Source organism: Pseudomonas sp. B19125, from assembly GCF_044218855.1.
Taxonomy (GTDB): domain Bacteria; phylum Pseudomonadota; class Gammaproteobacteria; order Pseudomonadales; family Pseudomonadaceae; genus Aquipseudomonas; species Aquipseudomonas edaphica.
The window spans coordinates 3,557,510-3,613,266 of sequence record NZ_CP162589.1; the positions used below are offsets into that span (position 1 = coordinate 3,557,510).

Here is a 55,757-nt window from a genome sequence, read left to right on the forward strand (position 1 = left end):
AGCGCACGAATGCCCGCCACCGTGCGCCGGTAGTTCGCCGGGCGCAGGTTGAGCAACAGGCGCACGAACCAGGGCAGGGCGCGTGGCAGGTACTTCCAGTCCAGGCGCAACGGACCCATAGGGTCCATCAGCATGGCGGGCAGGCGCTTGAGGATCGATGCGTCGGCAATCGGGAACACTTGCTCGGTGGCCAAATGCCCGGCGTTGCCATAGGACGCGCCCATGCCCGGAGCCTGTGGGTCGATGACCACCACGCGTTGGCCTTGACGGGCCAATTGCAGGGCGCAGGCGACGCCAATGATGCCGGCGCCAATTACAGCGATATCAGCACGGTTGCTGTCGCTCATCGTTCAGGCCTCTCTCTGGCCGTCGAGCAAGCGTCGCAACAGCAGCGGGTTGGCGTGTTGCAGCGCAGCGGGCAGCAAGCTGTCCGGGAAGTCCTGGTAACACACCGGGCGCAGAAAACGCAGGATCGCTGCGGTGCCGACCGAGGTGCTGCGCGAGTCGCTGGTGGCCGGGAACGGGCCGCCGTGGACCATGGCGTCGCACACTTCCACGCCGGTCGGCCAGCCGTTGACCAGCAGGCGCCCGGCCTTGCGCTCCAATACCGGCAGCAGGGCTTGGGCGCGTGCCAGGTCGGCGTCGTCCAGGTGCAGTGTGGCGGTCAACTGGCCTTCCAACTGCTCGGAAACCTGGCGCACTTCTTCGTCATTGGCACACACCACGACCAAGGAGGCTGCGCCGAAGACTTCCGCCTGTAGATGCTCATTGCTTAAAAACGCGCTGGCCTGGGTCACAAACAGCTGCGCCTGGCCTTGATTCGGGCCTTGCGCCGCCAAGCCTTTGGCGGCGACTTGTGCGTGTTCGGCCAAGCTGCCGACGCCCGCTTCATAGGCCTGGAAAATACCTGGCGTCAGCATGGTCTGGGCGGCGCACGCCGGGAGCAACTCACTCGCCGTGGCGACAAAGCGCTCGAGTGCCGGGCCTGCGACCGCAATCACCAAGCCAGGGTTGGTGCAAAACTGCCCGGCGCCTTGGGTCAACGAGGCGACAAAACCTTGGGCCAACGCCTCTGCACGCGTGTGCAACGCCGCAGGAAACAGATACACCGGGTTGATCGAACTCATTTCCGCATACACCGGAATCGGCTCCGGCCGCGCTTGCGCCGCCTGGGTCAGGGCGATACCGCCGCTGCGTGAGCCGGTAAACCCCACGGCCTTGATACGCGGGTCGGTGACCAATGCGATGCCGACTTCGCGACCCGATCCATACAGCAGCGAAAACACACCGTCGGGCAAACCGCAGTCTTTAACGGCCTTGGCCAGCGCACGGCCGACCAGTTCGCTGGTGCCGGGATGCGCGCCATGGGCCTTGACGATCACCGGGCAACCGGCGGCGAGTGCAGAGGCGGTATCGCCGCCCGCTACTGAGAACGCCAAGGGGAAATTGCTCGCACCAAACACCGCCACCGGCCCCAGTGCGATGTGCCGCTGGCGCAGGTCTGCACGTGGCAATGGCTGACGCGCCGGTTGCGCGGTGTCGACGCGCACGTCCAGCCATTCACCGGCGCGCACCGTGCGGGCGAATGTGCGCAATTGCCCGCAGGTGCGGCCGCGTTCGCCCTGGATACGCGGGCGTGGCAGGCCGGTTTCGGCCATGGCGCGTTCGATCAACTCATCGCCGAGAGCTTCAATGTTGTCGGCGATGGTTTCAAGAAAGGCCGCACGTGCTGCCAGCGAGGTGTCGCGATAGCTGTCAAACGCCGCCCAAGCCAAGGCACAGGCCTGTTCGACATGCTCGCCAGCGCCGCCTGGGTAGGCAGGCGCCAGGGGCAGGTCGGTGGCGGGATTAATCGCCTGGATTGCTTCTCGATGGCCGAGGATTGCGTGCTGACCGATCAGCATCTTGCCCGTCAGAGTCATGGGGTGTCCTTGAAAAATGAGGGTTGGCCGCTGTGAGAACCACAGCGGCGCGCGAGGGTGTCAGGCCACGTTCTGTTCAGCCGACCAATTGGCGTACCACTGGCGGAACAGTGCGTACTGGTTTTCGGCGTAACGCTGTTGGGCGGTGCTGAGTGCGTCGGTTTCGTTGAAGTGCAGGGCGTAGCCCTGGTCGCCGTTGAGCACCATCAAATGCTTGTAATACAGCACCAGGTCGCAACCCTCGTCGAAGGACGACAGCACGGCCAGCGCGGCTTCCAGCTCACGTGCCAGGCGCCGGGCCTTGGCGTCGCCTTTGGCGGCTTTTTTGCTCAGGGCGACCAGTTGCAGCACTTCGCGCGGCAGTGCGTTGCCAATACCGGTGATGGCGCCGGTGGCGTTGCAGTTGACGAAGCCGTGTACCACTTGGGTGTCGACGCCGACCATCAGGGTCACGGCATCGTCCTGGGAGGTGATGTTTTCTGCCGCGTAGCGCAGGTCGGCGCCGCCGCCGAATTCCTTGAAGCCGATCAGGTTGGGGTGTTCACGGCGCAGTTCAAAGAACAGGTCTGCGCGGGTGGCGAAGCCGTAATACGGGCTGTTGTAGATCACTGCCGGCAGGTTCGGCGCGGCCTTGAGGATCGCCGAGAAGTGCGCCTTTTGCGCGGTGGCCGAAGCGCCACGGGACAGCACGCGCGGGATTACCATCAAGCCATGGGCGCCGACCTTGGCCGCGTGGGCGGCGTGGGCCACCGCTTCACGGCTGTTGACCGCGCCGGTGCCGACGATGGTCGGCACGCCAGCGGCAACCAAACGGGCCACGCCTTCCTGGCGTTCGGCTTCGGTCAGCAGCGGCCAGTCACCCATGGAACCGCAATACACCACGGCGCTCATGCCGATATCGATCAGTTCACGGCCCTTGGCGACCAGGGCGTCGAAGTCCGGTTTGCGTTCAGGCGTGCACGGGGTCATCAGTGCAGGGATGCAACCGGTGAAGATGTTGTCGCTCATTGTTCTAACTCCAGCGTTCAGTTAAATAAGGCCCGGGCTCAGATGCCCCAGGCAAAAGGGTCCTGTTCGTCGATCAGCAAGGTGCTGTCGGCGGTCATGAAGGCGCGGCCGGTGATGAACGGGCGAATGCGTTCGCCATCCCATTCATAACAGCCTTCGAATTGGCTGCCGGTGATGCTGGCTTGCACCCAGGTGGCGCCGGGAGCGAGTTTGTCGTCAGCCGCCAGGCACGCGAGTTTGGCGCTGGTGCCGGTGCCACACGGTGAGCGGTCGTAGGCTTTGCCGGGGCACATCACGAAGTTGCGGCTGTCGGCGTGGGCGTCGTCGGCGAACAGTTCGATATGGTCGATCACTGCATCGTCCGCACCGTGGATGCCTTGGGTTTCGAGGGCCTTGAGCATCGCCCAGGTGTAGTCGGTGAGGGTGTCGACGTTGTCCATCGCCAGCCTGTGGCCGTGCTGCGACACCAGGAAAAACCAGTTGCCGCCCCAGGCAACATCGCCATGCACCACGCCATAGCCCGGCACGTCCACCGGCACCTGCCGCTGATGACGGTAGGCGGGTACGTTGCGCAAGGTCACCGCGCCGTCGTCGTGCAAAGTGGCGGCTACCGGGCCGACCGGCGTGTCGATGGTGTGCACGCCGGGCGTTATGCGGCCCAAGTGGTGCAAGGAGGCGACCAGGCCGATGGTGCCGTGGCCACACATGCCCAGATACCCGGCATTGTTGAAAAAGATCACCCCGCAGGTGGCGCCTGGCGTGACCGGCGCGCAGTACAGCGCGCCGACCAGCACGTCATTGCCACGTGGCTCCAGCAGGCAGGCGCGGCGCCATTGATCGTGTTCGCTGCGCAAGGTGTGCAACTGGTCGGCAATGGTTGCGCCGGCGAGGGCAGGGAAGCCGTCCATTATTAGGCGCGTCGGTTCGCCGCCGGTGTGGGAGTCGATAACATGCAGGCGCTTCATAACAGGCTCCATCAGTGAGTGGCTGGCGACAGTGGCGCGCTGTAATGCGCGTCGCTGACCGCTTCGCTTTCGTCGTCTTCGTGTTCCAGGCGCACCAGGTGCGCGGGCACGCCGGTGGCGGCGCCCCAGTAGTAGATGCCCAGGGCGCAGAGGGCGACGACCAGCGTGTCAAACGGGTGGCTGATCGCGCCGATGCCGCCGAAACTGCCGAGCTTGGACAGCAGGATAGTCACCGCGTAGAAGCCGATCAGCCAGGCCGACGAGCGCACTTGTTGCTTGAGATTCAGGTGCGCGGTCGGCACCCAGCGTGCGCACAGCAGGTACACCACAAACATCAGGATTTGCAGGCCAAGCAGCCACGACACGGTGCTCCAGCCGGACCAGTAAACGATCAGCGCGGCGATGATGAACGACAGCGGGCCGAGCACCGCCATGCCCTTGACCCGGAACGGCCGGGCCATGCCGGGCGCATTGCGGCGCAGCGCCGCGACGGTCACCGGGGCCACGGCGTAGCTTAAGATCAGCGCCGCCGACACCACATTGATCAGTGCTTCCCAGGACGGAAACGGCAGGGTCCAGAACACCGACAAACCAAAGGTCAACCACAGCGCCGGGCGCGGGATGCCGGACTTCTCATCAATGCGCGTAAAGATCTTGAAAAACGTGCCGGTCTGCGCCCAGCCGTACACCACACGCGGCGTGGCATTCATGTAGATATTGCCGCAGCCGCTGGGTGAGATCACCGCATCGGCCACCACCAGGTAGGCCAGCCAACCCACGCCCAACGCCAGGGCAATATCACGATAAGGCAGCGCCAGTTGCTTGCTGATACCCGCCCAGCCATCGGCCAGCATCTCGGTCGGCACGCCACCGAGGAAGGCGGTTTGCAGCAGCACATAGATGGCAGTCGACAGCAGCACGGAGAGGATCAAGGCAATCGGAATCGTGCGTTGCGGGTTCTTTACTTCACTGGCCACCGAGATGATCGGCGTGAGGCCCAGGTAGGCAAAAATCACTCCGCCGGCCGACACCGCCATCTCGATGCCCGACAGGCCAAACGGGGCAAAACCCTGGGTCTGGAAATTCGCCGGTTTGAAGAAGGTGAACAGCACACCAATCACCAGCAGCGGCACGATGAACTTGAATACGCTGACCAGGTTATTGGCGATGGCGAAGGTCTTCACACTGCGGTAATTGAGCACAAAGAACAGGCACAGCAGTGCAAATTGCACCAACCAGCCCAGGGTGGTCGGGTCGCTGGAACCGACCTTGGTCAGCTCGGGAAACCAGGCCGCGGCGTATTGGCGCGAGGCGACCACTTCGATCGCCACCAGGCTGGAGAACGCGATCAGCGTGATAAAGCCCATCAGGTAGCCCAGCAGCGGGCCATGGGAATACACCGGGTAACGCACCACGCCACCGGCGCGGGGCAGGGCGGCGCCGAGCTCGCAGTACACAATGCCCAGCAGCAGCACGGCGAAACCGCCGATCAGCCAGGAAATAATCCCCGCCGGGCCGGCGATGGCGGACACGTGGCTGGCCGCAAACAACCAGCCCGAACCGAAGATGGCGCCTAACCCGATAAAGGTCAGGTCCATCAGTGAAAGTTGTTTCTTGAACTTGCCTTGAGCAGACATGGCGGCGCCTTCTTGTGAGTTATTGGATAGGCATGCAGTGGCGATATCCTGAACCGATCAAGGGCGCTGCGATTGATGTTTTGCGTTGATGTGAATGACGAATTCGGCACAGTTTGAATGCGTAGATCCAGGCTTTTTTGTGGGAGCTGGCTTGCCTGCGATTGCATCACCTCGGTTTGCCTGAATGACCGAGGCGTCTGCATCGCAGGCAAGCCAGCTCCCACATTTTTGATCGAGTGTGGCTTCCAAGGCTGCCACAACCTTGTGTAGATACTCAGGCTGGCATAGGGCAATCTGCTTAAAAAAAATGGAGTGCAGGCCATGCTGCCCAGTGCATTTGCGAGCTTTCTACAGGCCAACCGCCCCAACAGCATCGAGCAACTATTGGCGGGGGTCGCGCAGTTGTTGCCCTTGCTCGACGTAATCCCCAACGCGGCGATTTTCATCAAGGATATCGACGCCCGCTACGTCCTCGCCAACCACACCCTGGTGCAACGCTGCGGCCTCAAACAGCTGCAGCCGCTGCTGGGTAAGACCAGCGCCGAAGTGTTCCCCGCACAATTGGGGCCGGGCTACACCGAGCAAGACCGGCGCGTGCTGGAGCAGGGTTTTGTGCTCGAAGACCAGCTTGAGCTGCACCTGTATGGCAGCCGCGAACCGGGCTGGTGCCTGACGCACAAATGGCCGCTGTACAACGACAAGGGCGCGATCATCGGCCTGGCGGGTATTTCGGTGGACCTGCAATCGGCCAGCGAAAAGCATCCGGCCTACCAGCGCCTGGCCGCCGTGGATGAACACATTCGCCAGCATTTCAACCGCCGTGTCACCCTCGGCGAGCTGACCCGCATTGCCGGGATTTCCGTGGCGCAACTGGAGCGCTACTGCAAACGTGTATTCCACCTCACGCCCCGGCAGATGATCCAGAAGGTGCGCCTGGAGCATGCGCACCGGCTGTTGCACACCGACCTGCCGATCACCGAGGTGGCGCTGCAATGCGGCTACACCGACCACAGCGCATTTACCCGCCAGTTCAAGGCATTGACCGGATTTACGCCCAGGCAGTACCGGCAATTGGAGTAAATGCAACGAATCAAGGCCTCCGCCGCTCCTATGCTTACCAATCACCTTTTCACGGCAAGAGGAAACAGGCTTATGACGGCGGCGGATAACGATCATGTGAACTGGCTGGTGCAACAATCCATGCTCAATGCGGCGCGTCAGCGGGCAAGGCTGTACAGCGGGCAAGGGCGTTTGTGGCAGCAGCCGTATGCGCAGACCCGGCCGCGTGATGCCTCAGCGTTGTCGTCGGTATGGTTCACCGCTTATCCGGCCTCGATTGTGACCCGTGAGAACGGCACGGTGCTCGAAGCCCTGGGCGATGAAAGCCTGTGGCAGGCGTTGTCGAAGATCGGCATCCAGGGCATTCACAACGGCCCGCTGAAAAAGTCCGGCGGGCTCGACGGTACACGGCATACGCCGACGATCGATGGCAATTTCGACCGCATCAGCTTCGAGATTGACCCACAGCTGGGCACCGAAGCGCAGTTGCAGGCCCTGACGCGCATGGCCGCCGCGCACAACGCGGTGATCATCGACGATGTGATCCCCTCCCACACGGGCAAGGGCGCGGACTTCCGCCTGGCCGAGATGGCGTATGAGGACTATCCGGGGCTCTACCACATGGTCGAGATCCGCGAGGAAGACTGGCCCTTGCTGCCCGACGTTGCCGAGGGGCGGGATGCGCAGAACCTCAGCCCTGCGCAGGTGGATGCGCTGCGCGACAAGCATTACATCGTCGGCCAGTTGCAGCGGGTGATCTTCTTCGAACCCGGCGTCAAGGAAACCGACTGGAGCGCAACCCCGGTGGTGGTTGGCGTGGATGACAAGCCGCGCCGCTGGGTGTACCTGCATTACTTCAAGGAAGGCCAGCCGTCGCTGAACTGGCTGGACCCTTCGTTTGCCGCGCAGCAGATGATCATCGGCGACGCCCTGCATGCCATTGATGTGATGGGCGCCAAGATCCTGCGCCTGGACGCCAACGGCTTCCTCGGCGTGGAACGCAAGCTGGACGGCACTGCCTGGTCGGAAAGCCACCCGTTGTCGATCACCGGCAACCAGTTGCTGGGCGGGGCGATTCGCAAGGCGGGCGGGTTCAGCTTTCAGGAGTTGAACCTCACTGTCGACGATATTGCCGCCATGTCCCACGGCGGCGCCGACCTGTCCTATGACTTCATCACGCGCCCGGCGTATCAGCATGCCTTGCTGATGGGCGACACCGAATTTCTGCGCCTGATGCTGCGCGAGATGCACAGCCAGGGCATTGACCCAGGCTCCTTGATTCATGCGTTGCAAAACCACGATGAGCTGACCCTGGAGCTGGTGCATTTCTGGACCCTGCACGCCCACGACAGTTACCTCTACCAAGGCCAGACGTTTCCCGGTAACAGCCTGCGCGAGCATATCCGCGAGCAGATGTACGAGCGCCTGGCCGGCGAGCATGCGCCGTATAACCTCAAGTTCGTCACCAATGGGGTTTCCTGCACCACCGCCAGCATTATCACGGCAGCCTTGGGCATCCGTGACCTGGAGGCGATCACGCCGGCCGATATCGAGCAGATCCGCCGTATCCATATACTGCTGGTGATGTACAACGCCATGCAGCCTGGGGTGTTTGCGTTGTCGGGTTGGGACCTGGTCGGCGCGTTGCCGTTGGCGGCCGATGCGGTTGCCCATTTGATGGGCGATGGCGACACGCGCTGGATTCATCGCGGTGCCTATGACCTGGTGGAGTTGAACCCGGACGCCGAACTGTCCGCCGGCCAGATGCCAAGGGCGAAAACCCTCTACGGCAGCCTCAACAGCCAGTTGCAGGACCCGGATTCGTTTGCGTCCCAGTTGCAGAAAATTCTCGCCGTGCGCAACGCCTACGGAATCGCCGCCAGCCGCCAGATCCTAGTGCCGGATGTGGAGCATCCGGGGCTGCTGATCATGGTTCACGAGTTGCCGGCCGGGAAGGGCACGCAAATCACCGCGCTCAACTTCGGCAGTACCGCGCTGACCGAAACCCTGCACCTGCCCGACATTGCGCCAGGGCCGGTGGTGGACATCATCAATGAGCGGGTCGAGGGCGATCTCACCGCTGAAGGTGAGTTCACCATCACGTTGGACGCATATGAGGGGCTGGCGCTGCGGGTGGTCAGTCTGTCGCCGATGCTTTAGGGGCCGAAGGCGCTGATCGACTCGTCGATCAGCGCTGATTATGCATTTGCCGGGAGAATGAATAACATGCAATTAACGCATTATTAAATAAATGAATATGCGCTTGATGAATTTTGTTGTTCGGGCTAGCGTAGTGCCAATGGCCACTTTCGAGCACCGGCCACTGACCTGCCGAGGAATTTCCCATGCCTTTAGTTCGAATCGACCTGGCCGCCGACACCTCCACTGAAACCGCCGCTGCAATTGGTGACGTGATCTACGCCGCCATGACCAGCGTGGCCAATGTGCCTGAGCACGACAAATTCCAGATCATCAATCGTCACGCCAAGGATGAGTTGGTGTATCCGGCGGCGGGTTATCTGGGGATTACCTACACGCCGAACATCGTGTTTATCCAGGTGACCTGGAGCGCCGGGCGTAGCATCGCAGTGAAAAAGGCTTTTTATAAATGTATCGCTGAGGGCATCCACGCCAAAACCGGGCTGCGCAAAGAAGATGTGTGGATCAACCTGGTGGATGTGAAACGCGAGGATTGGTCGTTTGGCAACGGAGAGATGCAGTACGTGCCCGACGAGTGAGGCAGGCCTACAAGAAGGCGGCGACTCAGTGATGAGTCGCCGCCGTTTTTATTGGGCGTTCAACGCTTGTAGAAACTGGGTGTGTTTCAGCGTTTGCGAGAACATGGGCAAGGTGAAGTTCTCGGCGGCGTGTTGTTGCTCATCACTGAAGGTCGCGGTGCAGTCGGTCAACGTCACCACGTCGTAGCCTTTCTCATAGCCCGAACGAACCGTGCCTTCAACGCAGCAATTGGTCAAAAAGCCTGCGACGACCAGGTTCTGGATGCCGTTGTTGCGCAGCACCAGGTCCAGGCCGGTGGTGGCAAACGCATCCAGGCCGCGTTTGCCTTCTATGAGGATGTCTGCCGGCTCACGGCTCAGTGCCTCGCTGATGTCCGCGCCCCAGCTGCCGGCCCGGAAGGCGCTGCCGTCTGCCACACCCTTGAGAATGCCGTAGGAGCGGTGCGTCAGCTCGGGGTAGCCGTCGGCAAATTGAATCGGCATATGGATGATCTTCACACCGAGTTTTCGGGCTTGCTCAACGGTGGTTGCAGTGTTCGCCAGCATGTCGGTGCTGTGCATGACGCCTTTGACCGCGTCGTGAAACACCCCACCCGCAGTGGTGAAGTCATTTTGGAATTCAATCAGGACCAATGCGGTTTTCGTCGGGTTCATAGTGATGCTCCGTCAGGTGGTTTTTTCACTACAGCAGTTATAGGCGCCAAATCCAAGGGCCGCACTTTTCGTGTGGGAGCGGGCTTGCCCGCGAATGCGGTGGGTCAGTCAAAATCCAGGTGTCTGACACAGCGTATCCCCCATAAAAGCCGCCAGTCATAAGATAGTAACGCTGCCCAGGCACAGTGGCGCACCGGTACTCGGACGTCCCTTTGTGCGGATTGAATCATGCTGCGAAACATCGGCTTTTGGCTGGGCCTTTTCATGTTGACGCCTGGGTTGGCCCTGGCTGCCCCCGCCAGTTTTGTGACGCGGGACATTACATTTGCCAATGCTGATGTTGCACTGGCCGGCACGGTTTACCTGCCCGAGCATCCAGTAGCCTGCGTGGTGCTGGTACACGGTTCCGGCCAGGTGCCGCGTATGAGTAGTTTTGCCACAACCCTGGCCCAACGTGGCATCGCGGTGTTGACCTACGACAAACGCGGCGTCGGGCAATCTGGCGGTGTGTACGCTGGCCCGGAAGTCGGCGGCAATAACCTCGACGCTTCCAATCTGGCGGCTCTGGCGGGTGATGCGAATGCGGCGCTCGTGGTGTTATCCACCACGCTTGCGGCCAACCCAGTGCCCGTTGGGCTGGTGGGTTTCAGCCAGGCGGGCTGGATCATTCCCCTCGCCGCCGAGCGTAATCGGAGCATCAACTTCATGGTGCTATTCAGCGGCCCACTGCTGACGACACTTGAGCAGCTACGGTTCCAGTTTCTGACCCAGGGCAAGGCAGATTTCTGGCATACCCACAGCGAGGCCGATGCCCGCCAACATATCGCGCAAGACCCGGACCGCTATGATTTTGCCGCTACCGACCCACGCGACGCACTCGCCAGCATCTCGGTGCCGGGGCTCTGGTTGCTGGGCGGTCAGGACCTGCAAACCCCGGCGTTCATGGCCATCGAACGGCTGGGTACGCTTAAAGCCCAGGGCAAACCCTTTGAGTACCGGCTGTATCCCGAGTTGGGGCACAACGTCTCGCCCGGCGGTGCAGGCCAGTCGGTTGATGATGCGGTTAAGTGGATCAAGGGCGTGAAGCTAACCCGTTAACCGCATTCATTTGGCATCGTGAAAAATGATCCCCAGCGTGTGGCGCTCTCCGCGATGCAGGCGGCTCACCCCATGACGCACGCTGACTGTGCAAAAACCACGCGCGGAACGTGCCGGGCGGCTGTTGACGGCAAAGATCAGTGCCTGGCCTTGTTCAAGGGGCACTACCTCAGCCCGTGCGGCTTTGCTGGAACCGGTGTGAGTGAGCACGAACTCACCCCCTTCGAAGTCCACACCTGGCTGATCCAGCAAAAACACCGCCTGAAACGGAAACACCTGCTCGCCATACAAGTCCTGATGCAGGCAGGTGTAGTCATTTTGCCGATAGCGCAGCATCAGCGGCGTGGGCCTGCATTGGCCGGCCTGGTGACATAGCGCTTTGAATTCCACATGGGTGTCGGGGAATCGTTGATTCATCTTCAGCGCCGCGTGCCAGCGGTTGGCGACTGGTGCGAGGCGCGCGTAAAGATGCGAGCGCAGGCTGTCGACGAGTGCCGGCAGCGGGTAGCGAAAGTACTGGTATTCGCCACGCCCGAAGGCGTAGCGCTGCATGACGATGCGGCTGCGAAAGTGGCTTTCATCGGCATAGAGTGCCGCGAGTTGCCGGCAAGTTTGCCGAGTCAACAGTCGTGGCAGCAGGGCGAAGCCGTCGTTCATCAAGGCCGCTTCGATCATTGGCCAATCGAGATTTTCCAGGTGAGTGTTCATAAAGGCTGCTGAAGTTTCCATTGGCGATACTCGGCCGGCATGCACACGGCGCAAGGGCGATAGCCCGCTGCGATGGCGCTGGATTGATTGAGGAAAAACACCCTGTGCTGCACATAGCAGCCACGGGCGATGGCGTGCAGTGCCGCACGGCAATCCAGCGTGCCGTAGCGTTTACCGCGTCGATGACCAGCCAATGTGCCCGGTTCGGCGCTTGAGTAGGCTTGGCCATCGCTGCCCAATAGCCGCCACATGCGCTCGTCAGTCATGCGCCGCCCCAGGGCATAAGTGAAAACTGAGCAAAAAACCGCGCAGTTCGCCGCTTCGGACGCTGCTGATCGCGTGTTTCATATTCACCCGGTAGTAACCCTTGCTGCCCTTGAACGGGCGGTGTGCCGTGGTGATCACGGCCAGATCGCCGCGCTGCAACGGCACCACCATCGGCCGCGATTGCATTCTGGGGCGTTGCTCGGTAAGGACACATTCGCCGCCGGTGAAATCCTCGCCGGGCGCAGACAGCACGCCGGCCAACTGAAATGGAAATACGTGCTCGCCCTCGGCGTCCTGCCCCAGCGCCTGGTGCTCGTCTTTGCGCAGGCATGTCAGTTGGGGCAGTGCTTGCTGCTGGCCGACGGCGCGGCACTGCGCATGAAAGTCGGTGAGTTGGGGAGGGTAGCGGTAGGGCAGTTGCAGGATGTCGTTCCACCGGTTGGAAAGCTGTGCCAATGGCGGATAAAAGCCGTTCAGTAGGTGGGTGAACAAGCCTGGGACCTCAAGCCCGAACATGCCGGGCAGCACGACGAAACCTTCGCGGTCGAGTTCCAGGCCGATGGTTTGCCAATCCAGGTGTACCAGGGTGGCGGCAAGGGGAGTCATGAAAGCCTCGGTCACTGTGCATTTGCGCCAGTGTAGGCAGGCGCCAACCCACTGAAACTCCGGTTCTTGCGACGCAATTCTCCCTGGCTGACCGAACATTGATCTCGATCAGGTGCCCCGCCTGACAGGCCTTTTAACCTTGCGCTTCCATCAAAGGCCAGGGACGGCTCAATGCGAGCCTGTGGCCGTGCACCTCAAGGAAGAGTCTGCCATGCGATCACTGAAGATCATCTTGTTGTCCTCTGCATTCAACGGTTTGACCCAACGGGCCTGGCTGGATTTGCGCCAGTCTGGGTTTGACCCCAGCGTGGTGCTGTTCACCGATGAAGCCACGGTGTGCCGGCAAATCGAGGCGGCGGACGCCGACCTGGTGATCTGCCCGTTTCTCAAGGACCGCGTGCCGCAGCAGTTGTGGAGCAACCTCGACCGCCCGGTGGTGATCATTCATCCGGGGATTGTCGGTGACCGTGGCGCCAGCGCGGTGGACTGGGCCATCACCCAGCAGGCCCGTCGCTGGGGCGTCACCGCGTTGCAGGCGGTGGAGGAGATGGACGCAGGGCCGGTCTGGTCGACCTGTGAGTTCGACATGCCCGCCGAGGTGCGAAAGTCCGAGTTGTACAACGGCCTGGTGAGTGACGCTGCGATCACCTGTATTCGCGACGTGGTGGAAAAATTCACCCGTGGTGTGCTCCCTGCGCCACTGGATTACACGCAGCCCAACGTTATCGGGCGCTTGCAGCCGAACATGAAGCAGGTAGACCGTGCTTTCAGCTGGCACGACTGCGCGCGCTTCATCAAACGCAGCATCGACGCCGCCGACGGCCAGCCGGGTGTGTTGGCCAGCATCCAAGGCGAGCAGTACTACTTGTACGACGCGCACCTGGATGCACGCCGGGGCCTGCCGGGTGAAATGCTCGCGGTACAGGATGATGCGGTATTGGTCGCGGCCGGCGCTCAGAGCGTGTGGGTCGGCTCACTTAAACGCAAGGCCCAGCCAGGCGAGGAAACCTTCAAGTTGCCGGCCCGTCACGTGTTGGCCGGGCGCCTGGCGCGTGTGCCCGTGCTGGACAGCTCAATTGCCCACCAAGCCTTCAATGAACAGGCCTATCAACCGATTCGCTACCGTGAATGCGGCGATGTCGGCGAATTGACCTTCGAGTTCTACAACGGCGCCATGAGCACTGAACAATGCCAGCGGCTGGTCGTTGCACTGCGCTGGGCCAAGGCACGGAACACCCAGGTGCTGCTGATCAAAGGCGGGCGCGGCAGCTTTTCCAATGGCGTACACCTCAACGTCATCCAGGCCGCACCCGTGCCGGGGCTAGAGGCTTGGGCGAATATCCAGGCGATCGATGATGTGTGCCAGGAACTGCTGACCGCCCGGCAACTGGTGGTCAGTGGCCTGACCGGCAGTGCCGGCGCCGGAGGTGTGATGCTGGCCCTGGCGGCCGATATCGTCTTCGCCCGTGCCGGCGTAGTGCTCAACCCGCATTACAAGAGCATGGGCCTGTATGGCTCCGAATATTGGACTTACAGCCTGCCGCGTGCGGTGGGCAGTGAAATTGCCCATAAGCTCACTGAAGAGTGCCTGCCGATCAGCGCCATTCAGGCACAGCAGTGGGGCATGGTGCAGGACATTGGGCCACGTTGCCCGACTGCGTTCAGTGCATGGTTGCTGCAAGCGGCCCAAGGCGCGTTGAGCGATGAGAAATACGCCGCGCAACGCATGCGCAAAGCCACTATCGACCTTGAGCCAATGGATCGCTGCCGCCAAAACGAGTTGGCCCAGATGGAACTGGACATGGTGCACAACCGCCAGCAGTTTGCCGAGAAGTGCCGCAACTTTGTGTTCAAGCGTAAAGCCTGCCAGACGCCGCAACGGTTGATTGCGCCGTGGGCGTTGGCGCGTAAGGGCGAACTGGTCGACTGAGCGGTACTGCGGTTTTAGTCCCAGTCCTATTTGTTTCTGTTTTGGCGCTGATAAGCTTTTTTCCTGAAACAATCTCGGGAAATTTTTGTCATGATCCAAAATGCCGTCGTGCCCAACGAGTTCAGCGCGCTACGTGTCGTCACGTTGGCATCCGATGCTGCCTGTGCGCATCGGCTTGCCTTCGCCTTGAGCAGCATGGGGGTAACTCCGATTGCCAATATTGGCACCTTGAGCGCCGTTGAGGCTTGGCTGCGCGAGTCCCCGATCGACGTCATTGTCTGCGAAATTCGCCCAGAGTGCGGTGATGGGCTGATGTTGCCGAGCCTGCTCAGGGGGCTGCACGAAGCAGGCACACTGGCCCGGTTGCCCTGCATCTTCTGGACCGGAGAGACGGCCTTGGACGCGCCCGCGGGCGAGGTCGACGTGACCCGTAAAACGCCTGCAAGCCCGCTCTGGATCAAGTACATGGGCGGGGTTGCGGTCAGTGCGCTGGAGTCCCATGCGCGGTTGGCGCGAACGGCGGGGATCTCCGTGCAAATCCTGCGCGAAGGCGCAACCCTGGCGCTGGGCGACGCCTTGCGCGCGGTCGTGCTGACGCGCGCGCAGCCGGATGCAAGGCTGAATATGAACACTTTTGATGACTTGGCCGAAGATGAGGTGATCAACGCGCTGACCACAGGCGAGGGCTTGCGTTTTGTGTTCCAACCGCAATTTGAGCTGCTGAGCCGGCGTATCGTGGGGGCCGAAGCGCTGGTGCGTTGGAAGCATCCACGATTTGGGGAAATCCCCCCTTCGGTATTGATGCCCTTGGTCAACCGCTTGGGCCTGGACCTGCTGCTGTTCAGCCTGGTGGAGATGTGGACGATCAAGGCCATGCTCGCGCTCAAACGCGAACATATCGGGATTCCCATTGCTGTAAACGCGTCGGCCAAAACCATTTGCACCCCCGATTTCTCCGAGCGCCTGGCCGCGCGGATGCGCCAGGCCGGCCTGCCGAACCGGCTGCTGAAAATCGAGCTTACTGAAGATGTACCCGAACCGGATGAGCTCTACCTATCCGCTTCGTTAACGGCGATTCGGGCCAAGGGGTTCCAGGTATCGATGGACGACTTCGGCACGGGCGCTGCTACGTTGAACCTGTTGGCGAACCTGTCGTTTGATGAGATGAAAATTGACGGATCGTTTGTGCGTGGGGTTGAACAGCACTCGTCTTCACGCAAAGTCATTGCCGGTATTGTCAATTGGGCGCGACTGCTCAGTTTGAATTTGGTGGCTGAGGGCATCGAAGACGAGTCGACGATTGCGTTGCTCTATCGTTTGGGTTGCCGAGTGGGGCAGGGTTACGCGTTGGCTCGCCCAATGGAAATGGACGATTTCTTGAACTTTGTTATTCAGCGGGAAAATAGTGCTGGTGCTGAGCGCTTTTAGGAGTGATCTGATACCCGAATGAGTGCCCGTGCATTAACTTTCGCATCCGCTTACTGTTTAAGAACTATCGGTTGCTGAGTTGGTTTGGCTGTTGTTATGTGTGTTATGTGCGATTGTTCAATATCACGGATGCCGTTGATTTTATAGGTTCGTCTGCGATGACGAGAACTTACTAAAGATGAGAATGTTGCAGGCCTCATCCTTTTGCTCGTTATAAAGAGTGCCTTCCACGTTATGAAATGCTTAAGAATTGCTTTGCTCGATGATCATGCAATCGTGCGGCACGGGTTAATCAATCGATTGCAGCAGGAACCTGATTTTGAAGTGGTGGGTGTCTACGCCCGCAGCCGTGAAGCGATGGCTGGGCTCGCGTTGCTGCCCGCCGATGTGCTGTTGCTGGATTTCGTGCTCGGGCCCAGTGAACTGGACGGCATCTTGTTGATTCGTGCGTTGCGAGTGAAGTACCCGCAATGCCGCATTCTGATGTTCTCCACGCATCACGATGCCGCCACCGTGATCCTGGCCCTGCGTGTCGGCGCGCGCGGGTTTCTTGGCAAAGGTGAAGATATCAACCAGTTGATCAGTGCGGTTCGGTTGGTGGCATCCGGGGAGGTCTACCTGAGCCCGGACATGGCCTACCGGGTAGCCGAAGCGACGGCGGTGAACCATATCGGTGACGAGCAGAACCGCGATGAAGCCTTGCGTTTTGTCAGTCTTTCCGCGCGTGAACAGGACGTGATTCGGTGTTACTTGACGGGTATGACCATTACCGATATCGCCGAAAAATTCAATCGCAGCATCAAGACCATCAGCTCACAAAAAGCCTCGGCGTTTCGCAAGTTGGGCGTGGTATCGAACAATGAGTTGTTCAGGATCAAACACATTATTGATGGTATTTGATCCTGGTTTCCGACACCCAGCAACGAGCGGGGTGTGATTTACCGATCCTTGCTTATACTCAAAGACGGGTTGAACGTTGTAGCGGTGGGGTATCCCAGTATTCCGACAGCGTTGTGCCGAGTGGGTCGATCACGATGAAACCAATACGTATTGCTTTGCTGGATGATCACGCAGTTGTTCGACACGGGCTAGCCGCCACGTTGGCGGCCGAGGCGAACTTTGAAGTGGTTGGCATTTATGCGCGCAGCCGCGACCTGATCGCCGGCCTCGCCTTGGCGCCAGCAGACCTGCTGCTGCTGGACTTCTCCCTGAACCCTGACGAGCTGGACGGGGTCTCACTGATCCGCGCCTTGCGGGTCAAATTTCCCAGCTGTCATATCCTTGTTTTGTCCACGCATCACGACCCGGCGACGGTCAGCCTGGCCATGCGTGTCGGTGCCCGTGGCTTTGTCGGCAAGGGTGAAGAAATGGCGCAGTTGGTCAAGGCCATCCGCAAGGTGGCGGCGGGTGCGGTGTACCTGAGTACCGACATGACCTACCGCCTGGCGGAGACGGTGACCAGCGATACTGGCCAAGGCCGTGGCGATGCGCCTGACGCGTTGGTCCAGGCGGAGTTGACCAGCCGTGAGCAGGAAGTCATTCGCTGTTACCTGGCGGGCATGACGGTGAGTGAGATTGCCGAGAAATTCAACCGCAGCATCAAAACCATCAGCACCCAGAAAACCGCAGCGTTTCGCAAGCTTGGGGTCACCTCGAACAATGAGCTGTTCAAGCTGAATAAACTCATCGGCACGCCATGACAATCGGGTTGTGGAGGGCAGTGCTATTGGCGCTGATTGTGCTGGGCTCGCCGCTCGTCTGTGCGGCTGCCGTCGCGCTGAGCGACGAGCAACTGCAGTGGATAGCACTGCACCCGGTGTTGCGCGTCGGGGTGGTGGAGGGCTTGATTCCGTTCGAGTACATGAACGGTGGAGAACTGCGCGGGCGGTCCATGCAGTATTTGCAGTTCGTGACGGCCGCTACGGGCCTTCGTTTCAGCTACGTGCCCGGAAATACAATGGCCGCACGCGAAAACATGCTGCTGGCAGGGCAGGTGGACCTGCTGTCCTCATACTTGCGCTTTCGCTCTGAGCCTGCAACCAAGGGCATTGTTGCGCTGGTTTACCACACCACCTCGCCCATCATCGTCACGCGTGTCGACAGCCCGGGTGTCTTCGACCTTGAACAACTACAGGGCAAAAACGTGATGATTCCCGATGTGGAATATTACGAGACGATATTCCGGGACAAGGCGACCAAGTCCCATCTGATCAGAAGCACCTCGGCCCTGCAGATGCTGACCATGGTGAAGGAGGGCAAGGCCGATGCGGTAGTGGCCTCGGAAACCTTTTTAATGCCTTACCTGTATCGACAATTCCAGGGCGTGCTGGAAGTTTCCGGCGTGGTCGGCAGCCAGATGCTGGATGTGAGCATGGCCGTGCGCGCTGATGACCTCATGTTGCGTTCCATACTTGAAAAGGTACTGGGCTCCATAACGGCGGAGCAGCGCAATGATATCTATGAGAATTGGTATCACGACCTGGAAGTGGACGTGCCGTCCCTGTCAAACATCGTCAATCATTATGCGCATGTGTTCATCCTCGGTGCGTTGGCATTCGCCAGCCTTTGCGCGCTGGTCTATCGCGGTCATCGGTTGCGCCGGCGGGCGTTGCGCAATGAACAAGAAAAATCCATGTTCCTGGCGGTCATGAACCATCAAATACGTTCGCCCATGAACGCAGTGCTGGCGGCGATGGAGTTACTGGGGCACACACGGCTGAATCAGCAACAACGCCACTTTGCCCAGCTGGCCAATAGTGGTGCCGACGCGATGCTGCGTTTGCTGGACGATGTGCTTGAAACCTCCGGGTCGCAGGTCAAGCCGAAACGCCTGAAGGTCGAGTCGACCGATGTGACAGCGTTGGTGCAGGCAGTCGTCGGGCTGCATCGCCTGCGGGCCAGGGAAAAACGCCTGGAGCTCAATGCGCATATCCAAGAGGCGTTGCCCCTGTTGATGCTCGACAGTGCGCGCCTGACGCAAATCCTGCATAACCTGCTCTCGAATGCGATCAAGTTTACCGATGCGGGCAGTATTGATATCGACGTGCGCCAGGTTGGCCTGGACGCGAGCAACGGCCGCTTGCAGATCGAGGTCCGCGACACCGGCATCGGCATTTCGGCGGCGGTTCAGGCGTCGTTGTTTCGACCCTACGCGCAGCATAGCCAGTCATACAAACGCGCGGGCGGCTCAGGCTTGGGGCTGGTGATCTGCCAGCAGTTGGTCAACTTGATGCACGGGACGTTGACGCTCAAGAGCGCGCCGGGCGCGGGCACCACGGTGACGATCTGCTTGCCCGTGATAAACGCCCCGCAACTTCTTGCATCGCAACCGGCAGAGGCGCTATTAACGGCAAACGCTGGCAAAGCATTGCAGATCCTTGTGGTGGAGGACACCCGGGCGAACCAGCAGGTGTTGGGCGCGCAAATCAACAGCTTCGGCAGCCTGCCGGTGATAGCCGGCGATGCCGCCCAAGCCCGCGCCTTGTTTGTGCACACCCGTTACGACCTGGTCCTGATGGACTGTGACCTGCCGGACCAGGATGGCTACAGCCTGACCCGCGAACTGCGCGGATTCGAACAGCAGGTGGGCCGACTGCGTTGCCCGATCATTGCCATCTCTGCCTTGACCGGTGAGCAACATCTTCAGCGCTGCCTGGCGGCGGGAATGGACGCGGTGTTGAGCAAGCCTATTCGCCTGGAGCCATTGCGCGGGGTGATTGAGCGTTGGTGCGACGTCACACTGGCAGACCCTCGGTTAAACCTGATGGCCCCTGTGCTGGACCAGGCCGGGATCAATCGCGAAGTGGCCGCTGACCTGGGCAGCCTGACCAAAGCGCTTGCGCTGTGTGATCGCTCATCCGCTCTGCACGTGACCCACCGTTTGCACGGCGCAGCGCTGATCATGGAATGGTCGGCGATGGGTCAGGCTGCCGAAAACCTGCAGAACCTGCTGCGCGCGCAGTCGGGATGGGATGACCCGGCATATGCACAGGCTTTGCGGTTGCTGCTCCAGCAATGGCGTGACCTGGGCGGCGATCGGCAGGTTGATGCACTGCCTGCCACTCGTTCGCACCGGATGCTGCCTTGATGTGGCGCTTGTTGGCGGTGTTGGCGCTGATGGGCCAGATTGGTCTGTGTGTTGCGCAAGCCAACGCGCCGGCGTTGGCGTTGACACCACAGGAACTCGATTGGATTGCAGCCCACCCGGTATTGCGTGTGGGGGTGTTCGATAACCTGTTGCCCTTTGAGTACATCAGCGGTGGTGAACTGCGAGGGCTGTCGGCCAAGTACCTGGACTTGATCGCACGGCGTACGGGGCTGCGTTTCAAGTCTGTGCCGACCACCTCACGCAGTGCGCGCAAAGACATGCTGCTCAGTGGCGAGGTGGATATCTTGTCCACCCGGCGCCGGTCGGACGACCCTGCTGAAGATCGCGGCGTCCTCTATACCGCGCCTTACAACACCAGCTCGACCATCCTTATCAGCCGTTTTGACGATCAGCCGTTTGCCGAACTGGGCCAGCTCGCCGGCAAACGCCTGGTGATGCTGGGGCGTGAAGGCTATTCGGCGTTTTTGCGTGAGCGGGCGCCGGGCATCACGATCATTTCGGCCCAGAACGCGATCGACATGATGGCAATGGTCAAGGACGGCGATGCGGACGCCGCCATTGCTTCGGAGTGGTTGCTGATCCCGTATCTGTCTCGCCAGTACCAGGGCGTGCTGCAGGTTTCCGGTGTGGTGCCCAAGCAGCGTACTGGGGTAAGCATGGCGGTGCGCGACAACGACGTGATTTTGCTATCGATTCTGCAGAAGGTACTGGGGTCCATTTCGGGCGATGAGCGCCAGGCGATCTACGATGCCTGGTTCGCGGACATGAACCTCGATATCCCGCCCATCAAGGCCATCCTTGATCACTACAAAAGTGAGTTGTGGTTGCTGCTCAGCAGCGTGCTGATACTCATCACGCTGGTGTGGCAAAGCCGCGTGCAACGCCGGCGCGCCATCCATAACGAACGGGAGAAGGCGATGTTCCTGGCGGTTATGAGCCACGAAGTCCGTTCGCCCATGAACGCAATACTGGCCGCTGTTGAGTTGCTGGAGCACACCGCACTTGACGAACAGCAACATCACTTTGCGGCCCTTGCGAACAACGGCGCCAATACCCTGTTGCGGTTGGTGGACGATGTGCTGGATATCTCCAGGATGGAGGCCGGGCAATTGACGCTGAATGTGGAAGCCGTGGACCTGGGTGTGCTGGTCCAGCGCGTGGTGGACAGCCAGCGCGCGTCTGCCGAGGCAAAAGGCCTTGAACTGACGGTAACGGGTGAGCACCTGCACGCCCCGTTATTGCTGGATGAACTGCGCGTGGCGCAGGTCTTGCGCAATCTGATCGTCAATGCCATCAAGTTCTCCGACAGGGGCCATGTAGAGATTCGGCTTCAGGTGCTTGAGGGCGATCACCACCTGATGATTGAGGTCATCGACAATGGGATCGGGTTGTCCGACCAGGCATACGCCTCATTGCTGAGTTCATCCGCGCGTGCCAGTGGCAGTAACGGGCTGGGGTTGGTGATCTGCCAACGGTTAGTGCAGTTGATGGGGGGCGAGTTGACGCTCAGCAGCCTCCAGGGCAAAGGCACCCGCGTGGGTGTGAGATTGCCGGTTGAATGGGCTGCGCCGCTTGATTCACCCGTGCAGGTGATGCCTTCGCCCGACGAACCTGTGGGCTTGACGGTGTTGGTGGTGGGGGGCACCAATGTCGACCAGCAAGGGCTGGTGACGCAGCTGCGCGCGTTAGGTTGCCATCCCTTACCAATGGACGATGCCAACCAGGGTTTAAGGTTTTTCAATGCACACAAGGTTGATTTGATACTTATCGACTGCGACCTGCCAGCAGGCGCTGGCTATAAACTGCCCGGTGAATTCAGGCAGGTGCAGAGCCAGCGACAGCGTACACACTGCCCGATCATCGCGGTCTCACAGCTCACCGGCAATGACATGCTGGAATGCTGCTTTGAAGCGGGTATGGATGGCGCGCTGAGCAAACCCATTGGCGAGGGCCTTCTACGCGAAACCATTGAACTGTGGTGCGAGGTCAACCTGCTGCAACCCCCATCGGCGCCGAGTACCTCCGGGCCTGAAATACTGCGCAAACAGCTTGGCGGCTTGCTTGAGGCGGCAGCCCTGCGTGATCGCAGCCTGGCGTTGCTCGCCGCGCATAACCTGCAGGCTGCCGCGCTAGTGGCGGGGTGGATAGACATCGCGACCACGGCTGACCTGATCGATGCGGCCTTGCAGGATAAAACAGCCTGGCCAACTGTCGTTATTGCCGGTCATCTCAGCCGTATGGTTGAACAGTGGGCAGCATTAAGCGCTTGAGTGTTGCCCTTGAATTATTGGGGTGACGGCGTTGTTTTTAGGAGCACTCCTATTGACCATAAAGTTGTCTGCAGAATAAAAACCCTCCTCGGTAGATTGAATTTTTTTTGCGCGGCCATCGCCAAGTTAATTAATTAAAATCTGCGGGGCTTAGTTGCTTTTTCGGAGCAGTCCTATTTGGACAGTTCGGTGACTTCCTTACACTTAACTCCGCAACAACACAGCAGTTCTCCTGCAACAGGGAACTCACTCTCTACTCAGCATCTTGCGCTCTTGGAGTTACTCATGGATTACAAAGCCCGCGTCCTCGCTGTACTGGTCGCCGCCACTGCCACCTCCGCCGCCATGGCGTCGGACGGTACTATCAACTTCAACGGTGAACTGAAAGCCGAAACTTGCCAAGTCGCAGTCAATGGCGCGGCAGGCTCAGCAGGCAGCACCGTCACGCTGCCGACGATTTCGACCGCTTCGCTGGCTGCACAGGGCCAAGTGGCGGGCCAGACCGGGTTCAGCATTCAACTGAGCAAGTGCTCTGCGGCGCTTAAAACCGCCTCTGCGTTCTTTGAAGCAGGTGGCTCGGTGGACCCGGCCAGCGGCAACTTGAAGAACTTGAGCGGCACCGCCACCAAGGCGCAACTGCAATTGGTTGACGCCTCAAATGGTAAAGCCATCAAAGCCGGTGACACCGGGCAAGTGGCGTCTACCAGCCGTATCAGCATCGATACAACAACACTGAGTGCCGACCTGCCTTACGCCGTCCAGTACTACGCCCAGGCCGCAACTACGCCGGGCACCGTTATCAGTAACGTGACGTACTCCATTAATTATCAGTAAGTCGCTCGCCAATGAACACACGCCCTGTGTGGTCGATAAAAGGGCGTGTTTTCTGGCGGCGATGGGACACTGTCATGCCTTGCAAACTTCCACTCAAACAGTTGCTGCTGGCAAGCCTTCTGGCCCTGGCAAGCGCCCAAGCCATTGCGGGCGTGGTGATTACCGGCACGCGGGTGATCTACCCGGCTGGCCAGAAGGAAGTCACCGTCAAACTCAATAACAACGGCACGCAGCCTGCACTGATGCAAGCCTGGATCGATACTGGCAGTGTCGAGTCCACGCCCACTAGTTCCAAGGCACCGTTTCTGCTTTCGCCGCCGGTGGCACGTATCGACCCGGCCAAAGGCCAAAGCCTGCGGGTATTGTTCACGGGGGCGGCGTTGGCCTCGGACAAGGAGTCGGTGTTCTGGCTGAACGTACTGGAAATTCCGCCCAAGCCCGAGGCGGGTGAGGACCTTAACACCCTTCAAATGGCATTTCGCTCGCGGATCAAGCTGTTCTATCGCCCCACCGAGTTGCCCGGAACCGCCACTGAAGCGATTGAACAGGTGCAATGGCAAGTGGTTTCCAGCCGTGATGGCTTGGGCCTGGCTTTGCAGGCGTTCAACCCGTCGGCCTTTTACGTATCGCTGGTTGAACTGGAACTGGTGTCGGGCTCAGTACGTGCTCGCAGTGAGGACGGCATGGTCGCTCCGGGTGAAACCCGACAGTTCCCGCTGCCGACTCTCAAGACTCGGCCTGCCGCCGATGCCCAAGTGGAGTTCAACGCCATCAACGATTACGGCGCGCTGATCCCGACTCGGAAAGCACTCAAGCCTTGATCAACTCCTGACGTCTTTACACGCGAGTTAATTATGCAAACCTCTTCCAGCTCCAGGCTTGCCCTGCGGGCGCAGCCTCGCTTTGCCTTGAATCCGCTTACAGCCTTGGTGCTCAAGGTGCTGGCCATCGCGCCTGGTGCATGGGGAATACAGGGCGCATTGGCGCAAGAGGTGCAGTTCAACGACGCATTCCTGCCTGAGGACTCGCGTAACCTCGACCTGGGTAAATACCAGACCGGCAACCCGGTGACGCCGGGGCAATACCGCGCCGATGTGTTGCTCAACGGCCAGTTGAACAGCCGCCAGGACATTCGCATTGAGGCCCAGCCCGACGGCAGCAAACCGGTGGTGTGCATGGACCATGGCTTGCTTGAACGTCAGGGCGTGGACATGTCCAAGCTGTCCGAACCGCTGGACACCACAGGCTGCGTGTCTTTGGGCAGTTTGATCCAAGGTGCCAGTGCGAGTTTTTCACCGGAGAACCAGGCGCTCGACCTCAGCATTCCTCAGGCCGCCTTGAAGCGTAATTCCCGGGGTTACGTCAGCCCTGAGCTATGGGACCGCGGTGTGACCGCCGGCATGCTCAGTTACACCTTCAACGCCAACCGTAATCGCACCCGCACGGGCGACTATGACTCGGCGTTCATGGGCCTTAATGCGGGCCTTAATCTGGGTGACTGGCGCCTGCGCCACAACGCGTCGATGAGCTGGCAGTCGCGCCAGGGCAACAAGTACCAGGCTCTGGACACCTACGCCCAACGTGATGTGACGGCGCTGAAAAGCCAGTTGACGGTGGGGGAGTCCAACACCAGTGGCGAGATCTTCGACACCTTGTCCTTTCGCGGCGTGCAGTTGGCCAGCGATGACCGCATGCTGCCTGATTCCATGCGCGGTTATGCCCCGGTCATCCGTGGCATTGCCCGCACCAACGCCCGCGTGACCATTCGCCAGGCCGGCAACGTCCTGCTGGAAACTACCGTAGCGCCGGGTGCTTTCGTGATCGATGACCTGTACTCCACCGGCTACGGCGGTGACCTTAACGTGAGCGTTGCCGAGGCAGACGGCACCGAGCAAAACTTTATCGTGCCCTATGCCTCGGTCAGCCAGTTGTTGCGCCCCGGTACCTCGCGATTCAGCTTCACCGCCGGTGAAACCCGCAACAACTTTGTCGACCAACAGGCACGCGTGCTGCAAGGCACGCTGCAGTACGGCCTGAACAACACGTTCACAGGCTTCGGTGGCCTGCAGTCGAGCGACCACTACACGGCGCTGCTCACGGGCCTGGCGTTTGGCACGCCCATCGGCGCCATGGCGGTGGACGTGACTCACGCACAGACCGAGCTGGCTGCCGGGACGGCCAAAGGGCAGAGCATGCGTGTGTCCTATAGCAAGAATGTACTCAGTACCGGCAGCAACTTCTCGGTGGCGGCTTACCGTTTTTCTACCGGTGACTACCTGGATTTCAGCAATGCCGTGCAACTGGTGGATGCCGAGAAAAATGGTTGGGACACCCGTATGTTCGGGCGCCCGCGCAGCCGCCTGTCCATCACCGCAGACCAGACGTTGGGGCCTTGGGGCCAAGTGACCCTCAGCGGTTACGCGCAGAACTACTGGAACCAGCCGGGCAGTGATGTGCAGTACCAGTTCAGCTACAGCAAGCAATTCAATCGCGTGAGTTTCAGCGTGAACGCCAATCGCAGCCGCATGGGCCTGGGCGATATGGAGAACAGCTTCCTGCTGACCATGAGCATGCCCCTGGAGTTTGGTGGATCTGGTTATGGCCCACAGATGACGGCGCAGGTTGGCCGTGACACGCGCGGCAACTACAGCGAGCAGGCCGGCATCAGCGGCACCGCGGGCGACGATCGCCAGTACGGCTACGGCGCAACCTTCGGGCATGACGGTGGCAGCAATAGCAAAAGTGTAGCGCTCAACGGGCAGTACACCGGTGCCAGGGCGATGCTCAGTGCCGCACTGGGGCGTGGCGATGGCTACACCAGTGCTTCCATGGGTGCCAGCGGCACGCTGGTGGCCCATGCCAACGGTATGACCATGACGCCTTATCGTGGCGAGACCATGGCGGTGATCAGCGCGCCGGGTGCGCAGGGTGCCAAGGTGTCGGGCTATCCAGGTCTGAGGCTTGATGCAAGCGGTAACGCCGTGGTGCCGTATTTGCGCCCCTATGAGCTGAACGAGGTCGCCATCGACCCGATCGGCAGTTCCCTGGACGTTGAATTCAACGAAACCAGCCAGCAGGTCGCGCCGCGTGCCGGCGCCGTAGTGCACCTCAAATACACCACCAACCAGGGGCGGGCAGTACTGCTCAATGTGCGCCTGGACGATGGCAACAGTTTGCCGTTCGGTGCCGGCGTAACGGACGGCGAAGGCGCCACGGTGGGCGTGGTCGGGCAGGGCGGTCAGCTCTACGCACGCATCAAGCCGGACACCCGCCAGTTGCTGATCAATTGGGGCAGCAAAGCGCATCAGCAGTGTGCACTGGTCATTCCACCGGGCCCGGGCGAGGGCCAGCAGTTGCAGCAGCTGGACGCCGTGTGTGCGGCAGGCAAACAGGTCGCTGACCGCGTGCGGCCCAACACTATGCAAAAGGTACCGTTATGAACATCAGGGCTTTGATCAACTCGGGATTGGCAGTTATGGCGTTGTGGGCTGCAGCCAACACGGCCATGGCGGTAACCTGCACCTACATGAATGGCATCCAGCCAGCGAATGGCTCCATGCCGTTGCAAATATCGGCGATCACCGTCGGGCGCGATGTGCCGGTAGGCGCCGAAGTTTATCGACAGAAGTTCAGCATGGCAGCGGGCCAGGCGGTAAAGCTGGAGTGCCTGTATGCCCCATATGAACAGTCGACCGAGTTTACGGTTGATTCGGGCTATGGCCTGGCCAATGTGACCAGCGGGGTGTATGCCAACAAAGTCTACAGAACCAGCATTCAAGGACTAGGGGTCGCCTTCACTAGCACGGGCGGCCCTCTGCCAAGGGCAACGAGCAAAATTTGGACCTCGTGTACGCCGGGCTGGCGGTGCCTGGTCCCATTTGACGGACCTTCCAATTTTGAATTGATATTAATCAAACTGGGCGATGTGGCACCGGGTGTATTGGTGGGTAATACGTTGCCGACCGTGAGCCTATTTGGCAGTTTTGGCGACGCCAGAATGCTGGGCTTCAAAATGGGTATCTCCGGCACTATCCAGATTGTCTCGCGCACCTGCAGCACGCCGGATGTGAACGTCCCTATGGGTACACATCAGACCAAGACATTTACGGGAGTCAACACTGCCAGCGCCTGGGTCGATTTTGCCATTCGATTAAATGATTGCCCGGCGTTTACGGGGACCTTCAGGACCACAGGTCCCGGTTGGATTTCCCAGAGCGGCAATTCACCCTCCGGCAGCAGCACGCCTGGCACCGTGGTCAATAACACCCTGCAATATCGCGTCGACCCGTCGCGGACTGCGATCAACGGCGGCAATGGCGTGCTGAGCCTCGACTCTACAACGGGCGGCAGTGCACCTGCCGCCACAGGCGTAGGTGTGCAGGTCGCAACCCCTAACGGAATCGGCTTGCCTTTAGCGACGAATCAAAACAGTGGCCTGGCCCTGCGAGCGACCGAGGGCAGCTATTCAATCCCGTTGCGCGCACGTTATCTGCAAACCCAGTCCAAGGTCACGCCGGGGCCGGCCAACGCGTCGGCAACGTTTACGATTATTTATCAGTGATGGAGTACGTAAGACTAATCGCGAGGATGCGAAAGATGCCAAATAAAGCACTCAGGATTCTGATCGCAGATGACCAGCATTTCTCCCGGTTGAGGATCGAGCGTGCCCTGAACCATCTGGGTTACTACCGGATTGCGCCGATGCACCGGCTGGAGGAGGTATTAAGCGCGCTGGAGTATGACTGCGAACCCTTGGACCTGCTGATCATCAACGCTTCACTGGTGAAAGGCGTGAAATTTGATCTGTTTTCGTTCTGCATGGACAACCCGTACGTGCGTTACGCAATGATCTACGATGAAAGGCAATCGGGTATCCCCGCGTTTCTGGTGTGCCGTCAGGACAAGGTATTGATCAGTGCATTGCCGTTGCCGGACCTCGACACGCTCACCCAGCTCATGGCCAGGGTTGATCCCAGCCTTGTGGCCACTGCACGCAACAGAGAAGTGGGGGTGTAGCTTCACGGTGGCTCACCGGTTGTTGCGAATGCCATCGCCCATGCGCGATGATCTGGCACTGTCAGCGCCTGGAGTACAGTGATGCAATCGCTACCCATCCCGCCCTCCATCAAGGGTGTGTTACTTGAGCTGCGCCCGCTGGAAGCCGGGGATTTCGAGGCCCTGTATGGCGTCGCCTGCGACCCGTTGATCTGGGCCCAGCACCCCAGCCCCACGCGCTACCAGGAACCGGTGTTTCGCGAATGGTTCGAGCAGGCGCTGGCATCCCCCAGCGTACTGGTGGTGATCGACCTTGAGAGCAACAGGGTGGTGGGCAGCTCTCGTTACTACGACTTCAGTGAGCCGCAACGTGAGGTGGCCATCGGTTACACGTTTCTGGCCCGTGAAAAATGGGGCGGCGGGGCCAATGGCGAGCTTAAACAACTGATGCTCAAGCACGCCTTTCAGTGGGTCGATACCGTATGGTTCCACGTCGGCGCCGACAACATTCGCTCGCAACGGGCAATGGAGAAAATCGGCGGGCAGCTTTCGCATACTTCGGTAAAAACGTTCGCTGGGCGTTCGCAAGAGAATCGTTTTTATAAAGTTGAGCGTGCTGCATTTGAGCGAGCCGAAACAGGCAGCTGAAACCAAAACCTGACGCCAGCCTAAATGGCAGGGCCTTTGAGCTCGATCCGATTATCATCCGGGTCATTGAAATAGATCGACCAGCCTGTCCCGTCTGCGCCATAGCGCTTCTGCGCCTTTTCCGCAAACACACCCGCCTCAGCCAAGTGGTTGAGAATCGCGGACTCATCAAAAGGCTCAACCCTGAGGCAAACGTGATCGACGTTATGCCTCTGCTTGCCCGCCGGCTCCCCACCCTCACGGCCGATCGACCCGTTCACATCGACCAGGTCAATCAGGGACGTCCCGGCACTCAGGTGGATCATGCCGAGGTCGTCACGGCGTTTTTTGACCTCACAGCCCAGTACCGAGGTGTAAAACGCCAGGCTGCGGGTGATGTCTTTCACGCGTAAAACAACATGATCTATATGTTGGATTGAAAAGGTGCGCATTGCGATCATTCCTGTTTGATCATTGGTTTTGGTGTCGCCAAAGTCTTCAACTTAGCTGATTCTGGAAAACGAGTGCTGCATTTAACCCGTGGCATCGGCCCAGGACAGTCCGCCAACCCGCTTGGTGCAATGCCAGGTTGGCTGCGTAGATCACTGATCTGACAAGGTTTTTCAGCTCAGGATGAGCACGATAAAGGTGCGCCTCGACCTTGCATCCAAGCGCCGGGGTCTATATATTCCCAACCCTGCAACACCGCGCTACCGCCCGAATGGCGAAACTGGTAGACGCATGGGACTTAAAATCCCCCGCTCGTAAGGGCGTCCCGGTTCGATTCCGGGTTCGGGCACCATAGATATCAAGGGCTTGCATGATTTTTCATGCGAGCCCTTTTTCGTTTGTGCTCCCCCAAATTAGAAAACTCCACCGCTCGTTTTGTCGGCATGACCTGTTTGCCGATCCTTTTGCGTGTGTAGCCATCCTGACATTCCCCTGATCCTTCGCGACCTTTGCTTTTACTCAGAGCAAAGCGGCAACGCGTTGATTCTTTGTTCGGTTTTTGTAACAGATTGTTTGCGGCAGGCGCAGAAACCTATAAAGTTAACCTTTCGGTCAGCTTTGCACTGTCAACTCCAGCCTTTTGTTTCCAGCGAAAGCGCTCCTGCAAGGATCGAGACCCCCAGAACATAACTAAAAGGGCGGACCCATAACCGCCCAGAGGATGATCCATGTCCAACCGTGATATCTCCCGGCGCTCGTTCCTTCAGGGCGGGCTGGTGGCGGGTGTGAGCGTGACGCTTACACCGCTCAGCACCCAGGCGCTGGCTGCCTTGATGGAAAACAGCGTGACCGTGCCGTCCGAGCAATGGCTGGGCAACAACGGCAAGGCGCGCTCGCGTAACGACGCCTTGTACAAGGTCTGCGGCAGCAAAGTCTTTGCCCGCGACATCCGCGCCAAGGACATGCCGGGCTGGCCGCAGCAGCAGGGCCACGCCATGTTGCTGAAAACAACCAAGGCCGATCGCATCTACGCCGGCTACGATCTGTCGTGGCTCGGTGCCGATTTGCAGCCTGACCGCATTGTGACCGCCGCCGACCTGGACAAGGACGGTATCGTCTTCCCGGAAGAACACGCGCCGGATCCGCTGCTGCCGGAAGGCAAGGTGCCGATGTTCATCGGTCACCCTGTGGCGATCCTGATCTGGAACGACTTCGAGCGTTTCCGCCAGGCCAAGGCCAAACTCAAATTCAATGACAAAGCCATCCGTTACGGCGCCCAGGTGCCGTACTACGAACGTGACCCATACGGCAGCTTCCGCTACGTGCGCGTCGGCGGTGCGACCTCGGCGGACGAGGATGAATTCGCCAGCCTCAAGGATTCGATCCTGTTCCCCATGCTGAAAAACCGTCGCCCGGTGTGGAATTCCCAGCCGGACCTGCACGGCAACCTGACCGAGCGCGGGCTGTTTTACGCCGACCGGATGCAGCAGCAAATCGACGCGCCGCCCGACAACTGGCTGGTGTTCGACGAGCGCTACAAAACCCCGTCAATCGAACCGGCGGCGATGGAGCCGGACAACGGCAACGGCTGGTACGACCCGGCCACCAAAACCTTGCACTTTGTCGTCGCGACTCAGTGCCCTCTGGAAGCCGCCACCGAAACCGCAAAAATGATCGCGCCATCGCGCTTCGGCCTGGCGAACCTGAACATGCACCCGGGCTACACCGTCGGTTACGGTTCCAAGGACCACAACATTTTTGTCTACTACGCAGCCCTCGCCGCGTTGTATGGCGCCGGTGTCCCGGTGCGCCTGGCCAACGACCGCTATGAGCAGTTCCAGAGTGGCATCAAGCGTCACCCGTTCGACATCCGTTACCAATTGGCGGTGGACAAGAACGATCACAGTTTCCAGATTTTTCGCGCCGAGATGAACGTCGATGGCGGCGGGCGGATCAACTACAGCCCTTCGGTGGCGGCGGTTGGCGCCACGGCAGCGCAGTCGATCTACTACATGCCGCAGAACGATTTGCAGGTCACGGCCTACCATTCCCGCGCGGTTGAAGCGGGTTCGATGCGCGGTTACGGCACCCTGCAGAGCATGGCCTCGACCGAGATGATGGTCGACGAAATCGCCGGGCGTCTGGGCATCGACGCCATCGACCTGCGCAAGAAAAACGCCATGCTCTCGGGCATGAAAAACACCCAGGGCGCGGTGCCGGCCGGGGCGTTGCGCTTACACGAGATTCTCGACAAAGCGGCTGCCCACGACGTCTGGAAAAACCGCGACCAAATCAAAAAGACGCGCGAAGCCGCTGACCCGGATAACTGGTATGGCGTGGGTTTTGCCATCTGCCAGAAAGACTTCGGCACCGGCTCCGAGGCGCCGATGGCCAGCATCGAATTCACCGCCGAAGGCCACGTGACGTTGCGCCATATCGGCATTGAAATCGGCACCGGTATGTCCACCTCGCAAGCGCTGGTGGTGGCGGATTTCATCGGCATTCCGGCCACGCAAGTGAAGACCGGCGAAACCGAATGGGAAGAGTTGCAACTGATCACGGGCGGCAACCCTTACGTCATGAGCCAGGCCGAGCAGGATGGTTTTTTGCGCAACCCACGTTGGGTCGGCAAACTGGCGTCGGCCTCGTCGGCGACCAATTCTGCGTATTACTTCAGCCACGCCACCCGTGAAGCCTCTCGGGTGCTGTTCAACCACGGCCTGTGGCCGGCGGCGTTGCAGATCTGGGGTCAAGGCCCTTACGGCGGCCAGGCCAACCCGTATGTGGTGCGCCGCGAAGACGCGCATTGGGTCGACGGCAAACTTACCGCCAACGGCATGCAGCCGCTGAGTTTTGCGCAATTGGCCAAACACGCCCATGAAAAAGGCCTGGTGACCGGCGCTACCGTGCACGGCTTTAACCGCTGGAGCTGGGCCGAGGCCGATTACAGCATCGACGGCGTGCGTGAACGCCTGCCGCTCGACGGTCTGGCGGTGAAGTACGGCGACGGCGCGCCGAAGGCGAAGCTGGCGCAAATGACCAGCAACGGTTTCCACCTGCTGGATCGCCAGAACGTCCACTACCCGGACACCCAGTTGAACAACGCGGCGGTGACTTACTACAGCCCGGTCGCGACGCTGGTGGAATTGAAAGTGAACAAGGGCTCCGCCGACGTGCAAGTGCTCAACCATCACTCGTGGGTCGAGTGCGGTCGGGTGCTGGTGGAAGAGCTGGTCAAGGGTCAGCTCGAAGGCGGGATCGCCATGGGCATTGGCCATGCGTTGATGGAAGAGATGCCGCTGTACGAAGGCGGGCCGGGGGAGGGTGACTGGAATTTCAACCGTTACCGTTTGCCGATGGCCCGCCACGTTGCGGTGTGGAACCAGACGGCCGAAATCCTGGCGCCGCTGTCGCCGAGCGACCCGTCCAAGGGCATTGCCGAAGTGGTGATGATCCCGATTGTCGGCGCCATCGGTAACGCCGTGGCCCACGCCATCGGCAAACGTGTCCGCGACCTGCCCATCACTTCTGCGCGCATCAAGGAGGCCCTCAATGGCTAACCGTCCGTTTCAACTGACCCTCAACGGTCAATCCGTCGGCCCGGTGGACATCCCTGATGACCTGCCGATGATCGATTACCTGCACGAATACAAAAATCTCACCGGCTCGCGGCTCGGCTGCGGCCAGGGCATTTGCCACGCCTGTGTGGTGATCGTCGACAACCCGGACGGCACCAGCGAAGAAGTGCGCACCTGCATCACGGGGGCACACTATTTCGAAGGCAAAAAAGTCCGCACCATCGAAGGCCACGCAACCCGCGACGATCAGGGTAAAGTCACTGAGCTGAACCCGATCCAGCAGCGTTTTGTCGATGAATTCGCCTTCCAGTGCAGCTACTGCGCGCCGGGTTTCGTCAATGCCGCGACCGTGCTGGTCGAGAAGCTGCAGCGTCAGCCCATCGTCAAAAGCCAGCTGGAAAAAGTCATTGAGGACAGCCTCGGCCACCACATCTGCCGCTGCACCGGCTACGTGCGTTACTACAACGCGACCCGCAACGTGCTGACCGATCTCGGCCTGGTCAAGGAGGGTTAAGCATGAAACAACTACTTTCCCGCCTTGCGCTGGCGGTTGGCCTGGCCGCGCCGGTGGTGTTGGCGCACGCGGATGATCAAGTCAAACGCGGCGAATACCTCGCCCGCGCCGCTGACTGCATGGCCTGCCACACCGCACCGGGTGGCGCACCGTTTGCAGGCGGTCTGCCGATCATTTCGCCGTTCGGCACCATCTATGGCACCAACATCACCCCGAGCAAAGAGCACGGCATTGGCCTGTACACCGATGACGAATTCTTCGCCGCGCTCACTGAAGGCAAACGCCGGGACGGCGCGAATCTGTACCCGGCGATGCCGTACACCTCGTACCACTTGATGCCCCGTGCAGATTCGGACGCGATCCATGCGTACCTGAAAACCATCGAGCCTATCGAGCGTGCGGCGCCGGTTACCCGCCTGAGCTTTCCATTCAACGTGCGTCTGGGCCTGATGGGCTGGAACATGCTCTACGGCAAGGATGTAAAACTTGCCCCGACCGAGGGCAAAAGTGAAGCATTCCAGCGTGGCCAATACATGGTCGAGGTGCTCGGCCACTGCGGCGAATGCCACACGCCACGCGGGTTGCCCGGCGCAATGCAGCAGGATAAGCGCCTGACCGGCGGCCTGCTCAATGGCTATCTGGCACCCAGCCTGTTGGCCAATGACCTGGCCGCTCGCGGCTGGAATCATCAGGACCTGAGCACGTTCCTCAAGCACGGCATGAGTGCCCAGGGCACGATGTTCAATGAGATGTTCCCGGTGTTCCACAACAGCACCCAGGGCCTGAGCGATCCGGACCTGGCCGCCATGGCGACTTTCCTGCTGGGCGATCAACCGCCGGTGGCCAAGGTGCTGAGCGAGACGTCGCTGGACGCCATGAGCCCAAGCGCCCAACGCGGCCGCCAGGACTATCTGAACGTCTGCGCCGGTTGCCACGCGCCGAACGGCGAGGGCAAGCCGCACATCGCGGTGGCCATGCGCGGCAACACCACGCTGCGCCTGGAAGACCCGCGCAACCTGCTGCGGGTGATCGAGGACGGCATCGGCGAGCAGCAATTCACCGGGTTCGAGCGCATGCAACCGATGCCGGGCTTTGCCGACAAGCTCAATCACCAACAGCTGACCGACCTGCTCAACTATCTGCGCCAGGGTTGGGGTGGCCAGTCGAGGGAGCTGGCGGTCAGCGACGTGCAGAAGTTGCAGGCCGATGCACCGCCAGCCGAGCACAAGGCGCACTGACACCTAGCATCTGCTGCAGGAACCCGATGGGAACCGGGTTAATCTGTTTTCAACGCCTGAACAGCTCAGACAAATGGCTGCCCACTGAAACCGCGTGGCAGGCGCTGCAGCCCAGGCAAGTCGGTGAGGCGTTGCGTCCAGGCACTGCGCCAGTCAACGGCAGTATGGGTTTTGGCTTTGCGCGCGGAGCGGCGGGCAGCGTTGCGCTGGGTGCGGCGCGCTTCTTTGTAGGCGTCGGTATTGCGGCAGGTGCGGCATTTGACTCGGTTCAGCTCGGTGCTGGACGTGAGGTTGGTGCCGTGATGGCCGCAAGCCAGATGCCCGGCGACCTTGAAGTGAGTGACCATGTAAGCGTCTCCTTCTTATGGGGGTACGCGCGGCCATAAAGCAGCGGCGGCGCGTGGGCAGGGCGCGGGCAAACAACCCCGCGCCCTCAGGGTTGTGACCTCGCAGGCGGCGCGGCGTTCGGTTTTATTCCGGGGGCAGTTCACGTTACCCTGCGGTGCCAACAATCATGAAAAGGAGTGAGTGATGAGCGTCGAAACCTTGCCGCTGGAAGGCAGTTGTCGTTGTAGCCGGGTGCGTTTCAGTGTGAGTTTGCCGCCGGTAATCACCATGGCGTGCCATTGCAACGGCTGCCAGAAGATGACCGCCAGTGCGTTTTCCCTTAGCGCGTTGATTCCGGCCGCAGGCTTCACCGTGACCCAGGGTTGCCCGGTGATAGGTGGCTTGCACGGCGTGGACCGCCATTATTGCTGCCCGCACTGCATGAGCTGGCTGTTTACGCGCCCCCATGGCATCGATGAGTTCGTCAATGTGCGCGCAACCTTGCTGGATAACGCCCGCGACTATGTGCCGTTCATGGAAACCTGGACCAGCGAAAAACTGCCTTGGGCCGCGACGCCGGCGCTCGAAAGCTTCGCGCAACTGCCCGAGCCGCAGGACTTCCCGCGCTTGATGCAGGCTTACGCCACCTTCAGTGCCCGCTGAGTTCAATCAATCAGGGCCAGCAAGTCGGTATCACCGACGTCCACGCCCGCCTGGGTCAGCAACGTGGTTGCCTGGCCTCGGTGGTGGGTCTGGTGGTTGAAAAAATGCACCAGCAGCGCGAAGAACGGCTTGTGGTTCGCCACGCCGCGCATGTTGTGGTACTGCAGGCGCTGGTCCAGATCGGGCTCGCGCAGGCTGTTGGCCCAGTCGATGATCAGTTGGTCCAGCCAGGTGCGGCGGGCCGCCAGCTCCCGCAGGTTGGCGAAAGCCAGTTGCTTCAAGTCAGAGGGCGTGGCAATCGACGTTAATGGCGCCAGCCGGGCAAAGCCTGTCGGATGCTCGGCAAATCGCTTGAGCCACACCGTGTCCCCCAGCGTCAGGTGATTGAGTGTGCCGAGGATCGAGCCGAAGAACGCCTGCCGGTCCGTGGTCAGCTCTGCGTCGGTAAGCTGGCTGGCGGCGGCATAGACTTTGCGGTTCATCCACTGGTTGTAGTCAGCCATCAACACTATGTGCTCAAGACGGTTCACAAGGTTTCTCCTTCAACGTGGTGAGGCCATCATAAGGCGTGCCCGCTCGGCGGTCTTGGTGTTCCTGCGCAGGCGGGCTATGGTTGTTGAACGCCAATATTACGCTGCGGGAGAGTGACACCATGAATACCGGCAATTTACTGGAACAACTGCTGCGTGCCAGCCAGCAAGGCGGCGGCTCAGGCGGTGCGCAGGGCGGTGGGCTCGGCGGCCTGGGTGGTTTGCTGGGCGGCCTGTTGAACAGCTCCGCCAGCGGCACCAACGCTTCGGCAGGCGGTGGGCTGGGTGGTTTATTAGGTGGCCTGGGCGGATTGTTGGGCGGTGCACCTGCAGGTGGCACCCCCCAAACGCGCTCCGGTGGGATGAACTACGCAGCATTGGCCTCCTTGGGCATGGCGGCTTTCCAGGCGTACCAGGCCTGGCAACGCCAGCAGGCCAGCGCACCGCAGCAAGCCATCCAGACGGTTGACCAGCTTGATGGTCCGGAAGCGCAAGCTCATAGCCATGCGGTGTTACGCGCTCTGATTGCGGCAGCGAAGGCCGACGGCAGTATCGATGACAACGAGAAGCAAATGATCTCAGCCGAGATAGGCCGCCATACCGACGACCCTCAATTGCAGCAGTGGCTCGACGAAGAAGTCGCCAAGCCGCTGAACGCCGCCGATTTTGCCGAATATGCCGGTGACGGGGCGATGGCGGCCGAGGTCTACCTGGCCAGCGTGATGCTGGTTAATGACCAGGCGCCGAAGGAGCGCAGCTATCTAGACGAACTGGCGGCGCAGTTGCGACTCGAACCAGAGTTGCAACTACACCTGGAGCAGCAAGCTAAAAAACCTTAAAAACGCACGGTCGCGCCGGTGGTCAACCATTGGTTGTGATCACCGGTGAGGCTCTGCCCGACCACCACATCCACATCCACCAGTTTGCCCACATGGAACCGCGGCCCGGCCTGCCAAGCCTGGTCGCCGCCTTCCTGGCCGTAGCGCTCCCCGATCAGCGTGAGCGCGTCTGCCAACTGGTACTCAAAGCCTGCGCCCCACGTCAGGCGGTGGTTTTGTTCACCGCCGTTGTAGGCATGGGTCCAGCCGCCATTGAGGCTCAGGCGCAATGCCTGCACCGGTTGCCAGGTCAACGGTACATTAAAGTCCGCGCCGTCGAATGCATGCTGGCGGTCCAGGGCAAAGTGGCTGGTGGCAGACACCGCGATTTGCAGCCCCAACGCCTCCTGCGACCACACTTGGGCCTTTACCTGCGGGCTGATTTGCGTCTCGGCATCCCCCGCATTGCTGGCGCGCGACAGTGCTGCACTCCATTCCACGGCAGGTAGCGCGCTGAAGGTACACACCGGGTTAAGCGTCTGGTTATGAATGTTGCCTTGATGCCGGTTGGCGGTGTACCAGGCGTCGACGCTGCACTCGCCCGGATCGTTGATCCCGCCGTCGTCGACCACATAGGAACCGCCGGCCGCCTGGGCTTTTGAAAACAGCGCGATCAGTAAAATAAGGCCCAGTGTGGTGCCGATAAAGATCAGGTTACGTTGCAGCGCGCGGCGCTTGGCCGGTGGCAGCAACAGCAGGGTGTGGCGAGCGCCGCGATAATGGCGCGCGCGATATTTGGCAAACCCGTCGTGACGGTCAGGGCTGTGTTTTTTGTGCATGATGCACCTCTCTTGAATTCAGCTTTCTACGGTCAGCACCGAAATGCCGCTGGCTTTGGCCTGGCAGACCAGCTCCGAGGTGTCGTCACCACCCGGCAGGGCGATGATCACGTCGGGGCGGCTGTCGGCGAGCATGAAATGGTTGCGCTGGCGTTCCGCCTGCTTGCCGTGGCGTTGCCAATTGGGCGGGTAGCGCACCACGTCGATGCTCATTTCTCGCGCCCATTCCTCGATGTCACTGCCCAGGAACTGGTTGCCGCCGTGTATCAATACCTGTACCGGGCGCAAGCGGTGGTAGGCGTCCAGCACTTGGCGGGTCTTTTTGGTGTCGGCGTAATGACGACCTGCACAGATCAGGATGCGCATAGTCAGGGTCCTTGTGATGCACGGTGGCGATCGGGCGACCGCCACCGTTTAAACGGCGGGGGTGATCAGTACCACTGCTTGAAGCGGCGGATGTAGATCGTTTTCATCAGTTGGGCCACGCAGCAGTAGGCGAGCAGGGTACCGACCAGCCATGGGAAGTACGCCAGCGGCAGCGGCTCCAGGCCCACCAGGGTGCCCAGCGGCGAGAACGGCACGTAGATCCCCAGGCAGATGACGATGGTGGTCATCATCAACACCGGCCAGGCAGCCGTGCTCTGGAAGAACGGGATCTTGCGGGTGCGCAACATATGCACCACCAGGGTTTGCGAGAGCAGGCCCTCGATAAACCAGCCGGACTGGAACAGCGTCTGCATTTCTACGCTGTTGGCGCTGAACACGTACCACATCAGCGCAAAGGTGGTGATGTCGAAGATCGACGAGGTCGGCCCGATCCAGATCATGAAGCGGCCGATGTTTTTCGCATCCCACTTGCGCGGTTTGGCCAGGTATTCCTTGTCCATCTTGTCCCACGGCAAGGCCAGCTGGGAGATGTCGTACATCAGATTTTGCAGCAGCAGGTGAATCGCCAGCATCGGCATGAACGGGATGAACGCACTGGCCACCAGCACCGAGAACACGTTGCCGAAGTTGGAGCTGGCGGTCATGTTCAGGTACTTCATGATGTTGCCGAAGGTTTCGCGGCCCTTGAGCACGCCTTCTTCGAGCACCATCAGGCTCTTTTCCAGCAGGATGATATCGGCCGATTCCTTGGCGATATCGGTGCCGCTGTCCACCGAGATACCCACGTCGGCATCACGCAACGCCGGTGCATCGTTGATGCCGTCGCCGAGGAAGCCCACGGTGTGGCCGTTGGCTTGCAGGGCTTTAAGTACGCGGGACTTCTGCAGTGGCGTGAGCTTGGCAAACACTGTGCGTTCTTCGACGCGACGCAGCAGCGTGGCGTCGTCCATCGCTTCGATTTCCACACCCAGCAGCGGCTGGCCGGGTTCGAGGCCGACCTGGCGGCAGATCTTGCTGGTGACCACGGCGTTGTCGCCGGTCAGTACCTTTACGGCTACGCCGATTTGTTGCAGTGCGGCAATCGCCGGGCCTGCGGTTTCCTTGGGTGGATCAAGGAAGGTCAGGAAACCCTGGATCACCAGGTTGCGCTCATCGGCGGTGGTGTACTGCTGGCGCGCCATGGATTTAGGGATATTGCGGGTCGCCACCACCAAGACGCGGAAGCCGTCTTCGTTGTAGTCGTTGGCCAATGCCAACAGTTCTTCACGACGTTGATCATCCAGCGGCACGGCGGTGCCACCTTCGAGCGTGTGTGTGGAGATGCTCAACATCTCTTCCACGGCGCCCTTGCACACCAGCAATTGGTCGCCGGCCGTGTCGCGCACCACAATCGACAAGCGACGGCGCACGAAGTCGAACGGCAGTTCATCGACCTTGCTGTAGGCCAGCGGCAACTGGAACTTGGGGTTCTGCTCCGAGAACTGCACCACGGCCTGGTCCATCAGGTTCTTCATGCCGCTCTGGTGGAAGCTGTTGAGCCAGGCCAGGGACAGCACCGCGTCATCACGCTGGCCGAAGGCGTTGACGTGATGCTCGAGGATGATCTTGTCCTGGGTCAGCGTGCCGGTCTTGTCGGTGCACAACACGTCCATCGAACCGAAGTTCTGAATCGCATTGAGGCGCTTGACCACCACTTTGCGCTTGGCCATGGCGGTAGCCCCCTTGGCCAGGTTGGCGCTGACGATCATCGGCAGCATTTCCGGGGTCAGGCCCACGGCCACCGCCAGGGCAAACAGGAAGGCATCGCCCCAGTCACCCTTGGAGAAGCCATTGAGGAAGAACACGATAGGCACCATCACCAGCATGAAGCGGATCAACAGCCAGCTGACGCTGTTCACCCCACGGTCGAAGGCGGTTTGCACGCGGGAGCCGACAATTGCCTTGGCCAGGGAGCCGAAGTAAGTGCGCGGTCCGGTGGCGACCACCACGGCCTTGGCGCGGCCGCTGACCACGTTGGTGCCCATGAAGCAGATGTTCGGCAGGTCCAGCAGGTTGCCTTGGTCGGCCGCCAGTGTAGAGGCGGATTTTTGCGTGACATCGCCCAGGGTGTCGTACTTCTCTACCGGCAAGGCTTCGCCGGTCAGCACGGCCTGGCTGATAAACAGGTCGCGGGATTCGATCAGGCGGATATCGGCCGGAATCATGTCGCCGGCAGACAGCTGCACGATGTCACCGGCGACCAGGTCGCGCATCGGCACTTCGCGCAGGATCGGCTGGCTGCCGACTTGCTCGCGGCGCAATACGGTGGCGGTGGTGCGCACCATGGCTTTGAGGGCTTCGGCGGATTTGGCCGAGCGGTGCTCCTGCCAGAAACGCAGCAGGCTGCTGAGCAGCACCATGGTCATGATGATGATGACCTTGGTCAAATCCACTTCTTCACCGGCCTGCAATGGTAACCAGTAGTCAGTGACAAAGCTGATCCCGGCGAGCGTCAGCAGTACATAGATGAACGGGTTGTTCAGTGCCTGCAGGAACTGGACGATGGCGTGAGGCGGCTTGTCGTGGGCCACTTCGTTGTAGCCTTCGCGTTGCAGACGTGCCGAGGCGTCCAGTTCGGTCAGGCCGTCCTGGGTGGCGCGGACGTTGGCGAGGGTGGCCGACAGGCCGTTCTGGGCTTCACGGGCGGCACGCATCGACAGTTTGGTGTCGGTGTCGGTGCCATTCTTTTTGTGCAGAGGCGTGTTTTTTACGGCGCTCATTGTCTGTACTCCTGTCGCCAATTCTCGACAAAACATACCCGGTACTTACCTGAATACAGGCGAGCGAAAGCATGCCGAGCCGCGGACTTCGCGATCGGTTTAAATAGGGTGTTCACATAACTTCTACAGTGCCCGCCAAGTGCGCGTTAGTTAACTGGCGCGCAGCGGGCTACTACTGGATGTGTTCATAACGAACTCCAGAATAATTATCAGGAAGTTGCTGTTTCCAGCTGGTTTAAGCGGCGCGATTGCTCAGGTAAAAACCGAGCAACAGGCTGGCTTGAGCCAGGGTGGAAACCTGAGGTCTCTGCGGGTCTTGAGGGTCGGCGTGGTCCCAGTGCTGCAGCAATTGGCCGCTGGCAGGGCAGACACGCCAGTGCGCCAGCGGGGGAGCTGGGCGCAGCTGATCTTTACTGGCTAGGGGAGAGGGTGCAGCAAAGGCCGAGCGGGTAGGTGAAAAGCCAGCGGGCTCGCGGCACAGCTTGGCGCGCAGGGCTGCGGCTAGCGTGCGAATGTCAGGCAAAACAATCAGTTGAAAGGTCATAACACACCTCGGGACCGGACGGGCGACCGGTGAGGCAGTTACGGTGGAGCATCAAGCTCTAGCGCAGCTTACCGGACCTGGAAGGCGAGTCCTGTCATATTCTGGGTTTGGCGCCCGATGCCCGCGTGAACGGTGCTCGGACAGCGACTAGATACTGTGTCCATTGGCTTCTTTTGTGAGGTTTAAAAAAGGCCCCAGTTGTGGGCAGGGGCAATCTACTTAGCTGGTTGCAAAATGTCAACGCAGGATGAGTTAAATTACCCTGTGTTCAGAGTTCATTCAGATAAGAGGCGCAGACAAGTTTCACCTTATATAACTTCATATGCCTTGCGCGGCCAGAACTGCCAGATAAATCAATACCACACCACAGGCGCCATAACTGATGCGTTGCCATAACGCTGAGGCGTTCTTGCGCAGCAGGTTGACCAACGCTGCAATCAGAAAGCAGGACAACACCGAGGCCAGCATAAAGCCTGCAAAAAACATCAGCGTTTGCCCATGGCTGGGCGCAGCCCCGACGATGCCGGACAAGGCGCTGCCCAGCGCGCCCCAATAGACGATGTTTTTCGGGTTAGCCAGTGAAATCGCCGCGCCCACCGCCAGCGCATTTTTCCCGGAGCTGGCGGGCGCGTCGCTCGCCTCGGGCAAGCGCCAGGCATCAATCAAGCTGCGGATACCCAGCCAGGCCAGGTACAGCGCGCAGACCACCGTCAGGGGCACACGCACCGCGTCATGCTGGATCAGCAAGGCAATGCCGGTGAGACCGATCACCGCCCACACCGCATCGCCTACCAGCGAGCCGATCTGCACCAGCAAGGCCGGGGTAAAACCGTGCAGCAAGCCACGGCGCAACGTTTCCGCCAGCACGGCACCGGGCGAGAGGCAAAACACAAAACCGAATACCAGCGCATAAAAGAAGATCGTCAACATGCCCGCGTTCCTTCAAGAAAGTCCAGGCAGTGTGGCGATGGGGAAAGCGTTCGTCTTGAACCAGATTGCGCTGTTCAGCGCTTCAACACGCTTTGATAGCGGCCGGGCGTGATGCCATAGGCGGCGCGAAAATGGCGGTTGAGGTGGCTTTGGTCAGCAAAGCCCAAGTCATGGGCGACTTCGCCGGCCGCCACCCCGTTGCGCAACAGGCTTTTGGCGCGGCGGGTGCGCAGTTGCATCGCCCACTGGCGCGGGCTGAGTCCGGTTTCCTTCTGGAAAGCGCGCAGCAGATGGAATTTGGACAATCCCAGCTCATCGCCGAGGTGGTCCAGGGGCAACCCTTGATGCAAGTGTGCAGCGAGCAATTCCTGGGCTCGGCTGATCATGCTTTTGCCCGTTGCCATGCTGCCAGGCACACGTACACCACTGACGCCGACCACTTCACCCAGTAGCAACACCAACGCCTCTTCATTGAGATCGCGGACCAATGCATCGGTACTCAAGGCGCCTTTCACCGCTACCGCCAGGCGCTGCGCCAGATCAGGTTGAAAGCACAACGAGCGATCGAACTCCAGCTGCGCCAACCCAAGGTCAGCCGCCAGCTGATCGGCTGTGGCATACAGGCTGACAAAGTGCCAAGGCGCGCCTTGCGCCGCGCCGCCACCTTGAATCTGACCGGGGTTGTACAGGGTAATGCTGCCCGGTCCGGCCTCGAATTCGCGGCGGTCCAGCCAGACCTTTTCCTCACCGACCAGGTTGACGCCGATTACACACTCATCATGGCTGTGTCTGGCAAAGGTCAGGCCCGTGCAGGCTGTACTGCTGACTTCGTAGTTGCCCAGCAAGGCGTGGTGCAGAGTGCTCATGATTCAGCTCAGGATGCGGTTGGCACGAGCATACGCCAGCAGGGCTGCTCAAATCGACCGTTGGTTGACACGCTGCGACAGCTCATCGGCGCTTTCCTTACGCTCTGAATAGCGGTCCACCAGGTCCGGGCGATCACGCAGCAAAACGGTGAACTTCACCAACTCTTCCATCACATCCACCACGCGATCGTAGAGCGCCGATGGTTTCATGCGGTCCTGGTCATCGAACTCCATGAACGCCTTGGGCACCGAGGATTGGTTGGGGATCGTGAACATGCGCATCCAGCGCCCCAGCACGCGCAGTTGGTTGACGGTGTTGAACGATTGCGAGCCGCCGGACACCTGCATCACCGCCAGCGTTTTGCCCTGGGTCGGGCGAACGGCGCCGAGGGCCAGCGGCACCCAGTCGAGCTGGGCCTTGAACACTGCCGACATCGAACCGTGGCGCTCGGGCGAGCACCACACCTGGCCTTCGGACCATTGCATCAGGTCCAGCAGCTCCTGGACTTTAGGGTGATCGTTGGGCGCATCGTCGGGCAACGGCAGGCCCGAAGGGTTGAAAATCCGCGTGTCGGCTCCGAAGTGGCGCAACAGCCGCGCGGCTTCTTCCACCAGCAAGCGGCTGAATGAGCGCGGGCGTGTGGAGCCGTAAAGCAGCAGGATGCGCGGCGGGTGGCCAGGCCCGACAGGCAGCGGGCCTGCGAGGGTGCTGTTGAGGTTGGGCAGGGTGGTCATTATGTTCTCCGGTTAAAGCGCTGCGATGCGGGCCAGTTCTGCCTTCAACTCGGCAGCGCTGAGTTGGGCGAAGGGCAAGGCCAGGAACGCCTTGCAACGCCTTTCGATGGTGCTGAGCGTGGCCTTGAAGGCGGCGTCTACACGGGCCTCGTCACCCTGAACATCCGACGGGTCTTCCAACCCCCAGTGCGCCTTCACCGCCGGCCCGAAATACACCGGGCACGCTTCGCCCGCAGCTTTATCGCACACGGTTATCACCACATCCGGCGGGCTGCCCTCAAAGGCCTCATTGCCCTTGCTGTACAAACCTTCGGTACTGATGCCCGCTGCCTGCAACGTGCTCAGGCTGCGCGGCAGCACCTGGCCCTTGGGGAAACTGCCGGAGCTGATCGCCTCGAAACCTGCCGGCGCCAGGTGGTTGAACATCGCCTCGGACAAGATGCTGCGGCAGCTGTTGGCGGTACACATGAACAGGACTTTCATAGCGGTATTTCCTTCAGAGACTCAGGCGCAAGGCGAGGGCGGCGAGGGTGATCAACAGCACCGGCAAGGTCAGCACGATGCCGACCTTGAAGTAATAACCCCAAGTGATGGTGATGCCTTTGCGCGCCAGGATATGCAGCCACAGCAAGGTGGCCAGGCTGCCGATCGGAGTGATTTTGGGGCCCAGGTCGCTGCCGATCACGTTGGCGTAGATCATCGCGTCCTTGACCACGCCCACGGCATGGCTGGACTCGATCGACAGCGCGCCGATCAGCACCGTCGGCAGGTTGTTCATCGCCGACGACAACAGCGCCGTCAGCACGCCGGTGCCCATGGCCGCGCCCCACACGCCGTAGGTGGCAAAAGTGTCGAGCCAGGTCGCGAGGTAGGTGGTCAGGCCTGCGTTACGCAGGCCGTAGACCACCAGGTACATGCCCAGGGAAAACACCACGATCTGCCACGGCGCTTCTTTCAACACTTTGCGCGTAGAGATCTTGTGGCCCTTGGCGGCGATCACCAGTAGCAAAACGGCGCACACGGCAGAAATCGCACTGATGGGAATGCCCAGCGGCTCTAGCGCGAAACAGCCCACCAGCAGGATACCCAGCACCCACCAGCCCGCGCGAAAGGTCGCACGATCGTGGATGGCGCTGGCGGGGTCTTCCAGGTCGGCCGGGTCGTAGGCTTGGGGAATGTCGCGGCGAAAGAACCACAGCAGCACCGCAAGGGTGGCGGCGACACTGACGAAGTTCACCGGCACCATTACTGCTGCGTACTCGTTGAAGCCGATCTTGAAGTAATCCGCCGAGACGATATTCACCAGGTTCGACACCACCAGCGGCAAGCTCGCGGTATCCGCGATAAACCCAGCGCCCATGACAAACGCCAGGGTGGCCGCCGGGGAAAAGCGCAAGGCCAGCAGCATCGACATGACGATGGGCGTGAGGATCAACGCGGCGCCGTCGTTGGCAAACAGCGCCGAGACCAGCGCGCCCAGCAACACCATATAGGCAAACAGCCGCCGGCCACGCCCACGGCCCCAGCGCGCCACGTGCAGGGCGGTCCAGGCAAAGAAGCCGGCTTCGTCGAGCAGCAGGCTGATGATGATCAGCGCAACAAAGGTGCCGGTGGCGTTCCAGATGATGTGCCACACCACCGGAATATCCGCCAGGCTGATCACCCCGCAGGCCAGGGCCAGAATGGCGCCCATGCTTGCACTCCAGCCGACCCCGAGGCCTTTGGGCTGCCAGATGACCAGAACGATGGTGAAGATAAAAATGCCAATTGCGACAAGCATGAATAAACGCTCCGATGGCTCAGCAGCAGGTGCTGGCCCGTTGTGGTCGGTCACCCATGGCATCAAGACGCTGTGCGTCGTGGTGCAACCAGGGTTGGTTGGCTTGCAAGGTAGTGTCCAGCACTTGCGTGACCCAGGCGGGCAGTGCCGGGTTGATGCGGTAGTAGATCCATTGGCCCTGACGACGATCCAGCAGCAGCCCGCAACTGCGCAGTTGCGCCAGGTGCCGGGAGATCTTTGGCTGGCTGTCGTCCAGAGCATGGATCAGTTCGCACACGCAAAGTTCGCCTTCGCGCAGGATCAATAACGTCAAGCGGGCGCGAGTCGCGTCAGCCAGGCATTTGAACAGGGTGGGCGGTGAGAAGGGGGCCGACATGATCAGGGTCTTCTTTGTATATGGTTATTCGAATATACGAATATCCATATATGTAGGTCAATTCCTGAATTCGATTGATGTGGATCAAACCCCGCTCAATCCACCACAAGTGACTGAAATTAAAATGAAACACGAATGTCCTAAAGTGCCTGCCCATTGCTGATGAAGGATGAACCCGCGTGACCCGTGCCACTCGCAACCTGCGCAAGACCCTCGATTCCGTCGCGGACAATAACGAAACCGCGGCGTTTGACCTGATGCGCGCCGTCGAAAAGCTCGGCGATGAAGTGCTGCGCCAACGCCTGCTCAACACCATTCACCGGCTCAATCAGGACGCCCATGAATTGCGTGAGGCGCGCGACTCGGTGGAGCAGGTATCGGTCAAGCTCGCCTGAGTGAGCAAGATCGTTCAAGACAACCCGCTTTAAACGCTGGCATGCTTGTCGACTGTCTGTCGATGAGCCGTCTCCATGCCCACTGCCTTACCGCATTACGCCTTCGCCCGCGGCGCTATCGCCGTTATCCCGTTATCCCTGGCCTGTGCGCCGTGGGGGCTGCTCGCCGGCTCCATGGCCATTGATGCGCAATTTACCCCGCTGCAGGCCCAGGGCTTGTCCGCCATCGTGTTTGCCGGTGCCGCGCAGCTGGTGGCCATCGGCATGGTCAAGAGCGGCGCCAGCCTGATCTCGATCGTGCTGACCACGCTGCTGCTGACTTCCCAACATTTGCTCTACGGCATGCACATGCGCCCGACACTCTCGTCACTCAACGCCCGCTGGCGCATGAGCCTGGGCTTTCTGCTGACCGATGAATTCTTCGCGCTGGTCAACCACTATGACCGCGAGACGTTCAATCGCTGGTATGCGCTGGGGGTGGGCCTGACGTTCTACATCGCCTGGAACCTCTTCACCCTGGCTGGCATCGTGCTTGGCAAAAGCATTCCCGGGCTTGACCAGTTGGGGTTGGAGTTTTCGATTGCCGCCACCTTTATCGCGTTGATCACACCCGTGGTGCGTGATGTGCCGACGGTTGTGTGCGTGGCGGTGTCGTTGCTGTTTTCGGTGTGGTTGAGCTTTTTGCACTGGGAGTCGGCGGTGGTGGTGTCCGGGGTGTTGGGCATGAGTGCGGGGTTTGCCTGCAAGCGGCTGGGGGTAGGGCAGAAGTGATCTACATCATGATTGTGGCCATGGGGCTGGTGGTTTTCCTTAACCGATACCTGTTTATCGAGCCGCGCCTGCCGGTACGGCTTAATCGGGGGGCGCGGGAGTTCCTGGGGTTTGCGGTGCCGGGCATGCTGACGGCGATCTGCGGGCCGATTATTTTTCTCGCTGATCACACGCTGAATTTGAGCCCGACGAATCCTTACTTGCTGGCGGGAGTCTGCGCGGTGGCCTTGATGTTTTGGACGCGTAGCGTGTTGATTACGGTGCTGTTGAGCATGGGATTGTTTTATTTGTTTCGGTGGTGCTTTTGAGAGGGGCTATGGGTGTATATCCGTTGCTGCGGTGACGGAGATGTACACCAAAAGACCGCCATCGCAGCGTAGGCATCTACACAACCGGTTAACACGAAGTCTGTTGTAAGTGGGCTGTTGTGGCGAGCAGGCTTGCCCTGCGTTGGGCTGCGAAGCGGCCCCAGTAAAGGCACTGCAATTTTCCTGAAAGAACTCAGCGACTGGGTTTGGGGCTGCTTCGCAGCCCAACGCAGGCGTTGCGACGATTCGACAAGCCTGCTCGCCACAGGAGAAATTGGCTGCCTTCAAAAGTTGTGTAAATACCTATGGCCATCGCAGGCAGGCCCGCTCCCACAGGATGAGCCGGTTGCTACAGTGGAATCGGCGTTACACCACGCAGCACCAAGTCACTGATAAACCCCAGCCAATCCTGCTGATGCTCCTTATCCCCCAAGTCTTCACCCAGGAACGAACTGAGGGTGTGGCGGTTGGAGTTGTAGAAGTAGCACAGCGAGGCAATCATCAAATACACGTGCTTGAGGTCGATGTCCTGGCGAAACACACCTTGGGCCTGGCCGGCTTCGATGATCGGGCGCAACACGCCAACCGCTTCGCCCGACAACCTGCGCATCTCGCCGGACTGCTGGGCATGCTTGCCCTGGTGCAGATTCTCGATGCTCAGGATCGCTACGAACTCGGGGTGCTTGACGTAGTAGCTCCAGATAAATGCCACCCGTTCGCGCAAGGCTTGCACGGGGTCTCCCAGGTCCAGCTTGAGTTTACTTTCGGCCTTATTGAACTGTTCATAGACATGTTCCAGCACACAGACGAACAGGTGTTCCTTGCTGCCGAAATAGTAATAAAGCATGCGGTCGTTGGAGTCGGCGGCCTTGGAAATAGTGTCGACGCGCCCACCGGAATAGCCGTCGCGAGTGAACACCTTGACTGCCGCCTGCAAGATACGCGCACGTGTCTGGTCGGCCTGTTGCGCTCGAATTCCGGTCTTCTTGATCGCCATCACAAAGCGCCTTGCCGCCAGTCTGGGCGCGAAATATAGCATGGGCTTTTTCGTGCCCGTTCTATGACCGACAAGTTCTGTAATAAAAACGCCATTGCGCTGGGGATTGGATCCTAGTCGGGCTATTTTGGTGCACCTCAATAAATAGAGTAGCCATGGATGAAATACCAACCCTTCAGCCGTACCCTGATTGCCACTGCGCTGGTGTTGACGGTCAGCGGTGTGCAAGCCGCGTCACAGGCCCCGGTGGCCGGTGAAAATGGCATGGTGGTGACCGCCCAGCATTTGGCCACTCATGTTGGCGTGGATGTACTCAAGGCCGGCGGCAACGCGGTGGATGCGGCGGTTGCCGTGGGCTATGCGCTGGCCGTGGTGTACCCGGCAGCGGGCAACCTCGGTGGCGGCGGCTTTATGACCGTGCAGCTGGCAGATGGGCGCAAGACCTTCCTGGACTTCCGTGAAAAAGCCCCGCTGGCGGCCACTGCCGACATGTACCTGGACAAAGACGGCAAGGTGATCGACGGCCTCAGCGCCAAGGGCCACTTGGCCGTCGGCGTACCCGGCACCGTGTCCGGCATGGAAACCGCGCTGAACAAATACGGCACCCTCAAGCGCGCCCAAGTGATTGCCCCGGCGATCAAGCTGGCCGAAAACGGCTTTGAACTGGAGCAGGGCGATATCGACCTGCTGCACACCGCCACCGGCGAGTTCGAAAAAGACAAAGACCTGCGCGGGATCTTCCTGCACAACGGCCAACCGATGCAGGTCGGCCAGAAACTGGTGCAGAAAGACCTGGCCAAGACCCTCAAGGAAATCTCCGCCAAGGGCACCGACGGCTTTTATAAAGGCTGGGTGGCCAAGGCGCTGGTGGATTCCAGCCAGGCCGGCAAGGGCATCATCACCCAGGCCGACCTCGACAAATACAAGACTCGCGAGCTGGCGCCCATCGAGTGCGACTACCGTGGCTACCACGTGGTCTCGGCACCGCCGCCAAGCTCCGGCGGTGTGGTGATCTGCCAGATCATGAACATCCTCGAAGGTTACCCGATGGCCGACCTTGGCTATCACTCGGCCCAAGGCCTGCACTACCAGATCGAAGCGATGCGTCACGCTTACGTGGACCGTAACAGCTACCTGGGTGACCCGGATTTCGTCAAGAACCCTATCGCGCACCTGTTGGACAAGGACTACGCCGCCAAGCTGCGTGCCGCCATTGAGCCGCAGAAGGCGGGTGATTCCCAGGCGATCAAGCCGGGTGTGTCGCCCCATGAAGGCAACAACACCACGCACTATTCGATCGTCGACAAGTGGGGTAACGCGGTGTCCGTGACCTACACCCTCAACGACTGGTTCGGTGCCGGCGTGATGGCGAGCAAGACCGGGGTGATCCTCAACGATGAAATGGACGACTTCACCGTCAAGGTCGGTGTGCCGAACATGTACGGGCTGGTGCAGGGCGAAGCCAACGCCATCGCACCGGGCAAGGCGCCGCTGTCGTCGATGAGCCCGACCATCGTCACCAAGGATGGCAAGGCGGTGATGGTGGTCGGTACGCCGGGCGGCAGCCGGATCATCACCGCGACCTTGCTGACCATCCTCAATGTCATCGACTACAAGATGAACATCCAGGAAGCCGTGGACGCGCCACGCTTCCACCAGCAGTGGATGCCTGAAACCACCAACCTGGAAACCTTCGCGGTAAGCCCGGACACCCAGAAGATTCTCGAAAGCTGGGGCCACAAGTTTGCCGGCCCCCAGGATGCCAACCACTTGGCGGCGATCCTGGTGGGCGCGCCTTCGCTGGGCGGCAAGCCGGTGGGCAACAACCGTTTCTACGGGGCTAACGACCCACGCCGCAATACCGGGTTGTCGCTCGGTTACTGAGGTGTGAGGTGTTGATTCAGGAAGGCCAGGGACAGCGCCAGGCTGTCATGGGATAACTGGATGGCGGCGCCCTCGGCGCTGCCCTGGGCTGCCGGTATCACCCGTTCGAACATGTGGTTTTCATACGCCTGCACTGCGGCTGAGCAGCCAGGCGTGTGGAGCAGCTGCTGGGCCAGTTCGGCCGCATCGAGCATCGCGGCATTCACGCCTTCGCCGCCAAACGGCGACATCAGGTGCGCCGCATCCCCAATCAACGTCAACCCCTGGCGGTGGACCCAGCGATGGCCCACCGGCAGGGCGTGGATGTGCCTGGCCAGGACGGTTGCATTTGCCGCTTCAAACAGCGCCAGAATGTCCGGGTGCCAGCCTGCAAACTGAGCCTTGAGTGCAGGCAGGCTGAGGTGGTCGGCTGCCCACTCGGTGGGCACGCGAAAAATCGCATACCCGCGCAGATGCGCATGGGCGTTGCGCTGCACGATGATCGCTTTGGCGCCGCCCAGCACTTGCAGGCTGCCGCGCCCCACCAGCGTGGCAATGTGCGGGTGTTGGCGGTCGACATCATCGATGCCGAATTCGATAAACGTCAGCCCGCTGTACTGCGGCAGGTAGGGCGAGAGCAATGGGCGCAGTTTGGACCAGGCGCCATCGGCACCGACCACCAGGTCGAAGGGGCCGTGGGTGATCTCGCCTTGATGCAGTGTCCAGCGTGCAACACCGGCCGGGCGGATGTCATTGATGTTCACACCCCATTTCACACAGCCTTCAGGCAGCGAATCCAGCAGGATCTGGCGCAATTGGGTGCGGTCGACTTCCGGGCGCTCGCCGTCATCGGGGTTGGGGGCTTCGAACAGCAGATGGCCGTGCTGATCCATCAGGCGCGCACCTTGGTCTTCATAGCGCGCGATACGCCGGAAGGCGTCTTCCAGCCCGGCCTGCTGCAGCGCCAGTTGGCCGGATTCGACATGCAGATCCAGGGTGCCGCCCTGGGGGCGTTCCAGAGGCCCGCGTTCGCGTTCGAATACGCAGGCGGCCACGCCGTGGCGGTGGAGGATACGCGCCAAGGTCAAACCGCCGGGGCCGGCGCCGACAATGGCGATACGCAGTGAGATGGTCATGCAAGATGTCCTCGGCACGGCTGGGCAAGCAGTTGCTCCACCGCCTCAAAGGCTATGGCGCGGCGTGCTTCCCAGTCGCCACGAATCACCAGGGCGGGTTGCTGATGCTGTTCGATCCAGTCCAGGCTGCCCTGGAAAAACACCCGGCGATCCGCCAGTTCCGGCTGGCAGCGCTGGCCGTCGGCGCTCCATTCCACGTCCTCGGGGGACAGCAACAGGTGCAGGTCGTAATGGCGGGCCAGCAACTCATCATCCAGCCACGCCGGGTAATCACCGAACAGGGTCTGGCTCCAGAGTTTGTTGGTCAGCAGGTGGGTGTCGAGGATCAGCAGGCGAGGCTGCTCGGCGCGCGCAGCGTCTTCCCAGGCCAGTTGGCCACGGGCGATGGCCGGGATGTCCGCCAGGGTGGTGTCGCGCTGGTAATGGTCGATGAAGTAGCGCACGTATTCACCCACCATCAGCCCACCGAAACGGGCGTGCAGTTGCGCGGCCAGCCAGCTTTTGCCGCTGGATTCGGGGCCGGCCAGTACCACCACTTTCATGCGTGCAACGCCGGGTCGGCGCGCCATTCACGCCAGCCTTGTACGGCGATCGCGGTGAACAGTGCATACAGCGCGGCGGTAAGGTAGAGGCCTTTGTAGAGGAACAGGCCGACGAAGATCACGTCCACGGCGATCCACAGCGGCCAGCATTGCACGCGTTTTTGCGCCATCCACATTTGCGCCACCAGGCTGAAACCGGTGAGTGCGGCGTCGAGCCAGGGTTGCGCGGCATCGGTCCAGTGGGCCATGGCGGCGCCGAGCAGGCCACTGAACACGGCACCGACGGTGAGGCTGACCATGATCGCGGACCAGCCCAGGCTGGTGACCTGGCGACCCTGCGCGACCTCACCGGCGCGGGTCCACTGCCACCAGCCGTAGAGTTGCAGGGCGGCGTAGACCACTTGCAGGAGCATGTCGGAATAGAGTTTTACGTCGAAGAACACCCAGGTGTAGAGCAGCACCATCACCAGGCCGATGGGCCAGCACCAGGGGTTTTGCTTGACCGTCAGCCAGACAGCGATCACCCCCAGGGCGGCGGCGAACAATTCAAGCCCGGACATGGCGGTTCCTTGGGAGAGTGGGTGAGGGCGGTGATTGTAACCAAGATGGTGGGACGGAGGAATGCTCGTTCCCACGCTCTGCGTGGGAATGCATCCCCAGACGCTCCGCGTCAGGCCTGGACGCAGAGCGTCCGTGGCGGCGTTCCCACGCGGAGCGTGGGAACGAGCATGAGTGCTAGATCTTGAACTGGCGCAACAACCCTCCAAGCTGCTCACTCAACCCACGCAAATGCGCGCTCGCCACACTGGACTGCTCCGCCGCCAGCGCCGTGCTGTGGGACAAACCCGCCGCCTGGGTGACGTTCTGGTTGATATCCTCCACCACGTGCGCCTGTTGCAAGGTCGCGCTGGCGATCGAGGCATTCAGCCCATTGAGGTTACGCAACGCCTGGCCAATGGCGGTGAGGCTCGCACCTGCCTGGCCAGCTTGTTCAATGGTCAGTTGCGAGGCACTGTGGCTGTCGCTGATCACTTTGACCGCTGCTTCCGAATGCCCTTGCAGGCGCTCAATCATCACCTGGATTTCGGCGGTGGATTTCTGCGTGCGCTGGGCCAACAGCCGCACTTCATCGGCGACCACGGCAAACCCGCGACCCTGTTCACCGGCACGCGCCGCCTCGATGGCGGCGTTGAGGGCCAACAAGTTGGTCTGGTCGGCAATCGAACGGATCACTTCCAGCACACCACCAATCTGTGTGCTTTCACTGGACAGCGTGCGGATCACCTCCACGGCCTGGCTGATGGTGCTGGAGAGCTGGTCGATCTGTTGCAGGCTGCCGTCGATATTCACCTGGCCCTGCTGCGCCTGGGCCTGGGCGTCGCGCATTTCGCTGGCGGCATGCTCGGCATTTTTTGCCACGTCCTGCACGCCATAGGTCACTTCGTTGATCGCGGTAGCCACCAGCTCCATCTGCTGGGATTGTTGCTGGCTACGGTCGTGGGCCTGGCTGGCATTGGTGCCCAGTTCCGTGGAAGATTGGCCCAGCGCGTTGGCACACTCCTGTAATTGGCCGACCACCTGGCGCAGCTTGGCGGTAAAGCTATTGAAGTGCTGCGACAATTGAGTGACCTCGTCGCGCCCGTGGGTGTCGAGGGTGCGGGTCAGGTCGCTTTCGCCGCTGGCAATATTGCCCATGGCATTCACCGCCGCCTGCAATGGATGCACAATGCTGCGCGCGATCAGGATCACCAACAGCGCCATCAGCAGCGCAATGCCCAGGCCGATCAACGAGGCTTTCCACACCTGGCCGGTGAATTCGGCCTGCACATCGTCCACGTACACGCCCGAGCCGATAATCCAGCCCCACGGCTCGAACAGTTGGATATACGAGGTCTTCTCCACCGGCGCGTCGGCGCCCGGTTTGGGCCAGCGATAGTTGACGATGCCGGCGCCCTTGGCCTTGGCCAGGATCACAAATTCATTGAACACCGCAAAACCGTCCGGGTCGCGGATGGCCGAGAGGTTCTGGCCGTCGAGCTTGGGGTTGGCCGCGTGCATGATCATCACGGGCGTCAGGTCGTTGATCCAGAAGTAATCATCGTGGTCGTAGCGCAAGCCACGGACTGCGCTGAGGGCTTGCTGTTGCGCGGCCTCGCGGGTGAGAACGCCGGTTTTTTCAAGGTTCTGGTAGTAAGCCAGCACGCCGCTGGCGGTTTGCACCACGTGCTGGGTCTGCTGGCGTTTGGCCTGGTAGAGGTCGCCATGGATCTGCTTGAGCATCAGCAACCCGAGGGTCAGCAGCATCAACACGGCGACTATCAGGATCAGCCAAAGACGGCGGCTGATCGACATGCTGCGCAAACTGTTCATCGTCCTGTCACTCCGTGCTTTTTATAATTGTGTGCTGCATCGACAATTCCAGCTTGTCTGATAGGCTTTCGGCCTGTAATCGAAAAACCTGAGTACTCCCTGATTTTTCACGAAATTTTTGCGCACGGCTGGTGAAAATCCGCAGCGCATCACGATTGCACGTGGTCAGTGAACATTAAAAAGACAGACAAGGCATGCCGCAGCGCATGACCTTTGGGGGATACATGGATTTTTGGACCGCCATACAGGCATTGATTCTTGGCGTGGTGGAGGGGCTGACCGAGTTCCTGCCGATCTCCAGCACCGGGCACCAGATTATCGTCGCCGACTTGATCGGCTTCGGCGGAGAACGCTTTGAAGCGTTCAACATCATTATTCAACTGGGCGCGATCCTCGCAGTGGTCTGGGAGTTTCGGCGCAAGATCCTCGACGTGGTGATCGGCTTGCCGACCCAGCGCAACGCCCAGCGCTTTACCGTCAACCTGATCATCGCAGTTCTGCCGGCGGTGGTGTTGGGGGTGATTTTTGCCGACCTGATCAAGCATTACCTGTTTAACCCGATCACGGTGGCCACCGCGCTGGTGGTGGGCGGGGTGATCATGCTGTGGGCCGAGCGCCGCCAACATGCAGTGCACGCTGAAACGGTGGATGAGATCACCTGGAAAGACGCGCTCAAGGTCGGTGTGGCCCAGTGCCTGGCAATGATTCCAGGCACTTCGCGCTCCGGCGCGACCATTATCGGCGGCCTGTTGTTCGGCCTGTCGCGCAAGACCGCCACCGAGTTCTCGTTCTTCCTGGCCATGCCGACCATGGTCGGCGCGGCGGTGTATTCGGGCTACAAGTACCGTCACCTGTTCCAGCCCGATGACGTGCCGGTGTTTGCCATCGGCTTTGTCACCTCGTTCATCTTCGCGATGATTGCGGTCAAGGCGTTGCTCAAGTTCATCGCCAGCCACAGTTACGCGGCGTTTGCCTGGTATCGGATTGCGTTTGGCCTGGTGATCCTGGCGACCTGGCAGTTTGGCTGGATCGACTGGACGGCGGTCAAGCCATGAGCATTCAACACCCGCGCTTGAAGGCGTTCATCTTTGTTTTGCTATGCGCCGCGCCGCTGACTGGCGCGGCACTGTTGTGGCATCGCGGCGAGACGCTGATCCCGCTGGCCGCCTATGGCGTGGTCAGCGTGG

At 60.5% G+C, this 55,757-nt stretch carries 54 protein-coding genes and 1 tRNA gene (2 of these 55 running past the window's edge); 28 read left to right on the forward strand and 27 right to left on the reverse strand.

The features are described 5' to 3' along the window. The 5 genes in view from AB4P96_RS16180 to AB4P96_RS16200 are tightly spaced (at most 60 nt apart) and all read right to left on the reverse strand, a layout consistent with a single transcriptional unit that may run on beyond the window. Positions 1-347, reverse strand: partial view of an FAD-binding oxidoreductase gene (locus tag AB4P96_RS16180; RefSeq protein WP_236447745.1) — the beginning only. 910 nt of this gene lie to the left of the window's left edge; only the first 347 of its 1,257 coding nucleotides appear in the window; it begins with the start codon at positions 345-347; its stop codon lies off the left edge, out of view. 3 nt (positions 348-350) lie between these two features. After that, positions 351-1,922, reverse strand: a complete 1,572-nt coding sequence (locus AB4P96_RS16185; RefSeq protein WP_395599784.1) for an aldehyde dehydrogenase (NADP(+)) — start codon at positions 1,920-1,922, stop codon at positions 351-353. Between the two features lie 60 nt (positions 1,923-1,982). Continuing rightward, positions 1,983-2,930 (reverse strand): dihydrodipicolinate synthase family protein, encoded by a 948-nt coding sequence (locus AB4P96_RS16190; RefSeq protein ID WP_099549693.1) that lies wholly within the window; start codon positions 2,928-2,930, stop codon positions 1,983-1,985. A gap of 38 nt (positions 2,931-2,968) precedes the next feature. Further along, a complete protein-coding gene (locus tag AB4P96_RS16195) occupies positions 2,969-3,895 on the reverse strand; it encodes a 4-hydroxyproline epimerase (RefSeq protein WP_395599785.1) in 927 nt (308 codons plus the stop codon). An 11-nt stretch (positions 3,896-3,906) separates the two neighbouring features. Continuing rightward, complete coding sequence (locus AB4P96_RS16200) at positions 3,907-5,532, reverse strand: APC family permease (protein WP_017138871.1); 1,626 nt, start codon at positions 5,530-5,532, stop codon at positions 3,907-3,909. A gap of 321 nt (positions 5,533-5,853) precedes the next feature. On the opposite strand from AB4P96_RS16200, the gene AB4P96_RS16205 reads away from it, so the two are divergent. The 3 genes from AB4P96_RS16205 (at position 5,854) to AB4P96_RS16215 (ending at position 9,329) form a co-directional block, all read left to right on the forward strand. Next, positions 5,854-6,612: an AraC family transcriptional regulator gene (locus AB4P96_RS16205; RefSeq protein WP_099549696.1), complete on the forward strand. Its 759-nt coding sequence runs from the start codon at positions 5,854-5,856 to the stop codon at positions 6,610-6,612. A 72-nt stretch (positions 6,613-6,684) separates the two neighbouring features. Then, positions 6,685-8,751, forward strand: a complete 2,067-nt coding sequence (gene treS, locus AB4P96_RS16210; RefSeq protein ID WP_395599786.1) for a maltose alpha-D-glucosyltransferase — start codon at positions 6,685-6,687, stop codon at positions 8,749-8,751. 185 nt (positions 8,752-8,936) lie between these two features. Continuing rightward, positions 8,937-9,329, forward strand: coding sequence for a tautomerase family protein (locus AB4P96_RS16215; RefSeq protein WP_017138868.1), 393 nt, complete (start codon positions 8,937-8,939; stop codon positions 9,327-9,329). A 48-nt stretch (positions 9,330-9,377) separates the two neighbouring features. Here AB4P96_RS16215 and AB4P96_RS16220 read toward each other — a convergent pair whose 3' ends face one another. Next, entirely contained in the window at positions 9,378-9,983 is a 606-nt protein-coding gene (locus AB4P96_RS16220) for a cysteine hydrolase family protein (RefSeq protein ID WP_017138867.1), read from the reverse strand. Positions 9,984-10,211: 228 nt separating this feature from the next. Between AB4P96_RS16220 and AB4P96_RS16225 the strand changes: the two genes are divergently transcribed. Beyond that, positions 10,212-11,081 carry an alpha/beta hydrolase family protein gene (locus AB4P96_RS16225; RefSeq protein ID WP_395599787.1) on the forward strand — a complete coding sequence of 290 codons (870 nt, stop codon included), beginning with the start codon at positions 10,212-10,214 and terminating at the stop codon, positions 11,079-11,081. Positions 11,082-11,087: 6 nt separating this feature from the next. Here the strand turns inward: AB4P96_RS16225 and AB4P96_RS16230 are convergent, their stop codons facing one another. Genes AB4P96_RS16230 through AB4P96_RS16240 form a run of 3 tightly spaced genes read right to left on the reverse strand, consistent with a single transcriptional unit; the run spans position 11,088 to position 12,662 of the window. Next, a complete protein-coding gene (locus AB4P96_RS16230; protein WP_017138865.1) occupies positions 11,088-11,789 on the reverse strand; it encodes a 2OG-Fe(II) oxygenase in 702 nt (233 codons plus the stop codon). Beyond that, positions 11,786-12,055: a metal-binding protein gene (locus AB4P96_RS16235; protein ID WP_099549701.1), complete on the reverse strand. Its 270-nt coding sequence runs from the start codon at positions 12,053-12,055 to the stop codon at positions 11,786-11,788. Before AB4P96_RS16235 ends, AB4P96_RS16230 begins: the two co-directional genes overlap by 4 nt. Further along, the gene (locus tag AB4P96_RS16240) at positions 12,048-12,662 is read right to left on the reverse strand and encodes a 2OG-Fe(II) oxygenase (RefSeq protein WP_395599788.1); all 615 of its coding nucleotides are present in this window, start codon (positions 12,660-12,662) and stop codon (positions 12,048-12,050) included. Before AB4P96_RS16240 ends, AB4P96_RS16235 begins: the two co-directional genes overlap by 8 nt. Before the next feature lie 211 nt (positions 12,663-12,873). On the opposite strand from AB4P96_RS16240, the gene AB4P96_RS16245 reads away from it, so the two are divergent. The 12 genes from AB4P96_RS16245 (at position 12,874) to AB4P96_RS16300 (ending at position 28,875) form a co-directional block, all read left to right on the forward strand. Next, on the forward strand, positions 12,874-14,592 hold the full coding sequence (locus tag AB4P96_RS16245) for a hydrogenase maturation protein (protein ID WP_395599789.1): 1,719 nt from the start codon (positions 12,874-12,876) through the stop codon (positions 14,590-14,592). Between the two features lie 90 nt (positions 14,593-14,682). Then, the gene (locus AB4P96_RS16250) at positions 14,683-16,020 is read left to right on the forward strand and encodes an EAL domain-containing protein (RefSeq protein WP_017138861.1); all 1,338 of its coding nucleotides are present in this window, start codon (positions 14,683-14,685) and stop codon (positions 16,018-16,020) included. A gap of 234 nt (positions 16,021-16,254) precedes the next feature. Then, the gene (locus AB4P96_RS16255; RefSeq protein ID WP_170037525.1) at positions 16,255-16,920 is read left to right on the forward strand and encodes a response regulator transcription factor; all 666 of its coding nucleotides are present in this window, start codon (positions 16,255-16,257) and stop codon (positions 16,918-16,920) included. A gap of 134 nt (positions 16,921-17,054) precedes the next feature. Next, a complete protein-coding gene (locus tag AB4P96_RS16260) occupies positions 17,055-17,720 on the forward strand; it encodes a response regulator (protein WP_395599790.1) in 666 nt (221 codons plus the stop codon). A gap of 20 nt (positions 17,721-17,740) precedes the next feature. Next, positions 17,741-20,107 carry an ATP-binding protein gene (locus AB4P96_RS16265; RefSeq protein WP_395599791.1) on the forward strand — a complete coding sequence of 789 codons (2,367 nt, stop codon included), beginning with the start codon at positions 17,741-17,743 and terminating at the stop codon, positions 20,105-20,107. Then, positions 20,107-22,398 carry an ATP-binding protein gene (locus AB4P96_RS16270; protein WP_395599792.1) on the forward strand — a complete coding sequence of 764 codons (2,292 nt, stop codon included), beginning with the start codon at positions 20,107-20,109 and terminating at the stop codon, positions 22,396-22,398. Before AB4P96_RS16265 ends, AB4P96_RS16270 begins: the two co-directional genes overlap by 1 nt. Before the next feature lie 285 nt (positions 22,399-22,683). Further along, positions 22,684-23,232 carry a fimbrial protein gene (locus AB4P96_RS16275; protein WP_017138856.1) on the forward strand — a complete coding sequence of 183 codons (549 nt, stop codon included), beginning with the start codon at positions 22,684-22,686 and terminating at the stop codon, positions 23,230-23,232. Between the two features lie 74 nt (positions 23,233-23,306). After that, positions 23,307-24,053: a molecular chaperone gene (locus tag AB4P96_RS16280; RefSeq protein ID WP_017138855.1), complete on the forward strand. Its 747-nt coding sequence runs from the start codon at positions 23,307-23,309 to the stop codon at positions 24,051-24,053. Positions 24,054-24,086: 33 nt separating this feature from the next. After that, positions 24,087-26,672, forward strand: coding sequence for a fimbria/pilus outer membrane usher protein (locus AB4P96_RS16285; protein WP_026013828.1), 2,586 nt, complete (start codon positions 24,087-24,089; stop codon positions 26,670-26,672). Continuing rightward, complete coding sequence (locus tag AB4P96_RS16290; RefSeq protein WP_099549708.1) at positions 26,669-27,793, forward strand: fimbrial protein; 1,125 nt, start codon at positions 26,669-26,671, stop codon at positions 27,791-27,793. The genes AB4P96_RS16285 and AB4P96_RS16290 overlap by 4 nt, the downstream gene beginning before the upstream one ends. A 35-nt stretch (positions 27,794-27,828) precedes the next feature. Further along, positions 27,829-28,248 carry a hypothetical protein gene (locus AB4P96_RS16295; RefSeq protein WP_017138852.1) on the forward strand — a complete coding sequence of 140 codons (420 nt, stop codon included), beginning with the start codon at positions 27,829-27,831 and terminating at the stop codon, positions 28,246-28,248. Positions 28,249-28,329: 81 nt separating this feature from the next. Then, positions 28,330-28,875: a GNAT family N-acetyltransferase gene (locus AB4P96_RS16300; RefSeq protein WP_395599793.1), complete on the forward strand. Its 546-nt coding sequence runs from the start codon at positions 28,330-28,332 to the stop codon at positions 28,873-28,875. A gap of 20 nt (positions 28,876-28,895) precedes the next feature. On the opposite strand, the gene AB4P96_RS16305 is transcribed toward AB4P96_RS16300, so the two are convergent. After that, complete coding sequence (locus tag AB4P96_RS16305; protein WP_017138850.1) at positions 28,896-29,306, reverse strand: VOC family protein; 411 nt, start codon at positions 29,304-29,306, stop codon at positions 28,896-28,898. Positions 29,307-29,569: 263 nt separating this feature from the next. Between AB4P96_RS16305 and AB4P96_RS16310 the strand changes: the two genes are divergently transcribed. The 4 genes from AB4P96_RS16310 (at position 29,570) to AB4P96_RS16325 (ending at position 34,634) form a co-directional block, all read left to right on the forward strand. Then, positions 29,570-29,656, forward strand: a tRNA-Leu gene (locus AB4P96_RS16310). A 376-nt stretch (positions 29,657-30,032) separates the two neighbouring features. Next, positions 30,033-32,864: a xanthine dehydrogenase family protein molybdopterin-binding subunit gene (locus tag AB4P96_RS16315; RefSeq protein ID WP_395599794.1), complete on the forward strand. Its 2,832-nt coding sequence runs from the start codon at positions 30,033-30,035 to the stop codon at positions 32,862-32,864. Next, entirely contained in the window at positions 32,857-33,396 is a 540-nt protein-coding gene (locus AB4P96_RS16320; RefSeq protein WP_017138848.1) for a (2Fe-2S)-binding protein, read from the forward strand. Before AB4P96_RS16315 ends, AB4P96_RS16320 begins: the two co-directional genes overlap by 8 nt. A 2-nt stretch (positions 33,397-33,398) precedes the next feature. After that, positions 33,399-34,634, forward strand: a complete 1,236-nt coding sequence (locus AB4P96_RS16325; RefSeq protein ID WP_236448031.1) for a cytochrome c — start codon at positions 33,399-33,401, stop codon at positions 34,632-34,634. Positions 34,635-34,699: 65 nt separating this feature from the next. Here the strand turns inward: AB4P96_RS16325 and AB4P96_RS16330 are convergent, their stop codons facing one another. Then, a complete protein-coding gene (locus AB4P96_RS16330) occupies positions 34,700-34,981 on the reverse strand; it encodes a hypothetical protein (protein ID WP_017138846.1) in 282 nt (93 codons plus the stop codon). 184 nt (positions 34,982-35,165) lie between these two features. On the opposite strand from AB4P96_RS16330, the gene AB4P96_RS16335 reads away from it, so the two are divergent. Further along, positions 35,166-35,624, forward strand: coding sequence for a GFA family protein (locus tag AB4P96_RS16335; protein ID WP_169986147.1), 459 nt, complete (start codon positions 35,166-35,168; stop codon positions 35,622-35,624). A 2-nt stretch (positions 35,625-35,626) separates the two neighbouring features. Here AB4P96_RS16335 and AB4P96_RS16340 read toward each other — a convergent pair whose 3' ends face one another. Continuing rightward, a complete protein-coding gene (locus AB4P96_RS16340) occupies positions 35,627-36,154 on the reverse strand; it encodes a DinB family protein (RefSeq protein ID WP_170037512.1) in 528 nt (175 codons plus the stop codon). A gap of 122 nt (positions 36,155-36,276) precedes the next feature. Between AB4P96_RS16340 and AB4P96_RS16345 the strand changes: the two genes are divergently transcribed. Further along, complete coding sequence (locus tag AB4P96_RS16345) at positions 36,277-36,993, forward strand: tellurite resistance TerB family protein (RefSeq protein ID WP_395599795.1); 717 nt, start codon at positions 36,277-36,279, stop codon at positions 36,991-36,993. Here AB4P96_RS16345 and AB4P96_RS16350 read toward each other — a convergent pair. From AB4P96_RS16350 to AB4P96_RS16395, 10 genes are all read right to left on the reverse strand, one after another. Next, positions 36,990-37,811: a hypothetical protein gene (locus AB4P96_RS16350; protein WP_395599796.1), complete on the reverse strand. Its 822-nt coding sequence runs from the start codon at positions 37,809-37,811 to the stop codon at positions 36,990-36,992. The two genes, AB4P96_RS16345 and AB4P96_RS16350, sit on opposite strands and share 4 nt — an antisense overlap. Positions 37,812-37,829: 18 nt before the next feature. Next, positions 37,830-38,177: a DUF2493 domain-containing protein gene (locus AB4P96_RS16355; RefSeq protein WP_026013827.1), complete on the reverse strand. Its 348-nt coding sequence runs from the start codon at positions 38,175-38,177 to the stop codon at positions 37,830-37,832. Positions 38,178-38,242: 65 nt separating this feature from the next. Beyond that, positions 38,243-40,957, reverse strand: a complete 2,715-nt coding sequence (mgtA, locus tag AB4P96_RS16360) for a magnesium-translocating P-type ATPase (protein ID WP_176992180.1) — start codon at positions 40,955-40,957, stop codon at positions 38,243-38,245. Positions 40,958-41,192: 235 nt separating this feature from the next. Further along, a complete protein-coding gene (locus tag AB4P96_RS16365; RefSeq protein ID WP_099549718.1) occupies positions 41,193-41,501 on the reverse strand; it encodes a hypothetical protein in 309 nt (102 codons plus the stop codon). A gap of 318 nt (positions 41,502-41,819) precedes the next feature. Next, positions 41,820-42,431, reverse strand: a complete 612-nt coding sequence (locus AB4P96_RS16370) for a LysE family transporter (RefSeq protein ID WP_017138838.1) — start codon at positions 42,429-42,431, stop codon at positions 41,820-41,822. A 74-nt stretch (positions 42,432-42,505) separates the two neighbouring features. Beyond that, positions 42,506-43,297 (reverse strand): AraC family transcriptional regulator, encoded by a 792-nt coding sequence (locus AB4P96_RS16375; protein ID WP_017138837.1) that lies wholly within the window; start codon positions 43,295-43,297, stop codon positions 42,506-42,508. 48 nt (positions 43,298-43,345) lie between these two features. Beyond that, positions 43,346-44,035, reverse strand: a complete 690-nt coding sequence (gene arsH, locus AB4P96_RS16380) for an arsenical resistance protein ArsH (protein WP_375233597.1) — start codon at positions 44,033-44,035, stop codon at positions 43,346-43,348. 9 nt (positions 44,036-44,044) lie between these two features. Beyond that, the gene (locus AB4P96_RS16385; RefSeq protein WP_170037474.1) at positions 44,045-44,515 is read right to left on the reverse strand and encodes an arsenate reductase ArsC; all 471 of its coding nucleotides are present in this window, start codon (positions 44,513-44,515) and stop codon (positions 44,045-44,047) included. Positions 44,516-44,528: 13 nt separating this feature from the next. Continuing rightward, on the reverse strand, positions 44,529-45,812 hold the full coding sequence (locus AB4P96_RS16390; protein ID WP_017138833.1) for an arsenic transporter: 1,284 nt from the start codon (positions 45,810-45,812) through the stop codon (positions 44,529-44,531). Between the two features lie 19 nt (positions 45,813-45,831). Then, positions 45,832-46,188, reverse strand: a complete 357-nt coding sequence (locus AB4P96_RS16395; RefSeq protein WP_138454111.1) for a metalloregulator ArsR/SmtB family transcription factor — start codon at positions 46,186-46,188, stop codon at positions 45,832-45,834. Positions 46,189-46,367: 179 nt separating this feature from the next. On the opposite strand from AB4P96_RS16395, the gene AB4P96_RS16400 reads away from it, so the two are divergent. The 3 genes from AB4P96_RS16400 to AB4P96_RS16410 all read left to right on the forward strand — a co-directional run bounded on the left by AB4P96_RS16400 (position 46,368) and on the right by AB4P96_RS16410 (position 47,662). After that, positions 46,368-46,583 (forward strand): hypothetical protein, encoded by a 216-nt coding sequence (locus tag AB4P96_RS16400; RefSeq protein ID WP_017138831.1) that lies wholly within the window; start codon positions 46,368-46,370, stop codon positions 46,581-46,583. A gap of 75 nt (positions 46,584-46,658) precedes the next feature. After that, the gene (locus AB4P96_RS16405; protein ID WP_017138830.1) at positions 46,659-47,354 is read left to right on the forward strand and encodes an AzlC family ABC transporter permease; all 696 of its coding nucleotides are present in this window, start codon (positions 46,659-46,661) and stop codon (positions 47,352-47,354) included. Next, positions 47,351-47,662 carry an AzlD domain-containing protein gene (locus AB4P96_RS16410; RefSeq protein ID WP_017138829.1) on the forward strand — a complete coding sequence of 104 codons (312 nt, stop codon included), beginning with the start codon at positions 47,351-47,353 and terminating at the stop codon, positions 47,660-47,662. Before AB4P96_RS16405 ends, AB4P96_RS16410 begins: the two co-directional genes overlap by 4 nt. 349 nt (positions 47,663-48,011) lie before the next feature. Here AB4P96_RS16410 and AB4P96_RS16415 read toward each other — a convergent pair whose 3' ends face one another. Then, complete coding sequence (locus AB4P96_RS16415) at positions 48,012-48,659, reverse strand: TetR/AcrR family transcriptional regulator (protein WP_176992183.1); 648 nt, start codon at positions 48,657-48,659, stop codon at positions 48,012-48,014. 159 nt (positions 48,660-48,818) lie between these two features. Here AB4P96_RS16415 and ggt point away from each other — a divergent pair, with 159 nt between their 5' ends. Beyond that, on the forward strand, positions 48,819-50,543 hold the full coding sequence (ggt, locus tag AB4P96_RS16420) for a gamma-glutamyltransferase (protein WP_138817540.1): 1,725 nt from the start codon (positions 48,819-48,821) through the stop codon (positions 50,541-50,543). On the opposite strand, the gene AB4P96_RS16425 is transcribed toward ggt, so the two are convergent. From AB4P96_RS16425 to AB4P96_RS16440, 4 genes are all read right to left on the reverse strand, one after another. After that, positions 50,537-51,658 (reverse strand): NAD(P)/FAD-dependent oxidoreductase, encoded by a 1,122-nt coding sequence (locus AB4P96_RS16425; protein WP_099549724.1) that lies wholly within the window; start codon positions 51,656-51,658, stop codon positions 50,537-50,539. The genes ggt and AB4P96_RS16425 overlap by 7 nt on opposite strands. Then, a complete protein-coding gene (locus AB4P96_RS16430) occupies positions 51,655-52,200 on the reverse strand; it encodes an AAA family ATPase (protein ID WP_099549725.1) in 546 nt (181 codons plus the stop codon). Before AB4P96_RS16430 ends, AB4P96_RS16425 begins: the two co-directional genes overlap by 4 nt. Continuing rightward, positions 52,197-52,760: a nicotinamide riboside transporter PnuC gene (gene pnuC / locus AB4P96_RS16435; protein ID WP_017138825.1), complete on the reverse strand. Its 564-nt coding sequence runs from the start codon at positions 52,758-52,760 to the stop codon at positions 52,197-52,199. Before pnuC ends, AB4P96_RS16430 begins: the two co-directional genes overlap by 4 nt. Positions 52,761-52,935: 175 nt before the next feature. Further along, positions 52,936-54,570: a methyl-accepting chemotaxis protein gene (locus AB4P96_RS16440; protein ID WP_170037461.1), complete on the reverse strand. Its 1,635-nt coding sequence runs from the start codon at positions 54,568-54,570 to the stop codon at positions 52,936-52,938. A 224-nt stretch (positions 54,571-54,794) separates the two neighbouring features. On the opposite strand from AB4P96_RS16440, the gene AB4P96_RS16445 reads away from it, so the two are divergent. Together AB4P96_RS16445 and AB4P96_RS16450 are read left to right on the forward strand one after the other, a co-directional pair. After that, positions 54,795-55,625, forward strand: a complete 831-nt coding sequence (locus AB4P96_RS16445) for an undecaprenyl-diphosphate phosphatase (RefSeq protein WP_169986132.1) — start codon at positions 54,795-54,797, stop codon at positions 55,623-55,625. Then, on the forward strand, positions 55,622-55,757 hold the 5' end (the start) of the coding sequence (locus AB4P96_RS16450; protein WP_017138822.1) for a DUF1294 domain-containing protein. The gene runs 248 nt beyond the window's last position; only the first 136 of its 384 coding nucleotides appear in the window; its start codon is at positions 55,622-55,624; its stop codon lies beyond the right edge, outside the window. The genes AB4P96_RS16445 and AB4P96_RS16450 overlap by 4 nt, the downstream gene beginning before the upstream one ends.

What these genes read in the sequence shown, in the direction of transcription:
- AB4P96_RS16260 (WP_395599790.1), top strand. Translation starts at nt 17,055, where the DNA reads ATGAAACCAATACGTATTGCTTTGCTGGATGATCACGCAGTTGTTCGA.
- AB4P96_RS16280 (WP_017138855.1), top strand. Translation starts at nt 23,307, where the DNA reads ATGCCTTGCAAACTTCCACTCAAACAGTTGCTGCTGGCAAGCCTTCTG.
- AB4P96_RS16255 (WP_170037525.1), top strand. Translation starts at nt 16,255, where the DNA reads ATGAAATGCTTAAGAATTGCTTTGCTCGATGATCATGCAATCGTGCGG.
- AB4P96_RS16225 (WP_395599787.1), top strand. Translation starts at nt 10,212, where the DNA reads ATGCTGCGAAACATCGGCTTTTGGCTGGGCCTTTTCATGTTGACGCCT.
- AB4P96_RS16335 (WP_169986147.1), top strand. Translation starts at nt 35,166, where the DNA reads ATGAGCGTCGAAACCTTGCCGCTGGAAGGCAGTTGTCGTTGTAGCCGG.
- AB4P96_RS16205 (WP_099549696.1), top strand. Translation starts at nt 5,854, where the DNA reads ATGCTGCCCAGTGCATTTGCGAGCTTTCTACAGGCCAACCGCCCCAAC.
- pnuC (WP_017138825.1), bottom strand. Translation starts at nt 52,760, where the DNA reads ATGTCCGGGCTTGAATTGTTCGCCGCCGCCCTGGGGGTGATCGCTGTC.
- AB4P96_RS16230 (WP_017138865.1), bottom strand. Translation starts at nt 11,789, where the DNA reads ATGAACACTCACCTGGAAAATCTCGATTGGCCAATGATCGAAGCGGCC.
- AB4P96_RS16395 (WP_138454111.1), bottom strand. Translation starts at nt 46,188, where the DNA reads ATGTCGGCCCCCTTCTCACCGCCCACCCTGTTCAAATGCCTGGCTGAC.
- AB4P96_RS16235 (WP_099549701.1), bottom strand. Translation starts at nt 12,055, where the DNA reads ATGACTGACGAGCGCATGTGGCGGCTATTGGGCAGCGATGGCCAAGCC.
- AB4P96_RS16285 (WP_026013828.1), top strand. Translation starts at nt 24,087, where the DNA reads ATGCAAACCTCTTCCAGCTCCAGGCTTGCCCTGCGGGCGCAGCCTCGC.
- AB4P96_RS16295 (WP_017138852.1), top strand. Translation starts at nt 27,829, where the DNA reads ATGCCAAATAAAGCACTCAGGATTCTGATCGCAGATGACCAGCATTTC.
- AB4P96_RS16215 (WP_017138868.1), top strand. Translation starts at nt 8,937, where the DNA reads ATGCCTTTAGTTCGAATCGACCTGGCCGCCGACACCTCCACTGAAACC.
- AB4P96_RS16305 (WP_017138850.1), bottom strand. Translation starts at nt 29,306, where the DNA reads ATGCGCACCTTTTCAATCCAACATATAGATCATGTTGTTTTACGCGTG.
- AB4P96_RS16290 (WP_099549708.1), top strand. Translation starts at nt 26,669, where the DNA reads ATGAACATCAGGGCTTTGATCAACTCGGGATTGGCAGTTATGGCGTTG.
- AB4P96_RS16345 (WP_395599795.1), top strand. Translation starts at nt 36,277, where the DNA reads ATGAATACCGGCAATTTACTGGAACAACTGCTGCGTGCCAGCCAGCAA.
- AB4P96_RS16330 (WP_017138846.1), bottom strand. Translation starts at nt 34,981, where the DNA reads ATGGTCACTCACTTCAAGGTCGCCGGGCATCTGGCTTGCGGCCATCAC.
- ggt (WP_138817540.1), top strand. Translation starts at nt 48,819, where the DNA reads ATGAAATACCAACCCTTCAGCCGTACCCTGATTGCCACTGCGCTGGTG.
- AB4P96_RS16300 (WP_395599793.1), top strand. Translation starts at nt 28,330, where the DNA reads ATGCAATCGCTACCCATCCCGCCCTCCATCAAGGGTGTGTTACTTGAG.
- AB4P96_RS16195 (WP_395599785.1), bottom strand. Translation starts at nt 3,895, where the DNA reads ATGAAGCGCCTGCATGTTATCGACTCCCACACCGGCGGCGAACCGACG.
- AB4P96_RS16430 (WP_099549725.1), bottom strand. Translation starts at nt 52,200, where the DNA reads ATGAAAGTGGTGGTACTGGCCGGCCCCGAATCCAGCGGCAAAAGCTGG.
- AB4P96_RS16415 (WP_176992183.1), bottom strand. Translation starts at nt 48,659, where the DNA reads ATGGCGATCAAGAAGACCGGAATTCGAGCGCAACAGGCCGACCAGACA.
- AB4P96_RS16355 (WP_026013827.1), bottom strand. Translation starts at nt 38,177, where the DNA reads ATGCGCATCCTGATCTGTGCAGGTCGTCATTACGCCGACACCAAAAAG.
- AB4P96_RS16440 (WP_170037461.1), bottom strand. Translation starts at nt 54,570, where the DNA reads ATGAACAGTTTGCGCAGCATGTCGATCAGCCGCCGTCTTTGGCTGATC.
- AB4P96_RS16275 (WP_017138856.1), top strand. Translation starts at nt 22,684, where the DNA reads ATGGATTACAAAGCCCGCGTCCTCGCTGTACTGGTCGCCGCCACTGCC.
- mgtA (WP_176992180.1), bottom strand. Translation starts at nt 40,957, where the DNA reads ATGAGCGCCGTAAAAAACACGCCTCTGCACAAAAAGAATGGCACCGAC.
- AB4P96_RS16405 (WP_017138830.1), top strand. Translation starts at nt 46,659, where the DNA reads ATGCCCACTGCCTTACCGCATTACGCCTTCGCCCGCGGCGCTATCGCC.
- AB4P96_RS16250 (WP_017138861.1), top strand. Translation starts at nt 14,683, where the DNA reads ATGATCCAAAATGCCGTCGTGCCCAACGAGTTCAGCGCGCTACGTGTC.
- AB4P96_RS16315 (WP_395599794.1), top strand. Translation starts at nt 30,033, where the DNA reads ATGTCCAACCGTGATATCTCCCGGCGCTCGTTCCTTCAGGGCGGGCTG.
- AB4P96_RS16325 (WP_236448031.1), top strand. Translation starts at nt 33,399, where the DNA reads ATGAAACAACTACTTTCCCGCCTTGCGCTGGCGGTTGGCCTGGCCGCG.
- AB4P96_RS16350 (WP_395599796.1), bottom strand. Translation starts at nt 37,811, where the DNA reads ATGCACAAAAAACACAGCCCTGACCGTCACGACGGGTTTGCCAAATAT.
- AB4P96_RS16375 (WP_017138837.1), bottom strand. Translation starts at nt 43,297, where the DNA reads ATGAGCACTCTGCACCACGCCTTGCTGGGCAACTACGAAGTCAGCAGT.
- AB4P96_RS16190 (WP_099549693.1), bottom strand. Translation starts at nt 2,930, where the DNA reads ATGAGCGACAACATCTTCACCGGTTGCATCCCTGCACTGATGACCCCG.
- AB4P96_RS16370 (WP_017138838.1), bottom strand. Translation starts at nt 42,431, where the DNA reads ATGTTGACGATCTTCTTTTATGCGCTGGTATTCGGTTTTGTGTTTTGC.
- AB4P96_RS16385 (WP_170037474.1), bottom strand. Translation starts at nt 44,515, where the DNA reads ATGAAAGTCCTGTTCATGTGTACCGCCAACAGCTGCCGCAGCATCTTG.
- AB4P96_RS16185 (WP_395599784.1), bottom strand. Translation starts at nt 1,922, where the DNA reads ATGACTCTGACGGGCAAGATGCTGATCGGTCAGCACGCAATCCTCGGC.
- AB4P96_RS16390 (WP_017138833.1), bottom strand. Translation starts at nt 45,812, where the DNA reads ATGCTTGTCGCAATTGGCATTTTTATCTTCACCATCGTTCTGGTCATC.
- AB4P96_RS16200 (WP_017138871.1), bottom strand. Translation starts at nt 5,532, where the DNA reads ATGTCTGCTCAAGGCAAGTTCAAGAAACAACTTTCACTGATGGACCTG.
- AB4P96_RS16425 (WP_099549724.1), bottom strand. Translation starts at nt 51,658, where the DNA reads ATGACCATCTCACTGCGTATCGCCATTGTCGGCGCCGGCCCCGGCGGT.
- AB4P96_RS16445 (WP_169986132.1), top strand. Translation starts at nt 54,795, where the DNA reads ATGGATTTTTGGACCGCCATACAGGCATTGATTCTTGGCGTGGTGGAG.
- treS (WP_395599786.1), top strand. Translation starts at nt 6,685, where the DNA reads ATGACGGCGGCGGATAACGATCATGTGAACTGGCTGGTGCAACAATCC.
- AB4P96_RS16365 (WP_099549718.1), bottom strand. Translation starts at nt 41,501, where the DNA reads ATGACCTTTCAACTGATTGTTTTGCCTGACATTCGCACGCTAGCCGCA.
- AB4P96_RS16240 (WP_395599788.1), bottom strand. Translation starts at nt 12,662, where the DNA reads ATGACTCCCCTTGCCGCCACCCTGGTACACCTGGATTGGCAAACCATC.
- AB4P96_RS16270 (WP_395599792.1), top strand. Translation starts at nt 20,107, where the DNA reads ATGTGGCGCTTGTTGGCGGTGTTGGCGCTGATGGGCCAGATTGGTCTG.
- AB4P96_RS16245 (WP_395599789.1), top strand. Translation starts at nt 12,874, where the DNA reads ATGCGATCACTGAAGATCATCTTGTTGTCCTCTGCATTCAACGGTTTG.
- AB4P96_RS16320 (WP_017138848.1), top strand. Translation starts at nt 32,857, where the DNA reads ATGGCTAACCGTCCGTTTCAACTGACCCTCAACGGTCAATCCGTCGGC.
- AB4P96_RS16220 (WP_017138867.1), bottom strand. Translation starts at nt 9,983, where the DNA reads ATGAACCCGACGAAAACCGCATTGGTCCTGATTGAATTCCAAAATGAC.